At 42.2% G+C, this 57,671-nt stretch carries 47 protein-coding genes, 2 tRNA genes, 3 rRNA genes, 1 pseudogene and 2 riboswitches (1 of these 55 running past the window's edge); of the genes and pseudogenes, 46 read left to right on the forward strand and 7 right to left on the reverse strand.

From position 1 onward, the window contains the following. Window positions 1-201 precede the first annotated feature (201 nt). The 7 genes from rrf (at window position 202) to tsaD (ending at window position 3,375) form a co-directional block, all read left to right on the forward strand. Window positions 202-318: ribosomal RNA gene (gene rrf, locus ACXAD1_RS00005) — 5S ribosomal RNA — on the forward strand. A gap of 42 nt (window positions 319-360) precedes the next feature. Beyond that, window positions 361-434, forward strand: a tRNA-Met gene (locus ACXAD1_RS00010). 3 nt (window positions 435-437) lie between these two features. Next, window positions 438-514 (forward strand) — tRNA-Asp (locus ACXAD1_RS00015). 208 nt (window positions 515-722) lie between these two features. Continuing rightward, window positions 723-1,178 carry a tRNA (adenosine(37)-N6)-threonylcarbamoyltransferase complex ATPase subunit type 1 TsaE gene (tsaE, locus tag ACXAD1_RS00020; protein ID WP_206845909.1) on the forward strand — a complete coding sequence of 152 codons (456 nt, stop codon included), beginning with the start codon at window positions 723-725 and terminating at the stop codon, window positions 1,176-1,178. Continuing rightward, a complete protein-coding gene (gene tsaB, locus ACXAD1_RS00025; RefSeq protein ID WP_206845912.1) occupies window positions 1,175-1,879 on the forward strand; it encodes a tRNA (adenosine(37)-N6)-threonylcarbamoyltransferase complex dimerization subunit type 1 TsaB in 705 nt (234 codons plus the stop codon). Before tsaE ends, tsaB begins: the two co-directional genes overlap by 4 nt. A gap of 18 nt (window positions 1,880-1,897) precedes the next feature. Beyond that, window positions 1,898-2,347, forward strand: coding sequence for a ribosomal protein S18-alanine N-acetyltransferase (rimI, locus tag ACXAD1_RS00030; protein WP_474909138.1), 450 nt, complete (start codon window positions 1,898-1,900; stop codon window positions 2,345-2,347). After that, window positions 2,347-3,375, forward strand: a complete 1,029-nt coding sequence (gene tsaD, locus ACXAD1_RS00035; RefSeq protein WP_474909139.1) for a tRNA (adenosine(37)-N6)-threonylcarbamoyltransferase complex transferase subunit TsaD — start codon at window positions 2,347-2,349, stop codon at window positions 3,373-3,375. Before rimI ends, tsaD begins: the two co-directional genes overlap by 1 nt. Before the next feature lie 228 nt (window positions 3,376-3,603). Here tsaD and ACXAD1_RS00040 read toward each other — a convergent pair whose 3' ends face one another. Further along, window positions 3,604-5,526 carry an ABC-F family ATP-binding cassette domain-containing protein gene (locus ACXAD1_RS00040; RefSeq protein WP_474909140.1) on the reverse strand — a complete coding sequence of 641 codons (1,923 nt, stop codon included), beginning with the start codon at window positions 5,524-5,526 and terminating at the stop codon, window positions 3,604-3,606. Window positions 5,527-5,716: 190 nt separating this feature from the next. Between ACXAD1_RS00040 and moaC the strand changes: the two genes are divergently transcribed. Both moaC and ACXAD1_RS00050 read left to right on the forward strand, forming a co-directional pair. Then, entirely contained in the window at window positions 5,717-6,199 is a 483-nt protein-coding gene (gene moaC, locus ACXAD1_RS00045; RefSeq protein ID WP_370224314.1) for a cyclic pyranopterin monophosphate synthase MoaC, read from the forward strand. 27 nt (window positions 6,200-6,226) lie between these two features. Then, on the forward strand, window positions 6,227-6,871 hold the full coding sequence (locus ACXAD1_RS00050) for a redox-sensing transcriptional repressor Rex (RefSeq protein ID WP_206845925.1): 645 nt from the start codon (window positions 6,227-6,229) through the stop codon (window positions 6,869-6,871). A gap of 21 nt (window positions 6,872-6,892) precedes the next feature. Here ACXAD1_RS00050 and ACXAD1_RS00055 read toward each other — a convergent pair whose 3' ends face one another. Then, complete coding sequence (locus ACXAD1_RS00055) at window positions 6,893-7,096, reverse strand: YdiK family protein (RefSeq protein ID WP_206845928.1); 204 nt, start codon at window positions 7,094-7,096, stop codon at window positions 6,893-6,895. Between the two features lie 46 nt (window positions 7,097-7,142). Then, complete coding sequence (locus ACXAD1_RS00060) at window positions 7,143-7,868, reverse strand: CPBP family intramembrane glutamic endopeptidase (protein ID WP_370224312.1); 726 nt, start codon at window positions 7,866-7,868, stop codon at window positions 7,143-7,145. 317 nt (window positions 7,869-8,185) lie between these two features. On the opposite strand from ACXAD1_RS00060, the gene groES reads away from it, so the two are divergent. After that, window positions 8,186-8,470 (forward strand): co-chaperone GroES, encoded by a 285-nt coding sequence (gene groES / locus ACXAD1_RS00065; protein WP_206845932.1) that lies wholly within the window; start codon window positions 8,186-8,188, stop codon window positions 8,468-8,470. A 60-nt stretch (window positions 8,471-8,530) separates the two neighbouring features. Further along, window positions 8,531-10,162 carry a chaperonin GroEL gene (groL, locus tag ACXAD1_RS00070; RefSeq protein ID WP_206845934.1) on the forward strand — a complete coding sequence of 544 codons (1,632 nt, stop codon included), beginning with the start codon at window positions 8,531-8,533 and terminating at the stop codon, window positions 10,160-10,162. A 134-nt stretch (window positions 10,163-10,296) separates the two neighbouring features. On the opposite strand, the gene ACXAD1_RS00075 is transcribed toward groL, so the two are convergent. The 3 genes from ACXAD1_RS00075 to ACXAD1_RS00085 all read right to left on the reverse strand — a co-directional run bounded on the left by ACXAD1_RS00075 (window position 10,297) and on the right by ACXAD1_RS00085 (window position 12,412). Then, the gene (locus ACXAD1_RS00075) at window positions 10,297-11,481 is read right to left on the reverse strand and encodes a DUF4317 domain-containing protein (RefSeq protein WP_370223324.1); all 1,185 of its coding nucleotides are present in this window, start codon (window positions 11,479-11,481) and stop codon (window positions 10,297-10,299) included. 261 nt (window positions 11,482-11,742) lie between these two features. Further along, window positions 11,743-12,039 (reverse strand): YwqI/YxiC family protein, encoded by a 297-nt coding sequence (locus ACXAD1_RS00080; protein ID WP_206845939.1) that lies wholly within the window; start codon window positions 12,037-12,039, stop codon window positions 11,743-11,745. Between the two features lie 16 nt (window positions 12,040-12,055). After that, a complete protein-coding gene (locus ACXAD1_RS00085; protein ID WP_206845941.1) occupies window positions 12,056-12,412 on the reverse strand; it encodes a YwqH-like family protein in 357 nt (118 codons plus the stop codon). A 212-nt stretch (window positions 12,413-12,624) separates the two neighbouring features. On the opposite strand from ACXAD1_RS00085, the gene ACXAD1_RS00090 reads away from it, so the two are divergent. The 8 genes and pseudogenes from ACXAD1_RS00090 (at window position 12,625) to ACXAD1_RS00125 (ending at window position 21,609) form a co-directional block, all read left to right on the forward strand. Next, complete coding sequence (locus ACXAD1_RS00090) at window positions 12,625-14,439, forward strand: T7SS effector LXG polymorphic toxin (RefSeq protein WP_474909141.1); 1,815 nt, start codon at window positions 12,625-12,627, stop codon at window positions 14,437-14,439. Window positions 14,440-14,449: 10 nt separating this feature from the next. Beyond that, window positions 14,450-14,917: a DUF600 domain-containing protein gene (locus ACXAD1_RS00095; RefSeq protein WP_206845943.1), complete on the forward strand. Its 468-nt coding sequence runs from the start codon at window positions 14,450-14,452 to the stop codon at window positions 14,915-14,917. Between the two features lie 58 nt (window positions 14,918-14,975). Next, window positions 14,976-16,363, forward strand: a pseudogene (locus ACXAD1_RS00100) (T7SS effector LXG polymorphic toxin); the annotation flags it as partial. Then, window positions 16,363-16,803, forward strand: a complete 441-nt coding sequence (locus ACXAD1_RS00105) for an SMI1/KNR4 family protein (RefSeq protein WP_370224326.1) — start codon at window positions 16,363-16,365, stop codon at window positions 16,801-16,803. The pseudogene ACXAD1_RS00100 and the gene ACXAD1_RS00105, both read left to right, overlap by 1 nt. A 171-nt stretch (window positions 16,804-16,974) precedes the next feature. Then, window positions 16,975-17,178: a hypothetical protein gene (locus ACXAD1_RS00110; RefSeq protein ID WP_370224327.1), complete on the forward strand. Its 204-nt coding sequence runs from the start codon at window positions 16,975-16,977 to the stop codon at window positions 17,176-17,178. 334 nt (window positions 17,179-17,512) lie between these two features. Next, complete coding sequence (locus ACXAD1_RS00115; RefSeq protein WP_474909142.1) at window positions 17,513-18,634, forward strand: ABC transporter ATP-binding protein; 1,122 nt, start codon at window positions 17,513-17,515, stop codon at window positions 18,632-18,634. A gap of 18 nt (window positions 18,635-18,652) precedes the next feature. Beyond that, the gene (locus ACXAD1_RS00120; protein ID WP_370224330.1) at window positions 18,653-20,233 is read left to right on the forward strand and encodes a glycine betaine ABC transporter substrate-binding protein; all 1,581 of its coding nucleotides are present in this window, start codon (window positions 18,653-18,655) and stop codon (window positions 20,231-20,233) included. A gap of 185 nt (window positions 20,234-20,418) precedes the next feature. Beyond that, complete coding sequence (locus ACXAD1_RS00125) at window positions 20,419-21,609, forward strand: M14 family zinc carboxypeptidase (protein ID WP_474909143.1); 1,191 nt, start codon at window positions 20,419-20,421, stop codon at window positions 21,607-21,609. Between the two features lie 44 nt (window positions 21,610-21,653). Here ACXAD1_RS00125 and ACXAD1_RS00130 read toward each other — a convergent pair whose 3' ends face one another. After that, window positions 21,654-22,277: a DUF421 domain-containing protein gene (locus ACXAD1_RS00130; protein WP_370224332.1), complete on the reverse strand. Its 624-nt coding sequence runs from the start codon at window positions 22,275-22,277 to the stop codon at window positions 21,654-21,656. A gap of 176 nt (window positions 22,278-22,453) precedes the next feature. On the opposite strand from ACXAD1_RS00130, the gene ACXAD1_RS00135 reads away from it, so the two are divergent. From ACXAD1_RS00135 to ACXAD1_RS00265, 27 genes are all read left to right on the forward strand, one after another. Next, entirely contained in the window at window positions 22,454-23,452 is a 999-nt protein-coding gene (locus tag ACXAD1_RS00135; protein WP_474909144.1) for an ABC transporter substrate-binding protein, read from the forward strand. A gap of 491 nt (window positions 23,453-23,943) precedes the next feature. After that, window positions 23,944-24,237 (forward strand): WXG100 family type VII secretion target, encoded by a 294-nt coding sequence (locus tag ACXAD1_RS00140; protein WP_009336200.1) that lies wholly within the window; start codon window positions 23,944-23,946, stop codon window positions 24,235-24,237. Window positions 24,238-24,316: 79 nt separating this feature from the next. Next, a complete protein-coding gene (gene yukD / locus ACXAD1_RS00145) occupies window positions 24,317-24,556 on the forward strand; it encodes an ESX secretion system protein YukD (protein WP_474909145.1) in 240 nt (79 codons plus the stop codon). Window positions 24,557-24,570: 14 nt separating this feature from the next. After that, window positions 24,571-25,914 carry a type VII secretion protein EssB gene (gene essB / locus ACXAD1_RS00150; RefSeq protein WP_474909146.1) on the forward strand — a complete coding sequence of 448 codons (1,344 nt, stop codon included), beginning with the start codon at window positions 24,571-24,573 and terminating at the stop codon, window positions 25,912-25,914. A gap of 20 nt (window positions 25,915-25,934) precedes the next feature. Continuing rightward, complete coding sequence (gene essC, locus ACXAD1_RS00155) at window positions 25,935-30,407, forward strand: type VII secretion protein EssC (protein ID WP_474909147.1); 4,473 nt, start codon at window positions 25,935-25,937, stop codon at window positions 30,405-30,407. After that, window positions 30,404-33,250, forward strand: a complete 2,847-nt coding sequence (esaA, locus tag ACXAD1_RS00160) for a type VII secretion protein EsaA (protein ID WP_474909148.1) — start codon at window positions 30,404-30,406, stop codon at window positions 33,248-33,250. The genes essC and esaA overlap by 4 nt, the downstream gene beginning before the upstream one ends. Beyond that, a complete protein-coding gene (gene essA / locus ACXAD1_RS00165; RefSeq protein ID WP_370224341.1) occupies window positions 33,240-33,719 on the forward strand; it encodes a type VII secretion protein EssA in 480 nt (159 codons plus the stop codon). The genes esaA and essA overlap by 11 nt, the downstream gene beginning before the upstream one ends. A gap of 205 nt (window positions 33,720-33,924) precedes the next feature. Then, window positions 33,925-34,227, forward strand: a complete 303-nt coding sequence (locus tag ACXAD1_RS00170; RefSeq protein ID WP_009336194.1) for a WXG100 family type VII secretion target — start codon at window positions 33,925-33,927, stop codon at window positions 34,225-34,227. 40 nt (window positions 34,228-34,267) lie between these two features. Further along, on the forward strand, window positions 34,268-34,411 hold the full coding sequence (locus ACXAD1_RS00175; protein WP_019382387.1) for a hypothetical protein: 144 nt from the start codon (window positions 34,268-34,270) through the stop codon (window positions 34,409-34,411). 139 nt (window positions 34,412-34,550) lie between these two features. Continuing rightward, on the forward strand, window positions 34,551-35,699 hold the full coding sequence (locus ACXAD1_RS00180) for a glycine zipper domain-containing protein (protein ID WP_370224343.1): 1,149 nt from the start codon (window positions 34,551-34,553) through the stop codon (window positions 35,697-35,699). A gap of 9 nt (window positions 35,700-35,708) precedes the next feature. Then, window positions 35,709-36,521 carry a hypothetical protein gene (locus tag ACXAD1_RS00185; RefSeq protein WP_474909149.1) on the forward strand — a complete coding sequence of 271 codons (813 nt, stop codon included), beginning with the start codon at window positions 35,709-35,711 and terminating at the stop codon, window positions 36,519-36,521. Continuing rightward, window positions 36,514-37,065, forward strand: a complete 552-nt coding sequence (locus ACXAD1_RS00190; RefSeq protein WP_370224348.1) for a DUF5381 family protein — start codon at window positions 36,514-36,516, stop codon at window positions 37,063-37,065. The genes ACXAD1_RS00185 and ACXAD1_RS00190 overlap by 8 nt, the downstream gene beginning before the upstream one ends. Window positions 37,066-37,179: 114 nt before the next feature. Next, window positions 37,180-37,710 (forward strand): DUF5381 family protein, encoded by a 531-nt coding sequence (locus tag ACXAD1_RS00195; RefSeq protein WP_206845986.1) that lies wholly within the window; start codon window positions 37,180-37,182, stop codon window positions 37,708-37,710. Between the two features lie 87 nt (window positions 37,711-37,797). Continuing rightward, window positions 37,798-38,346 carry a DUF5381 family protein gene (locus tag ACXAD1_RS00200; protein WP_474911264.1) on the forward strand — a complete coding sequence of 183 codons (549 nt, stop codon included), beginning with the start codon at window positions 37,798-37,800 and terminating at the stop codon, window positions 38,344-38,346. A 130-nt stretch (window positions 38,347-38,476) separates the two neighbouring features. Beyond that, window positions 38,477-38,848: a hypothetical protein gene (locus ACXAD1_RS00205; protein ID WP_474909150.1), complete on the forward strand. Its 372-nt coding sequence runs from the start codon at window positions 38,477-38,479 to the stop codon at window positions 38,846-38,848. Window positions 38,849-38,886: 38 nt separating this feature from the next. Beyond that, the gene (locus tag ACXAD1_RS00210; RefSeq protein WP_474909151.1) at window positions 38,887-39,123 is read left to right on the forward strand and encodes a hypothetical protein; all 237 of its coding nucleotides are present in this window, start codon (window positions 38,887-38,889) and stop codon (window positions 39,121-39,123) included. Window positions 39,124-39,176: 53 nt separating this feature from the next. Beyond that, entirely contained in the window at window positions 39,177-40,871 is a 1,695-nt protein-coding gene (locus tag ACXAD1_RS00215; protein WP_474909152.1) for a transglutaminase domain-containing protein, read from the forward strand. A 168-nt stretch (window positions 40,872-41,039) separates the two neighbouring features. Then, window positions 41,040-42,497: an esterase/lipase family protein gene (locus ACXAD1_RS00220; RefSeq protein ID WP_474909153.1), complete on the forward strand. Its 1,458-nt coding sequence runs from the start codon at window positions 41,040-41,042 to the stop codon at window positions 42,495-42,497. Between the two features lie 186 nt (window positions 42,498-42,683). Further along, entirely contained in the window at window positions 42,684-43,640 is a 957-nt protein-coding gene (locus ACXAD1_RS00225; RefSeq protein ID WP_206845992.1) for an AAA family ATPase, read from the forward strand. A 1-nt stretch (window position 43,641) separates the two neighbouring features. Then, window positions 43,642-44,856: a DUF58 domain-containing protein gene (locus ACXAD1_RS00230; RefSeq protein WP_474909154.1), complete on the forward strand. Its 1,215-nt coding sequence runs from the start codon at window positions 43,642-43,644 to the stop codon at window positions 44,854-44,856. Continuing rightward, window positions 44,856-47,060 carry a transglutaminase TgpA family protein gene (locus tag ACXAD1_RS00235; protein WP_474909155.1) on the forward strand — a complete coding sequence of 735 codons (2,205 nt, stop codon included), beginning with the start codon at window positions 44,856-44,858 and terminating at the stop codon, window positions 47,058-47,060. Before ACXAD1_RS00230 ends, ACXAD1_RS00235 begins: the two co-directional genes overlap by 1 nt. A gap of 71 nt (window positions 47,061-47,131) precedes the next feature. After that, a riboswitch (purine riboswitch) is annotated at window positions 47,132-47,233 on the forward strand. Window positions 47,234-47,451: 218 nt separating this feature from the next. Continuing rightward, window positions 47,452-48,972 carry a glutamine-hydrolyzing GMP synthase gene (guaA, locus tag ACXAD1_RS00240; RefSeq protein WP_206846007.1) on the forward strand — a complete coding sequence of 507 codons (1,521 nt, stop codon included), beginning with the start codon at window positions 47,452-47,454 and terminating at the stop codon, window positions 48,970-48,972. 85 nt (window positions 48,973-49,057) lie between these two features. Beyond that, a riboswitch (purine riboswitch) is annotated at window positions 49,058-49,159 on the forward strand. A gap of 128 nt (window positions 49,160-49,287) precedes the next feature. Next, entirely contained in the window at window positions 49,288-50,616 is a 1,329-nt protein-coding gene (locus ACXAD1_RS00245; RefSeq protein ID WP_206845996.1) for an NCS2 family permease, read from the forward strand. A 121-nt stretch (window positions 50,617-50,737) separates the two neighbouring features. Next, window positions 50,738-51,580 carry a glucose PTS transporter transcription antiterminator GlcT gene (gene glcT, locus ACXAD1_RS00250; RefSeq protein WP_206845999.1) on the forward strand — a complete coding sequence of 281 codons (843 nt, stop codon included), beginning with the start codon at window positions 50,738-50,740 and terminating at the stop codon, window positions 51,578-51,580. A gap of 221 nt (window positions 51,581-51,801) precedes the next feature. Further along, window positions 51,802-53,859, forward strand: coding sequence for a glucose-specific PTS transporter subunit IIBC (ptsG, locus tag ACXAD1_RS00255; protein ID WP_370225361.1), 2,058 nt, complete (start codon window positions 51,802-51,804; stop codon window positions 53,857-53,859). A 324-nt stretch (window positions 53,860-54,183) separates the two neighbouring features. Next, window positions 54,184-55,733 (forward strand): 16S ribosomal RNA (locus tag ACXAD1_RS00260). A 306-nt stretch (window positions 55,734-56,039) separates the two neighbouring features. Beyond that, window positions 56,040-57,671: ribosomal RNA gene (locus ACXAD1_RS00265) — 23S ribosomal RNA — on the forward strand; it runs 1,304 nt beyond the window's last position. The 16S and 23S rRNA genes sit together here, the layout of an rRNA operon.

Genomic DNA, 57,671 nt, shown 5'->3' on the forward strand with positions numbered 1-57,671 from the left:
ACGAAAAGCGGAGGCGACTGTTCAACTTCGAAAGACGTTGGAGAGCCGGCCATTCAAATCCTGGTTTTGGGATTTGGAGGGACGGATCGAAACGGCCGAGAAGTTAGGAGCCGAAGCTAGACAAGTCATTGGTGAATACTCGGCAATACTTCTTCATACATTATCTAGTTTTGAGGGAACGAAGTTTCTTCAATTACATAGTCCGGTGGCGATAGCGAGAAGGTCACACCCGTTCCCATACCGAACACGGAAGTTAAGCTTCTCAGCGCCGATGGTAGTTAGGGGCTGTCCCCTTGTGAGAGTAGGACGCTGCCGGGCGGAAAAACAAATTGTGATGAAAAATCACATAAATAATATTATCGCGGGGTGGAGCAGTTCGGTAGCTCGTCGGGCTCATAACCCGAAGGTCGCAGGTTCAAATCCTGCCCCCGCAATCTGGTCCGGTAGTTCAGTTGGTTAGAATGCCTGCCTGTCACGCAGGAGGTCGCGGGTTCGAGTCCCGTCCGGACCGCCATTTTCTAATATTAAAAACGTCAAACGAAACCTGGTTTCGTCTTTTTTTTATTCTTTTTTATCCTAAGCTTATATTTCATTAATAATGAAAATAGCTTACTTTGCCCATTGCTGCAAAATAAGGTAAACTACATATAGATTATTCTCCTTAGGATTTATCCTAAGGTTTTTTTTCTTTATAGATTAGACCATAAAAGGTGATGAAACATATGAGTCAGTTTGAGTTTATCTCAAAGAAGCCAGAGGATACGATGGCGTTTTCGGAAAGGCTGGGCAGCCTGCTCCAGCCGGGGGATGTCCTTGCTCTGGAAGGAGATTTGGGCGCAGGAAAAACGACATTCACCAAGGGGCTGGCAAAAGGACTTAATATTACCCGTAATGTAAATAGCCCCACTTTTACGATTATTAAAGAATACCAAGGAAGATTGCCCCTGTATCATATGGATGTATACAGAGTTGAAGATTCTTTTGAGGATTTGGGGTTTGATGAATATTTTGAAGGCAATGGGGTCACAGTTGTAGAATGGGCTCATCTAGTTAAAGAACAGCTTCCCGAAGAGTTATTGACGATTTATTTATATCTTGATGATAATGACTCAAGAAAGCTTGTCCTGGAACCCCAGGGAAAAAGATATGAGGAATTGTGTAAGGAGATTATGTTATGAAGGTTTTAGCCATTGATACATCCAATTACCCTTTGGGAGTAGCTCTTCTGGATGGTGATCAGGTTATAGGCGAGTATATTACCAATGTAAAAAAGAATCACTCTGTCCGTGTTATGCCGGCTATTGATATATTAATGAAAGATTGTGGTGTTACGCCAGCTGAGATAGATAAAATTGTTGTTGCGAAAGGACCTGGCTCCTATACAGGCGTCCGTATTGGGGTTACCATTGCAAAAACTCTGGCCTGGACTTTAAATAAGCCGCTGGTTGGGGTATCCAGCCTGGAAATTTATGCGGCTTCGGCCGGCAGATACTTTAATGGCGTCATATCTCCTCTGTTTGATGCACGAAGAGGGCAAATATATACTGGCCTGTATCAATATAAGGAAGGAAAATTAGAGTCTCTTATGAAAGACCAGCTCCTTCTTGCAAAAGATTGGGCATCAATGCTTTCTGAACAGAAAGAGAAGGTCCTTTTAATGGGGAATGATTTGCCTTTACATAAAGAGGTTTTCGCAGAATCCCTTAAAGACCGGGCTGTGTACGCTTCGCCTGCAGAACATAATCCAAGGCCAGCCGAACTTGCCTTATTAGGCAGAGACCGAGAGCCTGAGGAAGTTCACACTTTTGTTCCTAATTATATTAGGATTGCGGAAGCTGAAGCTAATTGGATAAAAGCAAACCAAGAAAAAAAGCTATAGTGATGAGGAAGCGAACGTATGAATAAATCCTTAACTTTCCGTTTTATGAATGAAGAGGATATTGATGATGTTTTGGAAATAGAGCATAAGTCCTTTGCCACACCCTGGAGCAGGGAAGCCTTTTTTAACGAATTAACACAAAATCAGTTTGCTTTGTATGTTGTTTTAGAAGAAGAAAATAAAGTAATAGGCTACTGTGGAGCATGGATCGTCGTGGACGAAGCTCATATCACAAATGTTGCGCTGCTCCCTGAATATCGCGGGAGAAAGCTTGGAGAAGCTCTGATGCGAAAGTTAATAGAGATTGCGTCTGAAATGGGGGCCATCACGATGACTCTGGAAGTAAGGGTATCTAACTTCACAGCTCAGTCCTTGTACCGAAAGCTTGGTTTTCAAAATGGAGCCATTAGGAAGAACTACTATACTGATAATCAAGAAGATGCTTTAGTAATGTGGGTGAATTTATAATGAAAAAAGATCAATGGATCATGGGAATTGAGACAAGCTGTGATGAATCTGCTGTTGCCATCATTAAGAATGGCCGTGAAATCTCAGCCAATATAGTTGCATCCCAAATAGAGAGCCATAAACGTTTTGGAGGAGTAGTTCCGGAAATAGCTTCCCGCCATCATGTTGAACAGATAACGATAGTGCTGGAAGAAGCATTATATAAGGCTGGCATCACATATTCTGATCTTTCAGCAATTGCTGTGACTGAAGGACCTGGCCTTGTAGGCGCGCTGCTGATCGGGGTTAATGCCGCTAAAGCGGTTGCTTTTGCTCATGGTATTCCTCTTGTAGGCGTGCATCATATTGCTGGACATATTTATGCCAATCGATTGGTTGAAGAAATGGAATTTCCATTACTATCCCTGGTAGTCTCTGGCGGACATACAGAACTGGTCTATATGAAGGAGCATGGCCATTTCGAAGTGATTGGAGAGACAAGGGATGATGCTGCAGGAGAGGCATATGATAAAGTTGCCCGGACATTAAATCTGCCATATCCAGGCGGTCCTCACATTGACAGACTCGCTCATGAAGGGAACCCAACGATTCAGCTGCCGAGAGCATGGCTGGAAGAAGGTTCATACGACTTTAGCTTCAGCGGCTTAAAATCTGCCGTTATCAACACTGTTCACAATGCTGAGCAGCGTGGTGAGGCCATTGTGCCGGAAGATCTTGCCGCAAGCTTCCAGGAAAGTGTTATTGATGTCTTAGTAACGAAAACAGAAAGAGCCGTTGAAGAATATCGGGTGAAGCAGCTGCTGCTCGCAGGCGGAGTTGCGGCGAATAAAGGACTTCGGTCCTCTTTGGAAAAGAAGTTTGGGGGCAAAGCGGATATAAAGCTTATTATTCCTCCATTATCTTTATGCACAGATAATGCAGCGATGATTGGTGCAGCAGGAAGTGTGCTGTTCGAAAAAGGACAATTCGCCGGCCTTGATTTAAATGCCAATCCCGGTTTAGACATCACTATCCACAATGATAAATAAATTAGTAAAAAGTCCCCGACCGAAGAGGGGACTTTTTCTGTGGATAAAATCATTTATTTCAGAATTTTATGTTGATTATGTGGATAAAATCAGTTCGTTTTGTGGATAATGTGGAAAAGTCTGTGGAGAGTATATATAACTGCGTTTTTCTTGTGTTTATCTCTGTGGATAATAAAAAAGACTGGCAGTGACTATTCTACCAGTCTAAAAGTTATGAATTTTCCTTTATTAATCATCAGCTAAAAGTGCCCATTCTTCCATCAACTCTTCCAGCTTTGCTTTTGCTTGATCAGTTTCATTTGTAATGCCCATCACTTTTTCATGGTCTTGATAAACATTCGGATCACAGAGAAGCTGATCATTCATATCAATTGCTTTCTCCAATGCTTCTATTTGCTCTTCAATTTCTCCCATTCTTCTTTTTCGCTGTCGTTCGAGCTTTTTGGCTTCTTTATCATGCTGATAATTATTTTTGTCCTGCTTAACAGGTTGTGATGGAGAGGATTCAACTTGCTCATTAAGTGCAAGCAATTCCTCCTGTTCCTGCTTTTTTTCCACATAATAATCATAATCGCCAAGATACTCTGTTGCACCACTACTGGAAAGTTCAACTACTTTTGTTGTGATTCTGTTGATAAAATATCGGTCATGAGATACAAAGAGAATCGTTCCGGGATAATCAATCAATGCATTTTCAAGAATTTCTTTGCTATCCAGGTCCAAATGGTTTGTTGGCTCGTCGAGGATTAAGAAATTGGCTTTCTGCATCATAAGCTTCGCAAGTGCAAGACGAGCCTTTTCACCGCCGCTCAGTGTTGAAACAGTTTTAAGAACATCATCACCAGAGAAAAGAAAGTTCCCAAGTATTGTCCGAATTTCCTTTTCCGGTTTAAGAGGGTATTCATCCCATAATTCGTTCAGGACTCTTTTGTTGCTGGTGAGTTCCGCCTGTTCCTGGTCATAGTAGCCAATTATCACATTGGAACCGTACTGAATCTCCCCAGAAAAAGAAGGGATTTTTTTGATGATGGTTTTAAGCAGAGTGGATTTGCCAATACCATTAGGCCCAACAAGTGCTATGCTGTCTCCTTTTGCCAGTCGCAGTGAAATATTTCCGCTCACTTTCTTTTCATAGCCTATAGCAAGAGAATGAATATTTAAAACCTCATTGCCAGATTGCCGTTCAATGTCAAAGCCAAAAGAAGCCGATTTCTCGTCTCCAAGCGGCCTGTCCATCACCTCCATTCTTGCCAGCTGCTTTCTGCGGCTTTGCGCCCTTTTGGTTGTGGAGGCCCGGGCAAGGTTTCGCTGGATAAAATCCTGCAGCTTAGCGATCTCTTCCTGCTGTTTCTCGAATTCCTTCATTTCTCTTTCAAAATTCGCGGCTTTTTGATCCAGATATGAACTGTAGTTGCCAGGATACTTTCTTATTTGGCGGCGGGAAATCTCGTAAACCTGGGAAACGACCTTATCAAGGAAATAGCGGTCATGGGAAACGATTAGAATGGCGCCATTGTATCCTTGCAGGTATTGTTCGAGCCATGATAATGTTTCAATATCCAGGTGGTTGGTAGGCTCGTCCAGTATTAAGATATCAGGCTTTGTCAGCAAAAGTTTACCAAGGGCCAATCTGGTACGCTGTCCGCCGCTCAATGATGAAATTTTAGTGTCATAGCCCATTGAGCTGAAGTTGAGTCCGTGGAGAATGGAACGGATATCTGCCTCATATTGATAGCCGCCATTTTCTTTGAAATCAACCTGAAGCTTGTCGTATTCTTTTAAGATGCGTTCATAGGCATCAGAGTTATTTAGGATATCAGGGTCTGCCATTTGTTCTTCAAGGCTGCGAAGCTGTTTTTCCTGCTTCTGCAGATGACTAAAAACAGTCAGCATTTCATCCCAAATGGATAAATCTGATTCCAGGCCGGTATTTTGTGCAAGATAGCCAATTGTAACTTCCTTTGGCTTTAAAATCTCACCGGAGTCATATGTCATTTGTCCGGCAATAATTTTCAAAAGGGTGGACTTTCCTGCACCATTGCGCCCTACTAGCGCAATCCGGTCCCTGGTTTGTACTTCAAGCTTTATATTGGTTAAAATGGGATCAGCGCCAAAATTTTTCGCCAGTTGATTGACTTGTAATAGTATCATGTTCTTTCACCTCGGGTATAGAGTAAGTGTAACTCATTCATATATGTTCGGCAATAAAGGAGACAGGACTATAAGCCCTTCTGCAGGGCATTCAATCAAGACAAAAGGCAAATAAATATGTGAGGAACCATACAATGCACATACAAAGTAACAGAAAAATAGTGTATGATTTTGAAGAGAGGTGTTTTGAATGGCGGATTTTACTCATTTTAATCAAGAGGGAAGGGCAAAAATGGTGGATGTCAGCGATAAGCCTGAGACGTCACGGACAGCCATCGCTCAATCAAGTATTGCTGTTAATCAGGAGATATACGAGAAGATAACATCCAACTCCATGAAAAAAGGGGATGTACTCGCTGTTGCACAAACTGCAGGCATTATGGCGAGCAAGAAAACATGGGACATTATTCCGATGTGCCATCCGCTGCCGCTAAAGGGTGTGGACATTTCATTTTCATGGAAAGCGGAATCGGAAGAGTATGTTCTTATCATTACTGCTTCTGTAAAAACGAAGGGAAATACGGGTGTGGAAATGGAAGCGTTAACAGCTGCTTCGGTCTGTGCTCTGACCGTATATGATATGTGCAAGGCTGTAGATAAAGGAATGGTGATTGGGCCAACCTTTTTAATAGAGAAAACAGGCGGAAAAAATGGAGACTTTAAAAGAAGTTAATTCATCATAAGAAATGGGGATGGACGAATGGCCAATGAACCAATTAAGATACCGCAGGCAACAGCTAAACGGCTGCCTTTATATTACCGCTTTCTAAAAAATCTTCACTCATCAGGCAAACAAAGAGTCTCTTCAGCAGAATTGAGTGAGGCGGTAAAAGTGGATTCTGCTACAATCCGCCGCGACTTTTCGTATTTTGGTGCGTTAGGGAAAAAAGGATATGGGTATAATGTGAATTACCTGCTGAGCTTCTTTCGGAAGACTCTTGACCAGGATGAGCTGACTAAAGTAGCTTTGGTCGGGGTAGGCAATTTAGGAACAGCCTTTCTTAACTATAATTTTCTTAAAAATAATAATACTAAAATAGAAGTAGCTTTTGATGTTGATGAGAGTAAGGTTGGCACGAAAATCGGCGATGTGCCGGTCCATCATATGGATGACCTTGAAGAAGTTATTGTAAATAATAATATTCAGGTGGCAATTTTAACAGTGCCGGCACCGCCTGCCCAGTCTATTACCGATCGGATGGTGAATGCGAAAATAAAAGGAATCCTAAATTTTACACCTGCGAGGCTCACTGTGCCAGCCTCGATTCGTATCCATCATATCGATCTGGCAGTGGAATTGCAGTCACTGGTTTATTTTCTGAAAAATTATCCTGAAGAAGTGTAAAAAAATGAGCCTTTTGCGGGCTCATTTTTTCATTTTATTTTTCAATTTAAAATGCAGGCCAACCATCCGCAGACCGGTGCCAAAATCGAATGTGGCAATTATGATCAGAAAATAAGTAAAGAAACCCCAGGTTTCTTCACGCTGGATATTCTGTATTGCTATAAAGGTGAAAAGGCATCCGAGAAGGATGTAAATAAAGCCTGAAAACAAAGGTGTGCTTCTCATCAAAATCCCCCAGTAAATTTAAAACTCTGCACAGCATTCCACTAAGCTAGAAAAAGCTGATAAAGCTCTGCATTTTTTCCATTTCTTCTAACCATTTTTGCATATTATCCTGATTCAGCTGGATAACTGCAACAAAGGTGTTCATCGCCACATGGGCAAAAATCGGCACAATAATCCGCTTCGTCTTGACGTATAAAAAGGCAAAGGTGAACCCCATTGCCGAGTACAGCAGTACATGTTCAGGCTCAAAATGGGCAAGTGCAAAAATGACTGAGCTGATCAGGGCCGAAAGGAAGAAGTTGAAGCGCTTATGGAGAGAACCGAAAATAATTTTTCTAAAGACGATTTCCTCAAGGATTGGCCCGATGACCGAACTGATTAATATAACGATTGGCGATGCCTCAATGATCCGGATTATCTGCTGCGTATTTTCAGATCCCATTTCAATGCCAATCATATTTTCAATGCTTGCAGCGGTGGCTTGAGCGATCAGGGCCAAAAATATGCCGCCTATTGCCCAGCCCACTGAGCTTGCTGCGGGAGATGCATCCCTATCCAGGCCTCTTTTCATCTCTTTTCTTAATAATAGAAGCGTAATGATCAGTGTGACTGTAAAACTGATGACAAGCCAGTAGGCTACAGCCAGGATCTGCATGTCTTCGGGATTCTGTCCAAGGGCATCTGCAATAAATAACACAAGCGGAACGCCAAACAAACTGGACAGCTGCATAGCAATATAAGCTATTAATATAAACCAATATTCCTTCTTCAAAATGTTATACTCCTTAATCTGAATGTTGGAAAACAAGTCCTAAAGCCATTGTACTCTTAAAAAGGAGCGGGTTTCAAATATCAGCATCAAAGCAGCAAAATACCATGTTTAAAGTGAAGAGCTTCGAAGTATACTTAAGTGGTTGTCTGTGTCGAAAAATAGCGTGTATCGGCGGATGAAATTTTTTCTAAAAAATTTAAGCTTCACCCTTGCAAATAGATATAAGATTCATTAATATAATAATTGTGTTAGCACTCATACAGAGAGAGTGCTAATAAATAAAAATATTTACATATTATTTGAGGAGGTTGTTTCACTTGTTAAAGCCACTAGGTGATCGAATCATTATCGAGCTTGTTGAAACTGAAGAAAAAACTGCAAGCGGCATCGTACTGCCGGACACTGCTAAAGAGAAGCCTCAAGAAGGTAAAGTTGTAGCTGTGGGAACTGGCCGCGTTCTTGAAAATGGCGAGCGTGTTGACCTTGAGGTTGCTGACGGCGACCGTATCATCTTCTCAAAATATGCTGGTACTGAAGTGAAGTACGAAGGCAAAGAATATTTAATTTTACGCGAAAATGACATTCTTGCTGTAATTGGCTAATCGCCATCAAGCGAAGATTATTAAAAGATAAAGCTAAAATTTTTGAGGAGGTTTTTATCAATGGCTAAAGAGATTAAATTTAGTGAAGAAGCTCGCCGCGCGATGCTTCGCGGTGTGGATTCCCTTGCAAATGCGGTAAAAGTAACTCTTGGACCTAAAGGACGCAACGTGGTTCTTGAGAAGAAATTCGGTTCTCCATTAATCACTAATGATGGTGTGACAATCGCAAAAGAAATCGAACTTGAAGATGCTTTTGAAAACATGGGTGCAAAGCTTGTTGCTGAAGTAGCAAGCAAAACAAACGATGTTGCCGGTGACGGTACAACAACTGCAACTGTTCTTGCTCAGGCAATGATCCGTGAAGGACTTAAGAATGTAACTGCAGGCGCCAACCCTATGGGCATCCGCAAAGGAATCGAAAAAGCTGTTTCTACAGCTGTTGAAGAGTTAAAAGCTATTTCAAAGCCAATTGAAAATAAAGAATCCATCGCACAGGTTGCTGCAATCTCTGCCGCTGACAATGAAGTTGGCCAGCTGATTGCTGAAGCAATGGAGCGCGTTGGCAACGATGGCGTTATTACAATTGAAGAATCTAAAGGATTCACAACTGAGCTTGATGTAGTAGAAGGTATGCAATTCGACCGCGGATACGCTTCTCCATACATGGTTACAGATTCTGATAAGATGGAAGCGGTTCTTGAAAACCCTTATATCTTAATCACTGATAAGAAGATTACAAGCATCCAGGAAATCCTTCCTGTACTTGAGCAGGTTGTACAGCAAGGCAAGCCTTTATTGCTTGTAGCTGAGGATGTTGAAGGTGAAGCACTTGCTACACTGGTAGTGAATAAGCTTCGCGGAACTTTCAACGCGGTAGCAGTAAAAGCTCCTGGCTTCGGTGACCGCCGTAAAGCTATGCTTGAAGATATCGCGATTCTGACTGGCGGTGAAGTAATCACTGAAGAGTTAGGCCGTGACCTTAAATCTGCTACAATCGACTCTTTAGGACGCGCTTCTAAAGTGGTTGTTTCAAAAGAAAACACTACGATCGTTGAAGGTGCTGGAGACAGCGCGCAAATCGGCGGCCGTGTGAACCAGATCCGCACTCAAATGGAAGAAACTACTTCTGAATTTGACCGCGAGAAATTACAAGAGCGCCTGGCTAAGCTAGCTGGCGGTGTGGCCGTGGTTAAAGTTGGTGCTGCTACTGAAACTGAATTGAAAGAGCGCAAGCTTCGCATCGAAGACGCCCTTAACTCTACACGTGCTGCTGTAGAAGAAGGCATCGTTTCCGGTGGTGGAGTTGCCCTTCTAAACGTATACAACAAAGTGGCTGCTATCCAGGCTGATGGCGATGAAGCTACAGGAATCAACATCGTATTGCGTGCGATGGAAGAGCCTGTACGCACAATTGCACACAATGCAGGCCTTGAAGGTTCTGTAATTGTTGACCGCTTAAAGCGCGAAGCAGTTGGAACAGGCTTCAACGCTGCTACTGGCGAGTGGGTAAACATGATCGAAGCTGGTATCGTTGACCCAACTAAAGTAACTCGTTCAGCTCTTCAAAACGCTGGATCTGTTGCAGCTATGTTCTTAACTACTGAAGCAGTAGTTGCTGACAAGCCGGAAGAAAATGCTGGCCCTGCAATGCCTGATATGGGCGGTATGGGTGGAATGGGCGGCATGATGTAATTTAAAGCGTTGAATCCAACGTTTTAAAGTATCTTCCTCCAGAACATAGGGACAGGTTACATGTCCCGCTGATCCCTAAAATGCTTATAACTCAAACAAAAAAGGAATTCCTATTCGGGAATTCCTTTTTTTATTTATTCTTTATCCGAACCCCCGCCAAATGTTTCGGGAATCATGGTGAAGCCTTCAATCACGGTATCTTCTTCCACCTCGATCATCAGGTAACGCTTGCCATCAAAATGGACTTGTTTGACATATCTCAGGTCTTGCGGGCAGATGGATATGTTGGCTGCCTTCGTGCTGATTTTTATTGATTTTGAATTGTATTTGGGCAGGACGCTGCTTGCCTTTATTTCATATTTGTCATCATCGATGATTTTTTGATAAGCAGATTGGACCTTTTCTGAGTTAATATCTTCGAGACCGCTCACCTTTAAAACACGTTCTACGTCTTTGGAATCCAGCTTCGGCGGTTCATCCTCTTCGTTTTCCACGATCATCCGGTTAATCTCTTCATATACGCTGGAAAGTGTTGATGTGCTTAGCTGATCTCCTGTTACGTCTTTAATAATTTCCTCAAAAACGATTTTATCATCCTGCGCCGTCATCGTTTCTTCCCCGTTTAAAACGTCCTCTATGAACAGGTGGTCGGGCTCATGGACCTTGCCTGCTGAATACAAGACATGATTGACATCAGCAGCATGATCGGTGAAGCAAGGAAATAGGAACCCTGAAATTGGTGCTTTGAGGTTGATAATCGGATCAACAGTAAAATGATACTTAAATTCCTTTTCTACATAGTCAAAAAGCAGTTCTTTCTTCGGTTCCTGCGTGTTATTTATGCTGCAGAGAATAAAGGGATGAGAATATACGGCATCCCTTTCACTTTCCTCGGCTTCTGCATTGCGGCGTTTCATTGGCTTAAGATATTCCCCGCGAATGAACGTAACGACAATATCCTTTTCATATTGCCGGATTCCCAGCATTTTGCCGACTATCTGAAGCATTTGATCCATCCAGCCTTCAGCATCACTGCTTAGCAATCCTTGATGCAGGATGAGCTGACTGCTGTTTTCGGCATCCCGCTGAAACTTTAATTCAAAGAGCTTTTCATCCAATTGGCCGCCCAGCAGCTTTTTGAAGTTATCCATAAACAGCTCCTGCTGATCCTGGTCCAGCATTTCAAAGGGCTGGCTCTCATAATGATAAATCTCGCTTGATTCCTTCATAATATAGACATTAAAAATATCTGAGATCTTTAGTAAGTCATTATTTAACTTAAATTGTTTCCGAATCTGTGCGATGTCTTTCTTGTTCACGGTTAAAATCCACTCCTAAGCTGCCCAATATGCATATTTACTAGAATAACAAAATACATCAGCTCTATAAATTATTATTTATTTTCGTTTTTTGATAAGGGTTTTTTAATGGAGATTTGAAAGAGGGGAGGTGACTGTAGAATCCTGATATTTTGGCAGCATTGAGGGTATAAAAAGAGACTTCCCATAAGTTGAGCAAAACTTGTGTGAAGCCTCTTATTTTATGAAAAAGGGTTGTTGAACTATCACACGGCAGCTGTGCTAAGGCATTCTTTTTTGTGCACCGCTCTGTATACCCCTGGAAAGCAGCCGATCCGATTCATCTAAAAATTGCACGGATTGTCGCGTTGTTTCTTCGTTTTGCAGCAATACAGATTTATACGTCTCTGTCACCTGCTGAAGCTGCCTATTTAAAACATTCAATTTATTGATGAAATCAAGGACATTATTCTCCCCAATAGTGGATGGAAGGAATGGCTGGAGCCCGTTAGCGGAGGCTTGAAGTTTAGAGAGTGCCTGTTCTATTTCGCTTATCCTTAGCTTAATCTCAGTATCCATTCTCAGTACCTCCTCATTATTTCTTCGACCTCTCTGCTGCAAGCTGTGCTTCCAGGGAAGCGATCGTTTGTTTGATAGAATCGATTTCCTGCTGGATCTGCTGCTGCTTCCGGCTTATGGCTGAAAACACTTCATGAAACTGATTTGATTCAAGGTCAGTGTAACTCGTAAGCATTTGTTCAAACCGGATATCCTCAAATTCATCTGCCAGCTTTCCCTGCCAGGTAAAAGGGGAAAGATCAGGCTTTGTGACGGTATGCCGATAGTGGTTAAACTCCTGCTGTTTTCCTTGGAGCTCTCCCTCACAGGCCAGCAGTCTCTGCTGATCACTTTGTTTCTTCGCCAATAAACTGTAGTAATATCCTAAAGACATGAATATTCACCTCTATATACTGCCATTTTCATATTATTAAACCGGAAAAAAGAATCCATTTTACTATATCACAGGGAAATAATGTAATAATGATACATTTTCCTTATTTTAGTCATTCTGTCGATGGGTATATATTACTGTTTTATACAAAAGTGTAAAAATAATCCTATTCGTAATAAAATTACTCTAATTTTTAGTGTAAAGTATAGATTATGGAAAATTCTAGTGAGGAGCTCTCTGAAGCGCCTCTATTCCAGTTGTCGAATGGCAGGAGGCGATTTATACTGAAGGTATTAGATGCGAGTGAGTTGCATAGCCGATTGAAGGAGCTTCAACCCAGTCTGCACTCCTTAGAAGAGCAGATAAGAAACATTGCGCGTGATGTAGAAGGTATTACCTCGCTTGAGGACTCCTTTCGGGGAGAGGGAGCAGCCGCTATTCAGGCTTTCTTCCAGGAATGTCATTCTCCTTTTCTCTTATTTTTTGAAGGTTTTCTTGCAGACTATCAAAATACTTTAAAAAGAATAGCTTCTTCCCTTCAGATGCTCGAGCCGGCAAGCAATGGATTCATCCGTCAGAACTTTTTGGATGGAGAAGCGGCACAGGGCCTGGTAAAAACAGAATTTATCACTAATAGCCTAACGGAAGAGACCAATGCGGTATTACAGAAAGTTTCTGATATTGTCAGTCTCCCTCACCTGCAGGATGGGGAGTTTTCGGCACATGTAAGGAGAGCGGAACTTCACCGGAGAAATACGGTTGATGATCTTATGACCTTTGACAGCCAGCAAACACTGGCTCTTGATCCAATTGAGCAGGATCTTCATCTGATGAAGACATACATCGATGAAATTTCCAGCCTCTTTCAGAGTGGAAATCTTAGCATTTCCGGATATTCCGTCAAGCAGCTTCAATCCAGTCCAATCTATGGAGAGCTTTTAGAAGGGATCAGGCATAAAGCAGGAAATTCCAGGCGTTCTCCGGAATTCTTTAAAGAACTCGGCGTAACGGCCCTGGGTCAGATTCTGCCGCCTGGTGCTTATTCCATCTGGGCTATCTGGCAGAGTACCTACGAAAGAAAGACCATCCACTATCAGTTAAGAGCCTTGAAAGCTTTTGCAGAGCTAAACAGTAACGAAATCAGCCCGGAGGAATTCGCCACCCTGAGCGGCAGAGAGATCCTGACTGTTGATGTTATAGATGAGCATGGCATCGGCAGCCAGAATCAGGGCGGAAAGTTTCATCTCTATGAGGACGGCCGGATCGTCAGGGAATTCTATGGGGAAAAAGGAACAGTCTACGAATTCGTCGACTCCATTCCAGAAGACCGCGTGGGAGGAGTACGGGAATTGGACTCCATAGCTGACGGAACCCCGCTTGAAATACTCGAATACCTGTCGCTGGCGGCTGTTGTCCGAAAGCAAGGAACCAAGATCATACGGAAAAGCATCAATAGGGCCGACTTTGATGCGCTTGTAAGGATATTGAAAGAGGAAAAGGGCCATGTGGTCTTGCCGGGGAAGAAGGCTGGTAAGGGTAAAGATGTTAAGGTAACTAGTGAGGCTATAGATGATATTATTAGAGATGGTAGTCATATACTTAAAGGTGGAAAATTAAAACCTAATATTAAATATCAAGCAGGCGAATATGATTACCTATATAAAACAGATGAATCAGGAAGACTGACCGAGTTTAATGCGGGTGATTTAAAATTAACAGAACGTGATAATAGATTACCGCATAAGTCTAATACACCCGGAAAAGAACCCGGAGACCATGCAGGGCACTTAGCTGCAGATAGATTTGGAGGATCTCCAGATTTAGATAATCTTGTGTCTCAATCAAGTAGTGTTAATTTGAGTAAATATAAAAAATTAGAGAATCAATGGGCTAAAGCAATAGAAGAAGGAAAAGATGTTTCAGTTAATGTTAAAATTAATTACGAAGGAAATAGTTTAAGACCGGGCGGCTTTGATATAGAATATGAAATTGATGGTCGCATAAGGTTCATAAGTATAGATAACTAGAGGTGATTATGTGAAGTTATTTGAGGATTATTTTTCAGAAATACAAACAGACATGGTGGCTATTTGTTTAGAGTACGTCGAAAATAAAGCAGATGAAATCTTTATTTATTGTTCATATGAACCCGAAATGTATGTTTTTGATTTTTTCTATAGAATTAACGGAAAGATTGTCCATAAACATCAACTAAATGATGCTATAAAAGAGTTAGACAGTCAGCAATATCAAATTTACGATGTTTCGAGAGAAAGACAGAAGGCAGCATTAAAAATTGGTAATCAAAATTTAAAGCTAATCCATAAGAAATGTGAAGACTTCAATAAAGAAATGCCTACAGAGATGAAGTTATATTACAATGTAAAACAAAATAGTTTAAAAGGAAAATATAGGTATGATTTAGTTTATACGAATGATGATGAACTATTGCCTGATGATATCTTTGATTTATGGTTCGAAGAAATGAAAAAAACTGATTTATAAAATCTGACCTTGAATGGCTTAATGCCTTTCAAGGTTTTTTATGCTTTTAACATATTAAGAAGCGGCACAGGGCCTGGTAAAAACAGAATCTATCACCAATAGCCTAACAGATGAGACCAATGCGGTGATGCAGAAAGTTTCTGATATTGTCAGTCTCCCCCACCTGCAGGATGGGGAGTTTTCGGCACATGTAAGGAGAGCGGAACTTCACCGGAGAAATACGGTTGATGATCTTATGACCTTTGACAGCCAGCAAACACTGGCACTTGATCCAATTGAGCAGGATCTTCATCTGATGCAGACATACATCGCTAAAATTTCCAGTCTCTTTCAAAGTGGAAATCTCTGCATTTCCGGCTATTCCGCCAAGCAGCTTCACTCCAGCCCCATCTATGGAGAGCTTTTACAAGGCATCAGGCATAAAGCAGGAAATTCCATGCGCTCTCCGGAATTCTTTAAAGAACTGGGCGAAACTGGCCTGGGTCAGATTCTGCCGCCTGGTGCTTATTCCCTTTGGGCTATCTGGCAGAGCACATATGAAAGAAAGACCATCCACTATCAGTTAAGAGCCTTGAAAGCTTTAGCAGAGCTGAACAGTAATGAAATCAGCCCAGAGGAATTCACCTCTTTGAGCGGACGAGAGCTCCTGACTGTTGAAGTCATAGATGAGCATGGCATCGGCAGCCAGAATCAGGGCGGAAAGTTTCATCTCTATGAGGACGGCCGGATCGTCAGGGAATTCTATGGGGAAAAAGGAACAGCCTACGAATTCGTCGACTCCATTCCAGAAGACCGCGTGGGAGGAGTACGGGAATTGGACTCCATAGCTGACGGAACCCCGCTTGAAATACTCGAATACCTGTCGCTGGCGGCTGTTGTCCGAAAGCAAGGAACCAAGATCATACGGAAAAGCATCAATAGGGCCGACTTTGATGCGCTTGTAAGGATATTGAAAGAGGAAAAGGGCCATGTGGTCTTGCCGGGGAGGAAGGCTGGTAAGGGTACGGGTAATAAGATAGATTCTGATACAATAAAAAAATATATTAGAGATATAGAGGGACAAACAGGCAGAGAGTTACCTAAAAACCAAATAGAGAAGTTGAAGGAAGCCTTAAGAAATAAAGAATAAAAAAAATGTCACCAATAGAAACAGCTAAGCATAGGGCAGAATTTGATAAAGTAAAAAATAAAGTAATCAAAGAGCGGGAAGAAAATACAGGGCAAAAGTGGCCTGTGTATAATGAAAATGTTATTTCAGAAAAAACAGGTAAAATAATTAGGAAAAAAGGAGATAAGTATGATGCTCATCATATAATTGAGAATACAATTGGAGGAGAACATGAATGGTGGAATATGCATCCTGCAAAATTCCCAAATGAGCATCAAGCTGGTATTCATGGAACAGGTTCACCAGCAAATTCGCTATTTAAAGTAGGTAAAAAATAATGGGCTACGAATCTATGAAAGCAAATCAAGAAAATAGTTTTTATCGAGTAACTGAAAATGAAATAAAAGATGTTGAGAAGGAACTCGATTTAAAATTTCCTAAGGAGTTAGTTAATTTTTACATAGAGGTTGGCTACGGGTTTATTAAAGGTTCAGAGTTTAATATAAATCGTATTATGGATCCTTATTCCGTAAGAGATTTTCGATTAAGAGTTAACGATTTTGAGTTTTATCCTGACATAGAAATCTATGATGAATTTGAAAATAACAAACTAATATTTTTTGAAGGTAGTGAATCAGCTTTAATGTCAATTGAATTCAATGAAAAGAAAAGCAGTCCGGTTTACTATTATGATATTCAAATTGCGACTTCTCTTGAAGAATTTTTAAGAAAAATTGAAGAAAATGATAAATATTACTTGGAGTTACTAGTTGATTAAAAAACATAATAAAACGGACACCTTGATTGGCTAAATGCCTTTGAAGGTTTTTCTTTTAATATGCCCCTAACTTTCCCCCGCCAAATGTAGTGAATTTGCCCAAGCCAAACCCGTTTCCACGCATATACAATAATATAGGCATATATATATAGGAAATGGAGGTATGAACGGATGTACCCTTACAGAGGTCCTTACCAGCCGCAGGATCAGCGTTTTTTTGGATTCTTTGGTCTGCCCTTTTTAGGCGGGTTAGCAGGAGGTCTATTGGGCACCGCCTTATTCTACCCGCGTCCATATTATTGGTATCCTCCACCGCCGCCGCCTTATTATTACCCGCGGCCTTGCTGTGGACCGGGATTTGGATATCCTTATTAATAGCTATCAGGGGGAGCTCTTTAAGAAATGCTTCCCTTTTTTCATGCCTGAAAGCACCAGAGTCATATTGCAGAGAAAAAGGCTTAAGGCAGCATAAATCTCCACATTAATTAAAGATAGTAATTAATAAAGAGTTTTTCTTTAAAGGTGAAGAACCTTTTTGGTTTGAAGAAAGAAGATTAAGGTTAAATATGAATATTATGGAATTATAGTGGGATAACTAATTTATCGATTTTTGCATGCTTAAGCAGCCTATGTTATCCTGAAAAACGTGTCTGCGGACAGGGTGTTCCATAATTTATATATTATATGCTGTATAGGAGGTGCTGAAAAGTTGATTGAGTTTAAAGAAGTTAACAAAATCTTCCAGGATGGGTTTCATGCTCTTAAGGATATTACCTTTAAAGTGGAAGAAGGAGAACTGCTGGTTCTGATTGGACCCAGCGGATCTGGAAAAACCACAACAATGAGGATGATCAACCGTCTTATTGAGCCGACAAAAGGCACAATCACTATTGAAGGAAAAGATATTTCAAAAGAAGATCCAGTCAAGCTCCGCCGGACGATCGGTTATGTGATCCAGCAAATAGGGCTGCTGCCGCATATGACGATAAAAGAAAATGTTTCTCTTGTTCCAAGGCTGATGAAATGGAAGAAGGAAGAATACATAGATAAAGTGGATGAGCTGATGCATATGGTAGGGCTGGATCCGGAGGTCTTTGGTAACCGCTATCCTTCAGAGCTGAGCGGCGGGCAGCAGCAGAGGATCGGTGTTATCAGGGCACTGGCAGCAGAGCCGAAGATCATTTTAATGGATGAACCGTTCAGTGCGCTGGATCCAATCAGCCGGGAGCAGCTTCAGGATGAATTAGTCCGTCTTCAGCTGGACATCCAAAAAACGATTGTATTTGTAACCCATGACATGGATGAGGCGCTTAAAATCGCTGACCGCATCTGTATCATGAAGGACGGAGAAGTCGTGCAGCTGGATACGCCTGAAAACATCATCCGCAGGCCGGCCAACGAATTCGTCCGGAGTTTTATTGGAGAAGACCGGCTGCAGGAAAATGATAATATCTCATTACCTAAGCTAACCAAATTAATGGTTCCGGCTGTAACAGCCGGCGGGAACCGCAGGCTGGCTGAATCCCTGAAGATGATGCGAAGCAAACGGGTTAACAGTCTTGTGGTTGTGGATAATCAATATGTTTTTCAGGGAATCGCAACTGTCTGGGATGTCCAGAAAAATTACAAGGACGAAGAATTGATGCTTAAAGACATTATGGATTCAAACGTTGTGACACTTCAGCAAAATGATCCTGCGGAAAAAGCCTTTCAGCTGGTGAACGAATCTGTATATGGCTTTGTTCCGGTCATGGATGAACACAAAAAGCTTTTGGGTATTGTGACCCGATCAAGTCTAGTAGAATATATGGCTGACGAAATCATCGAGTAATCAGGATAGGGGGTGTTGATGATTCTTAACTTAATCAGCAGCACGGCTGACGTTTTTGTAAACCGATGGCCAACAATATGGAACTTAATCTTAGAGCATATGTATCTTTCGCTTATTTCGATTGCCATTGCCATTTTAATATCTGTTCCTTTGGGCATTTATTTAACGAGGCATCGAAAAATTGCGGATTCAATTATTGGGATTGCAGGAGTTTTTCAGACGATTCCAAGTCTCGCACTACTTGTATTTCTCGTGCCATTCATCGGAACAGGACAAGTTCCTGCCATTATTGCTTTAACCGTTTATGGCTTATTGCCCATTCTTCGAAATACATATTTAGGTATTACTGGTGTTGAAAAGTCTGCCATCAATGCAGGGGTTGGAATGGGAATGACGAATCGCCAGGTCCTTTGGATGGTGGAGCTCCCACTGTCCCTCAGTGTCATCATGGGCGGAATTCGTACGGCGACTGTATTAATTATCGGTGTTGCTACGATTGCGGGCCTCATTGGGGCTGGCGGTCTGGGAGATCTAATCTTCCGCGGGCTGCAGACCTATAATACGGGCCTGATCCTCGCAGGGGCGATCCCATCTGCGCTGCTGGCGATTATTTTTGATTATTTATTGAAGCTGCTGGAGACTGACGTGACTCCGCAAGGGCTTAAACAAGGGCAGAAAACAAATCAAACTGTGAGCCGCTGGAGAAAGTGGGTGGTGACCGCATTAATTCTAATTCTCCCTCTTTCTGCTTTTGCTGCCCAGCTGGGTGAGAAGTCTGGCGGCAAAGATACGATTACTATTACCGGCAAAAACTTCACAGAGCAGGAAATCATGGTTTACATCATGGGCCATCTGATTGAGGAGCATACTGATCTTAATGTGAAATATGAGTCCTTCCTAGGCGGTACTGCACCTGCATTTGAAGGAGTTAATAACGGAAATTATGATTTGTATATGGAATATACGGGAACGGCCTTGCTGAGCATTCTAAAAGAAGAAATGATCAGCGATCCTGACAAGGTGTATGACATTGTAAAAGAGCGCTTTAAGGATGATTATGATTTGGTCTGGCTTGAACCATTTGGGTTTAATAACACGTATACTCTGACCATTCGTAAAGAAGATGCTGAAAACTGGGGTGTTAAAACAATCTCAGATTTAGGCAAGAAATCATCTGAGCTGTCTCTTGGTTCAGAGCCGGAATTTCTTGAGCGCCCCGATGGATATCCGGGTCTTGTCAATACTTACGGGTTTGAATTTGGCGAAACACAGGCCATGGACTCTGGCATTATGTACAGTGCCATCAAAAATGGAGAAGTGGATGTCATTGATGCTTTTTCCACTGATGGCCGCATACCGGCATTCAACCTGCAGGTACTCGAGGATGATAAAGGATTCTTCCCGCCTTATTATGCAACCCCAGTTATCAGGGCTGATACGCTGAAAGAACATCCTGAAATTGAAGAAGCATTGAAGATGCTTGCGGGAAAAATTGATAATGAAAAAATGCAGGAACTCAATGCAAGAGTAGATATTGATAAAGAGCAATATGAAGATGTGGCGGTTGATTTCCTGAAAGAAGAAGGATTAATTGACTGATTCGAAAAGGACTGTGATTATTTTGCAGTCCTTTTTAGTATGATGAAAGTCTTATCAAATAAGGAAAATGTAGGATATTTATTATTCGGAATATTAATTCTTTTAGCAGATTTACATCCTCCTGCTGAAAAGGCATGATAGAAATAATTCGGATATCGAATTAATAGATCAGGGGAGGCTTAAACATGAAGAAAAAGTCATTATGGAAAGTACTTAGTTCAGCAGCACTGGCAGCTTCGATTCTTGTACCTCAAGTAAGCTTTGCTGAAGGCGCAAAGCCTGTAACAGAAGAAAATGTATCAATTAATGGTTTTGTAGATTATGAAGAATTAAAGAAAAAGTTAAGCCAAATTGAAAAATCATCGAACGGCCTGGTTCAGGTTGAATCTGCGGGAAAAACGAATGAGGGGAGAGATATCTTTACAGCACGAGTGGGCCATGGAGATAAGGTGGTACTAGTACAGAGCGAAATTCATGGCAATGAAAAGACCGGTACTGTCGCATTGCTGAATATTCTTCAATATTTAGGATCAAGTCAATCAGCAGATGCGAAAAGGATTAGAGAAGAATTAACGATTGTCGCAATCCCGATGATGAATGCCGATGGTTCCGAATTGGACAGGCGCGGCAATGTAATGACCTGGGAAGAGGTTCAGGAACAATTTCCTCAATTACATAATGCACAGCCCACCTGGAATTATTACACACGCAGCCTTCAGGGGGATGACTATTCTGCAGCACCAGGATTCGATGTAAACCGTGACTTTAACCCTGACTTGAACTATATTCCGAAGGCGGAGGACTTCCCTGGAAATTCAAGCACTCCAGGCTGGTATATTACGCCTGAATCACAAACAGTCCGGGATGTTTATAAGAGTCTTCAAGAGGAATTTGGTAATGTTGAAGTCTTTTTAGATCTTCATCACCAAAATTTCTATAAGATTGAAGGAACAGATGAAGATGTAACAATGTCCATTTCAGCAGACTTTGTTCCGGATCCAAATTCCGCGGAGGGTGCAAAATATAGCCAATATGCGGAGAATTATCGCTTTGATTTCTCACGCCAGTTAAACGTTGCTCTTTATGATGCACTTCAGGAAAAAGGAAATTCAGTGTTTACCAATATTTCTTTATATGACCAGGACTTAGACTTGCCGGGTACTGCCCTGGGCTCCTTTGCCTTGAATGGAAGCGGGGTTGTCCTATTTGAGGTAAAAGGGCAGACGCATAACTATGGACAAAAGATGAAAGGTCAGCTGGTTAAGACAGTAGAAACAGGTGTCATGGGGATTATCAATGGGGTGGCAGATGGCAGTGTGTATGATTTGAATCCGGATGAATATAATGAAATTCCTAACAGAGTGCCAATTCGTTAATAGAGTCAATAGAAGCTGATTCCCAATGGGAATCAGCTTCATTCTTACTGCAGATGATCTGGTACACTATCAGTCGTTTCTTCTGCCACTTCTGTAAAAATATCTTCTTCGTTTTCGGGAACCATATGGACAGAGAAGCCCTTGGCAAAAGCAGGTTCGAGTAAATGAATCAGCTGCTGGACATCAGCCTGCAGCTGAAGGAATTCCTTTTTCGTTACAGGCTGGGCTTCTTCTTTTAATTCATAGCCCACTTGTCCGTTTGGCTCCAGGGTTGCCCACCTTACATCGCTGATAACTGCAACATTATGCTGACGCAGCTTCATTTCAAGCTGGTCGACTGTAAACCGGAGTTTTCTCAGATTCTGTTCATTTAATTTTCCATCTTCTATAATAATTTTGGATTGCCCAGTGATAAACCTCTCGAATTTGTCTGATTTCATTTGTGCATATTCCATGATAATTAAGGTAAGGACAAGGATGAGTCCTACAGCAAGAGTAGTCCAAATGCTTTCCCCTGAAACCGGTTCAATTAATAATGAACCAATGCCAATCATGATTACTACCTGAGCTAACGTCATCTGTGAAATAGACTTTCGGCCTGCGATTCTTAATAACAGCGTGCCCCCGATAACGACAAGGATTGAGTTCCAGATCCAATCGAATTCCACTCCTATCCCTCCCTATTTTTTATTATAGTCTTTCGCAAATAGAGCCCTCTAAAACTGCTATTGTCAATTTATCTAACAAAAGTGGGATTAGCTATTGTTACGTACTTATTAAACGTGTTAATATCAAAATATTATAAAAATTTTAATAACTACATAATTGTCGGGGGGAATTTGTGATGAAGAAGATGTTAGCCGTCCTAGCAAGCAGCGCTTTATTAATGCTGGCTGCCTGTGGCTCAGGAAATGAGGAAACCAGCGGGGAAGGGTCAGAAAAGAAAACCGTAAAAATCGGTATCACGCAAATAGTTGAGCATCCATCATTGGATTCTGCGAGAGAGGGATTTATTGCCGCACTGAAAGATGCAGGCTATGAAGAAGGAAAAAATCTAAAAATCGACTTCCAGAACGCCCAGGGGGATATGAACAATAATATGTCCATCGCCCAGAACCTGGTTGCGGACAAGAATGATTTGATCCTCGCGATTGCTACTGCGAGTGCACAATCCGTTGTGCAATCCACGAAGGATATTCCGATCCTTTTTACAGCCATCACCGATCCTGTGGGAGCTGAGCTTGTGGAAAGCATGGAAAAGCCAGGCGGGAATGCATCGGGTACATCTGATACACATCCGGATGCCATCAAAAATACAATTGACTCCATTAAAACATTTGTTCCGGATGCCAAAAAGGTCGGAATCATCTACAATGACGGGGAACCAAACTCAGTTGTTAATGTAAAGCATGCGAAAGAAGCCATCGAGGCGGCAGGCCTTGAAGCGGTTGAAACCACTATTTCAACAAGCTCAGAGGTAAAGCAGGCTGCAGAATCCTTAGTGGGCCGTGCTGATGTGTTTTATATTCCTAAGGATAATACAGTTGTATCTGCCCTTGAATCTGTGCTGAACGTAGCGAATGAAAAAGACATTCCAGCATTTGTTGGAGAAAGCGATTCGGTTAAACGGGGCGGATTTGCTTCCTATGGTTTTGAGTATCATGATCTTGGATACTCTACTGGCCAAATGGCTGTTGATATCCTTGAAGGCAAAAATCCTGGAGAGATTCCTGTTGGCTACCCGGAAAGTCTTGAGCTGGTGATTAACAAAAAAGCAGCTGAGGAACAGGGAGTTACGTTGACAGAGGACATGCTGAAAGATGCTAAGGTGGTTGGGGAGTAAATAGCTAGTTAAGAGATACAGCGATTCAGCTGTATCTTTTTTTTGCTTAAAAGAAACCGGAAATTTTTTCTTGAAAATGATCCAAAAGAACTACGCAAGCCGGAAGGATGATTTTAGAAAAAAAAAGGGCTCAACAAAGTTTAATTTAAATATAAACAACAGGGTAATTTCGCCTATGAAATACAATTGGGGGTTTATAGATTAATAGGAATAAAACCACAGACATAATTCGACACGGCTGCAAAAGCGATTTGACGAGTCTTGACTGCCATGATAGTAATAAAAAGGTAGAAATTTTGAATTTAAAAATGAGTGAATAACAAAAAAATAGAAAAAATCTATGAAAAAAATACCAATTTTGGTTTGATTATCACAAAATTGGGTATTAGTGGGTATAAATAACTGTTTTGTTATTTTTTGCAAGTAAGTAATTGACCTTTTAATTGTGTATTTTTACAATAATAGTAACCTATTGAAAAGGAGAGATTTGAATGTCAGGAGTTATTCGCGTTACACCAGCAGAATTAGTAGGCATGTCTAACCGTTATAATGGAGAAAGCAGCCAGGTTGGGGATCAGATTGTCCGTTTGGATAATATGATTCGTGAACTGGAAGGTGCATGGGAAGGGGAAGCAAGCAGAGCGTTTGCTGAACAATACCAATCTTTAAGACCTTCATTTGTTCAAATGCAGCAATTATTAGAGGATATCTCTGTTCAGCTTAATAATACTGCAAGAGCTCTTGAAGATGCTGATAACCAGATTGCTGGACAAATCCGCGGTTAATTTCATCTGAATCAATAAGTGGAGAAGGAGCGCTACATTCATCAGATGAAAAGCGCTCTTTTTTTATGGGGTGTTGAAAATGTACATAGAATTAACAATCGATCTGAAAAATTATGAAGTTGAACCTTTTGATCTCCGTCTATCTAACTATCACTCTGTTAAAAAAGTAGTAGATATTGTTTGGCAAGCTAAGTCAATTCCTCAGCCGCCCCGGGAAGGCTATTGGGTCAGAATTTCTAACAAGCAAATAATTCTGTCAGGAAACGATAAGCTGGCAGAAAAGGGGATTACCACTGGGGACCGTTTCGAAATTTTATAAAGGAGCATTAAAAAATGTCAGAAAAGAGTCAAACCTACCTTGAAGAGCAGCTTGAAGCGGTTGTCGAAACAGATCATCAATCCCTTACCATTCTTTTTCAAAGAGAGAAAATAAAAGCTGATGCTGCTGCGGAATTGGAATTGCTCAAAGCAATGGATTCAGCTATAAAAAGGGATGTCCATTTAACAGAGGATGAACTGCGCCTCGTCCTGCAAATTCCCTCAAATTATTTAACCTTTTCCAAATTAAAAAAGAAAGACCAAAGAAGCAGATGGATCTTCTCTTCACAACTCCTCAAGCTTGTGAAAAGTCATCCGTATTCCAGGCTGCATCCTATTGTTTGTCCGGAAAATATAGTGGCTGATGAAAGCCTGTCGCCGCATTTGCTTCATTATGGTGTAAAAGAAAGCCTTCCGCCTTATGAAGCTAATCAGGAAAAACTCTGGATGGAATTGAAAGCAACCATTGCAGCTGCTGTAGATGGAAAGCATTCCTTCCGCGACTATCTTAGACTCCATGAAACCATTGAACTGTCGCCTGCAGCGGCGAGTGTGATCAAAGCCAAGGATGATAATGAATTGTCAGAAGTCATCCGGACAAATATTGAAATGCTTGAAAAGAAAGATAAGGAATACGTTAAGGTTCCGCAGAAAAAATGGAAAGCCACACGGTATTCTGCTTGGGGACTGCTGATTGCTTTATTGCCTTTCCTTGCTTTCAGTCTATATTCCCTGATCTTTACACAGCCTAAACAGGCAGCATTTATTAATAGCCAGGAACACTTCTTGAAAAGCCAATATAGTGAAGTTGTTTCTGAGTTATCCAATTATGATATTGATCAGATGCCGCGAGTGGTGCAATACGAACTTGCCCAGTCTTACATAATAAATGAAGCATTGACAGAAGACCAGAAAGAGAATGTTCAGAATACCATCACCCTGCAGACGGATCCTCTTTACTATCATTATTGGATTCATATTGGAAGGGGAGATGCCAAGGAAGCTCTCGATATCTCCCGGGATCTTGAAGATAGAGACTTAATCCTATTTGCATTGCTAAAATACCGTGAAGTTGTCAAAGCAGATGGTAGCCTTGAATCCGATGAAAAACAGCAGAAAATTGACGAAATCCAAGCTGAAATTGATGAATATATAGAGGATCAGAAAGCTCAGGAAGAAGAGGAACAAAGGCTGCAGGAAGAGCAGGAGAACAACAAGGCCAATGAACAGGCTGTAAAAGAGGAGTCTGAACAAAATGCTGCAGAAGAGCAAAAGCCTGCAGATTCAAAGGCAGCTGAAACTTCTGCTGAAAAGCCAGCCGAAAAGAAGGAAGAGGCAGCAAAGACAAAACCAAATTAAGATAGGCAGGAGGTGGAGAGATGGAACAGTTATGGTTGTTTTACAGCGATTACTGCCAGCAGCTGTCTATGCCATTTGAGAAAAGCGGCAAGATCACCATCGGCCCAAAGCTGGAACAGCTGGTGACAATAAGGGATTTCCCTTTCACAAAAGGGACTGTGTCAATAGAAAGGCACGACAGCATCTATGAAGTAAGGCAAAATGAGTCAGTTCTCGGAAAGCTAAATGACGGGGAACCCTTCCAGCTAAATGATGATGGGAAGACCCTGACGATAATCGTAACCTCTGAAAATATGAATAGCCAGACCTACTTTTCTGGCTTTCAAAAGGAAATAAAATTTTCCTCTGAGAATCCAGATGCAGCGATTTATAAAAAGAACGGCATTTTAATAGATGCCGGCCATTCCTTCGAACTCATTAAGACAGATAACGGCTGGCGGGCAGAACCACAGTCAGGACAGCTTTATGTAAACGGAAAAAGAGCCGAAGAGAGAATTTCCCTTGAAATCGGAGATGTGCTATTCTTCCCATTTATGTCTATTCGAATACTGGAAGAGGACCTCTTCCAGGTTGACAGCATTGAAAGCTATGAATCTAAGCTTCCGATTACCATCAGGCCGCAATCAGAGATGGCAAAGAAATATCCGCTCTATCGCAGAACGCCAAGAATGATTTATGAGATGCCGGATGAAAAGGTTTCTCTATCCTTTCCGTCACAGGAGCCTGATGATTCCAATCGGGGGTTATGGATGATCATTATGCCGCCGCTGATTATGCTGATTGTGATGGGCATAGTGGCGTTGATTCAGCCAAGAGGAATATTTATTATCATTTCAATGGTCATGTTCATGACCACGTTAGTCACATCTACCGTTCAATACTTTAAGGATAAGAGCAATCAAAAGAAGCGGAAAGAGCGCAGACATCGCGTGTATACTGCCTACCTGGAAGAGAAGCGGAAAGAGCTGCAGGCACTGTCTGACAAGCAGAAGCATGTTCTGGAATTCCACTTTCCTTCTTTTGAGAAAATGAAATATTTCACGGGCCATATATCCGACCGGATTTGGGAGAGGCCCCTTGAGAGTTTTGATTTTCTGCAGTTCAGGCTTGGAACAGGCAATGTGCCTGCGAGCTATGAAGTTAAGGTCAGCTCAGGGGATATGGCCAATCGTGAAATTGATGACCTGCTTGAACAGTCACAGCAGATGGAAAAAGTTTATAAAGAAGTTAGAAATGTGCCTGTGGTGGCTGACCTTGCAAAGGGGCCAATCGGGCTGATCGGAAAAGAGTCAGTTGTTAAGAATGAGATACACCAGATCATTGGACAGCTGGCGTTTTTCCACAGCTACCATGATGTGCGGTTTGTATTTATTTTTAATGAAAAGGAATATAAGAAATGGGAATGGCTGAAATGGCTTCCGCATTTCCAGATGCCGCATGCACATGCAAAAGGGCTGATATATAGCGAACAAACGAGGGATCAGCTGTTATCTTCCATTTATGAAATCCTGCGGGAAAGGGATTTGGATGAAAATAAGGAAAAGCAGGTGTATTCTCCGCATCTGGTGTTTATCATTGCCAATCAGCAGCTGATTGCAGATCATGTGATTCTGGAATATTTGGAGGGCGACCACTCCAATATGGGGATCTCCGTTATTTTTGCTGCCGATTCAAAGGAAAGCCTGCATGATAATATTCAAACACTTGTCAGGTATGTCAATCAGGAAGAAGGAGACATTCTGATTCAGGACAAAAGAGCCGTGAGCATCCCATTTAGGCTTGATGCTCATCAGAAGAAGGGAAATGAGGAATTTTCCCGTCTGTTAAGAACGCTTGATCATCAGGTTGGAATGACCAATTCCATTCCTAATAGCGTTTCGTTCCTGGAAATGATGAAAGTAAAGGAAGTGGGAAAACTTCCAATCAAGCAGAATTGGCTAACAAAAGAGTCTTCCAGATCATTGGCAGTACCAATTGGATTAAAGGGAAAGGAAGATCTTTCGCTTTTGAACCTTCATGAAAAGGCGCACGGCCCGCACGGACTGCTCGCTGGGACAACCGGATCGGGTAAGAGTGAATTCCTGCAGACCTATATTCTTTCACTTGCTGTTCACTTCCATCCCCATGAAGTCGCATTCCTGCTGATTGACTACAAAGGCGGAGGAATGGCCCAGCCGTTTAAGAACATGCCGCATCTTCTTGGAACGATTACGAATATCGAAGGGAGCAAAAACTTCAGTTCAAGAGCGCTTGCCTCAATCAAAAGTGAATTGAAAAGACGGCAGAGGCTTTTTGATCAATACCAGGTGAATCACATCAATGATTACACAGACCTTTATAAAAACAAGATGGCAAAGGAACCGCTTCCGCATTTGTTTTTAATCTCCGATGAGTTTGCAGAGCTGAAAAGCGAAGAGCCGGAATTCATCAGGGAGCTTGTCAGTGCTGCACGAATTGGGCGAAGCCTGGGGGTGCATTTAATTCTGGCAACCCAAAAGCCAGGCGGTGTCATAGATGAACAGATCTGGAGCAATGCCCGTTTCCGGGTAGCTTTAAAGGTTCAGGACACAGATGACAGCCGGGAGATCATCAAAAACGGAGATGCAGCAGCTATTACCGTAACCGGACGCGGCTACCTGCAAGTCGGCAATAATGAAGTCTATGAACTCTTCCAATCTGCATGGAGCGGGGCGCCTTATTTGGACGACACCTCCGAGACAGAGGATGAAATTGCAATCGTAACCGACCTGGGGCTTGTGCCATTATCGGATGTTAATTCCCGCCAAGGAAAGAAAAAAGGCGGAAAAACAGAAATTGAAGCAGTGGTGGAGGAAATTGAAGCAACACAGTCTTCGATGGGCATTAAAAAGCTTAGAAGTCCGTGGCTTCCGCCTCTTGAAGGGCGTTTAAGCAGGAAGCTCCACCGCGCTGAAGAGAATCATGAGATTCATATAGGGATGGTGGATGAGCCTGAGAAGCAGAGCCAGTATCCATTGAGCTATCAGATCATAGAGGATGGTAATGTGGGGGTATTTGGATCCTCCGGTTATGGAAAATCCCATACGATTATGACAATGCTTCTTAGCATTGCCGAAAAGCGGACTCCTGAAGAAGCTCATTATTATATTTTTGATTTTGGCAATGGCTCACTTCTTCCGCTAAGACAGCTGCCGCATACGGCCGACTTCTTCCTGATGGATGAAGAACGCAAGATTGAAAAGTTCATGAATCTGATCAAGGATGAAATTGCCCGCAGGAAGCTATTGTTTCAGCAGCAGGAAGTCAGCGGAATTAAGATGTACAATTCGATGAGCAGCGAAAAACTGCCGCTTGTATATATCACATTTGATAACTTTGATTTAGTAAAAGAAGAGATGCAGGAGCTTGAAACGCAAATCAATCAGATTGCCAGAGATGGACAGTCACTAGGCATTTATATGATTTTTGCTGCGACACGCATCAATTCGATCAGACAGTCGCTTATGAACAATCTCAAAACGAAGGTAGTCCATTATTTGATGGACAGCAGCGAGGCATACTCCGTACTGGGAAGAGTTCCGTTCGCACCTGAACCTATTCCGGGAAGAGCCATAATTAAAATGGAAGAGGCGTATTTCTCACAGGTATTCCTGCCGGCAGATGGCAAGGATGATTTTGAGATTATAGAAGCTATCCGGGAAGACATCCTGGAGCTGAAAGAGAAATACAAGGACTGCAGGCAGCCTGAAGAGGTGCCGATGCTTCCGGCAGAGCTTAATACGATTAACTTTACCCGCTACACTACAGGAGTGACTCAGCCGGGACTTGTGCCTGTTGGCCTTGATGAGGAATCTGTAAAACCTGTTTATGCGAACTTCAATAAAACGAAACATTGCATCATCCTGGGGCAGGCCCAAAAAGGAAAGACAAATGTTCTTAAGCTCATGATCAATCACATGCTTGTTCAGGGTGCAGAGTCCGTCGGTATTTTCGATTCCTTTGACAGAGGATTGTCATCCTATGCCAGTGAGGAAAAGTCGGTTTATATCGAGACAAAGGAACAGATCAGCGATTGGGCAGCACAGGTGGAAGAACAATTATCCGTCAGGGAAAAAGATTATCTTAACGCAATCCAGCATGGCAAGACTGATATAGAGTTTTCGCCAATCGTACTGGCTGTGGATGGATACTCCCGTTTTGCGCAGACATTGGATAACAGCCTGCAGGAAAGAATGGCAAGGCTGATGAAAAACGGCAGCCATCTCGGCTTCAGTGTCATCGTTACAGGCAGCAATAATGAATTGACAAAAGGATACGATTCCTTAACAGCAGAAATTAAACAGATCCGCCAGGCGATCGTTCTGATGAAAAAATCAGAGCAGACGCTGTTTACCCTTCCATACGACCGGAAAGAGGCAGAGATCCAGCCGGGATATGGTTATTACGTTATAAATGGAAAGGAATTAAAAATTCAAATTCCTTTATGTGCCACGGAAAGGAAGGTCTTAGCATGACAGCCAAAACAAAATACATCGTGAAAATGGTTTTGGTGATGCTTCTGATTATCGCCGCGCCAGCCATCTTTTTTGGCTCCATTGGCGATAATCCTCTGCTAGTCAGGGAGAATGCCACAAGAACCATAGCTGTTGTTAATGAAGATACAGGCGCTGACAAGGAAGAGAAGTCACTTGATTTTGGAGAGGAAATTACATCGATTCTCCAGGACGGCTCACAGTATGAGTGGACCGTCATCGGCAGAAGTGCTGCAGAGAATGGCTTGAGAAATACCAAGTATGACGCAGTTGTTTATATTCCTTCAAACTTTTCAAAGAACATCATGTCCTATGAAAGCCAGCAGCCTGAAAAAGCAAACTTTGAATATACGGTACAGAACCAGCTGAACTCACTGAACCGGGAAAAGGTTCTGCGTGAGATCCAGACTGCCACCAACCGTGTTAATGGAAAGATTTCAACCTTGTATTGGACCTATGTATCCCAGGACCTTGAAAATGTGAAATCCCAGTTCGATACCATTTTACAAAAAGAAATAGACTTCCAGAATGCCATGCTCGCTTTCTATAAGCCCAGTTCCAAGAACCTGGCAGCGGAAATCGAACAGCAGCGCAATATGCTGGAGAGCATTCAGTCGACAGTGAAGACTACTGCGGAAACTACTTCAGAGGGTGAAAGCAATCTTACCCAATTTGAAGAAAATCTTGCTGGTTTTGTTCAATATGTAGAGCAGTACCGGGAATATCAGGATGTTCAGCAGGAGACACTCCAAAAACTGCAGGATGAAAATGTACTAAATATCCAAGCACTGACTGGAAAACATGATCCACAGTACGCTGAATCGCTAACCGCGCTGAATGAGGGCGGCGAGCAGCTCTCGAATACTATTGATTCAGTGGAAGCTCAGCTTAAGGAAAACAGTGAGACGTTCAGCAGCCTCTCGAATATCCGTACTGCACAAGTGGATCGGCAGAGAGAAGAATTAATCAATTATCTTATGAACCAAGAGAGAGAGACCCTTAGCCAGGTTGAGTCAAACATAGCTTCCTTGAAGCAGGAGTTGTCAAAAGGCACTTCTGCCGGTAATCCAGGAACAGCATCAGCAGCTTCAAACAAAAGCTATACAGAAAAACAGGCTGCTAATACAAATACGGATACAGCTATTCCTTCAGTTCCCGGCCTTGAAGCTGAGCGGGCAGAATTACAGTCCATTGCCAGTGAAATGAACGCAATAAAGTCTTCACTAGAAACCATTGAAGGAACTCCGGAGCAAGCAGCCGCTGCTGCTGCAAGCCTGCCGAAGCTGTCTCAGCGTTTGCTTAATGTGGAACAAAAGCTTTCTGCGAATGACTCAGCAGAAAATCCTCTGCAGAAAGTGGTGGATGAGCTAAGGGCTGCCAATGAAACCTTAACTGCTCAGAATGGGAAATTGGTTGAAGACTATAATAAGCTTGTTGCAGAAAACAAAAATTTGATTGAGCAGCTGAGTAATTCAAGTAACTTTGCATCTTTAATCGGCTTAATCGATCAGAAAGAAAATAAAATTCTCGAATTGAATCTGGATAGTTCCAGCAAAGCGAAGTTAACAGAAGTGTTTAACCAGCCAATTATCTATGCAATCCCATCAAAAATGATGGAATATTATTCTGCTCTCGGAAGATTTGAAGGCACGATAGAGTCTTCCATTAACTATAATCCTGAGAAACTTCAAACATTTATTGAAAAATTGAACCCAATTGTAAAAGTGGGCGAGGATGAACAAATGGTTTGGGATCAATTGAATACTTCCATCCCTAATTCAGAGGAACAGCTTACAGGTTTGGATAATCAGTTTACTGCATTCTTTGACGAGTATAGTCAGAAAATTGAAGAGCAGCAGACTGCTATTACATCAGACTTATCTGCACTGCAGGAAAGTGCAATGGCTGTCATGGATAATATTCAGTTGTTATCATCATCCAATACTTCAATGCCTGTCGATGGCATCGACGGTTCTTCCGTCATGGTTAAACAGGAAGGAATCAGTCAAAGAATGCTGATGATTAATGATCTTGTTGGTTCCATCGGAGAAAACCAGAGCAATATCGTGTCATATACAAACGAGCTTGAGCAAAAGGTGCAGAGTGTCCAGCAGGATGCAGATACACTGAATTCCAAGTGGGGCTCGAACGTAGAGACGACTCAGATGTTCCGGGATGATATTTACAATCTTCTTGGTAATACCTATGTGAATGGCCAAAAGAATGGCCCGGTATACGAGCAATTATCCAATCCGCTTCAAATCAGCGGAGAAACAGCTGCAAAGAAAGAGGAAAGCAAGCTGCCGCCTGTTGTTGTATTGGCCATTGTCCTGCTCAGCAGCTTAATGATCGGATACTTCAGCCATTATTTCAAAAATGCGCCGATGCTTGTCCATGCTTCCATGTTTGTGCTGCTGAATCTTATTGTTGGTCTGATAATCAGCATATTCGGCCTTAATATTTACTCAATGGAACAGGATCGGGCTATTGAGTGGACGATATTTACCATATTGCTGCTGACTGCAGCTTCAGCCATTGTGCTGGCAGGGTTCAAGATTGGCAATCTGGCAGGATGGATTTTGAGTGTTGGTCTCATTGCCTTCTTCATTAGTCCGTTCCTGGCTCTTACAGCACCAAATATTAACTATGAAGATCCAATGTCCAAGGTATATATGTCCATCCAGTATGATTCGCAATCACTGTTTGTTCCGGCTATTCTCATACTGCTTGGCATCATAGCCTTCCTTGCCATCATTCCATTTGCAGTCCGGTCGATAAAAGACCTGCGTACAAAGAGGGATGAGGATCAGGCTTATGAAGCTTAATAAATACCTTCAAGTCCTGGCGTTGATCCCGGCGTTTTGGCTGATAGCTGGCCAATCCGCCGGGGCGACCCCTGACTTTAATAACTTAACTCCGAATACCTATGAAAAAAAGGAATTCAAAGAGAACACCGATTACTTGCATGAAAAATCGCTCTATGAAAATAAGAAAGAGATCCCCGAAGAACAAAAGGATCTTACTTTTACAAAAAAGAACCTGGATCCTTTAAAGGAAGTGAAGGAGCAGCTTTTTGATGGCGGTGAAACCGCTAATAATACCATCACCGCAAAAGCAGACCAGCTTCAGCTTTTTTCCGATTCTAAACAGGAAAGCTTTTTGAAGGCGGAGGATCAAACTCCCGCTGAACAAGATAACAAATTAATCTTTCTTTATATTATTCTGCTCGTCATTGCCATAGGTGTGATTATGGGATTCCTCATACCGAGGATGGCGAGGCAGGCTGACAATTAAATAATTCCCGTACATGTCTCCGGTTTGGAGACATGTACATAAATACTGCAACCAAATTCTTCAGCAAACTCCCCTCAAAAAAACTGGCTTCTAAAAATAGAATAAAGAATTAGGGATGAAAGAAATGAAAATGTCTGCGCCGAATAGCCAGATGACGAGACTTAGAAATTATTGGATAGAATAACTTTAAAAATGGGGTGTCAAAATGAACTCATCACATGTAAGAGCCCTGGCAAGGGTATTTCAGACAGCTTCAGATGATATCAAGACAGAGGAATTCAAACTAAAGCAAAGTGTCCAAAACCATGCAGATGAATGGAAAGGCAAAGCCCGGGACAAATTTGATTCTGCATTGGAAGAAGCAGGTGTCCTCTTCCAAAGGCACTCTGATAACCTTTATAACATCAGCCGAGAACTGGAAAGCGCTGCGAATGAAGTTGACAGAGTCAGAGAAGAAATTGAAAGACAAAGAGAATTAGAGAGATTGGCCAGGCTTAAGGAAAAATAATTAATTTGAATTGAAGAATATAAAGATTGGATGGGTTTTTATGTCTAATAATGAAGAGAAGAAAAAAGGTTCTTATGATAAGAATAAAAGATATGATGGCGAAGCGGTGCCGGGATGTGCAGACCTTTTTATATTGCCAATTCAAGTATTAATAGTTGGGTATCAAATAATTAATTTAATTTAATTAGAAGAACTAATCCGAAAAGAAAAGAGGTATTGAAATGGGAAATGAAATATCTGTAAATCCTGATCGCCTGGAAGACCTGGCAAATGACTTGGTTACTCGTTTGTCCAGAATTGAAGACGAATACAGAAATCTCCATATGGAGCTTGCAGATTTAATTAACAGCGCTCCGCCGGAATACAGGCATTGCTTCTATCATGTAGGGGATCCTTGGGGTACTGGTAATCAGCTGGTTGGGCAGCTCAGTGAAATGGAGATTGACCTGAGAATGGTCGCGAATAAATTTGCTGACGCAGATAATCTGGTCGGTAAGTTGTATAAGCTATATGAGCAATATGGTGCCGTAACAGCTCTCGGAGCATTGATGACAAAACAGCTTGCTTTTTACGGGTTGGGCTTTACTCAATTTATTAAGGATGCTGATGGTGTATTCACCTATAAACATATGGCGGCCCTTCAGAAGGTAACAGATAAAATTGACGAATCTAAAAAGTTGGGAACGATGGCAAGAGCGTTCCTGGGTCCATTATATTTGAGAAGTAAGTATAGAGAGGTACCACTTGCGGATTTAATTCATAGAAAAATTGCGAAATACCTTCCGGATGATGTTGCGAAGTTTGCGGGTAGCTCCAGAGCCTTTTTTGATGAAATTAAATATAAAACTTTTAATCCAACTACGTTCAAATCTTTTGTTAGTACTGGTGCCAAATTCGCTAAAACAAATGCATTAAGTACAGTTGTTTTAACCGGTGCAATGGAAGTCGGAGGAATGGGGCTTAAAATTTCAGAGAACTATGCTAAGTACGGAAATAACCCGGATGTTTTGAAGCGTGAAAATGCTAAAGCGATTGGTAATGCTGTTAATAATACAGTAGCTATCTCAGGAGGAGCAATTACAGGTGCAGTAATAGGTGGAGCTTTAGGTAGTTTAGTTGGACCGGTTGGAACAGTTGTGGGTGCAGCTGCTGGTTCATTCGTTGGTGGAATTATTGGAGAGAAGGCTGCTAAATTAACTGCTGGAATTGCTGAAAAAGGTGCTATCCTTATTAAGGAACCTTTACACCATGGAGTCGAGTTTTTTAAAGGTGGATTTGAGAAAGCTGGAAAAGCTGTTGAAGCAGCAAATAAAGGTATTGATATTGTAAATAAACAAATTAAAGAAACAATTTCTGATCCGGTAGGAAAAATTAAAGATATTGGAAAAGGGCTGTCAAAGGCTAAGGAGACAGCTGGATCTTTTTTAGATGGAGCAAAAGGGTTTTTAGATAAAAAATTATCGTTTTTTTAAGGAGGCAATATGAGTACCATTCAATTAAGTATTGAGGAACTAATTTTTGCATTTTATAGTGAAGGATTATATGAAGAAGGAATATCTATGAAAGAGACGTATTTTCCTTCACTTCAAGATTCCGAATTGAAGTTAATGCTGGAATTTGCGGCTCGCTCTTTGCTGGCAAAAGATATGGCCGTAGAGGTTAATAATCAATATAGATTAAAAGAGAACTATAAGGCTTATATTAATATTCTGAGTAATGCGGAGAAGACGGTTAAAGCTTCTAGATTTGATTTAAAGTTCGAAGGGGAAGAAAACATATCTTTTCATTTTGGAAATGGGGAAGTTTATCTTCATAAGTTATTGCATGACCATCAAGTACATTATATTACCAAATCCACACCAGAAAATATAATAACAAGTATTAAAGGTTTCTTCAATATTAGCAAGCTGCCTTTACAGGATGAAGTGCTTTTTAGTTTGAAGAATGAAGAATTTGAAGAATTCCTAGGTGATATGAGTGAATCGGATTCGTTGTCTGAATCTACTGCTCAAAAGTGGGAAAATAGGGTTAATGGTTCATTCTCATTTGAGTTTTTAAAAGATATTTCCAATAGAAAAGGAAGAATGGATAGCTTACTTAGTCTTAAATATGACTCTGCAAAAAATCCCGATTTAATTGACCTAATTTTTATTGTTCCCGGAAAATTGGACTTCTGGATGATTACAAGAGACGATAACTTAGATTTAAATATTCAAAGGGCAGACGAGACATCTATTAGAAACCTATTATTTAACAATTCTGTCCAAGGAGGAATTCCTCTTGTCCATGATTGAGAAAAAAGGAGAAGCTGTATTAATAAAAAGTTCTAAGTTCATGTATGTATGGATGTTTTTAGCTACAGTAGGATTTTTACTTGCATGTATCTTCTTAATTACACATGGACTGAAATTTAATTCTAAATATTCTTTCCTCTATCTTGGCGGAGGAATCGTATTAACTCCCTTCTATCTTTATTTGACTATTTGGAGTCTGCCTGGATTAATGCCAGGAAAGGTTTTGTTTAAAATACTCCCGGGAGAAAAAGGAACAGTTAATGCTAAAAAAGATACGGTACCTATAAGTAGTATTCGAGATATTAATTTAGTAAGAAACCCTTTAAATTTAATCAATGACATTGTTATTGAAACATTCAATGATAAAAAGATAAAAATTAGAACATATAATCTTCTTGGGGACTTAGATTATGAAATGATTGTAGATCAATACATTTATCCATATATGACTGAAAATGCAAAAAAGGTTTGGGATCGAAAGGTAGATCTTGAACGTCTTCGTAATGTGGCAAGATACGAGAGAAAAGAACCTAAAATTGAATAAGATAAATTGAATCTGTTTAACAAGTCCTCTCATAAGAGAGGGCTTTCTCAAGGGGCGGAAAAGAAGTGATTCCTTTTATTTTTCTCAAATCTAAAGGGGGATTATTATATATCGATGGTTCAAGACAAAGATCATATAACAATAAAGAGTTCAAACATCATGTATATTTTGGTGTCTCTTGCTACTGTAGGTTTTTTAATAGCATGTATCTTTCTAATTGTTCACGGATTGAAGTTTGACTCTAAATATTCTTTATTCTATCTTGGCGGAGGAATAATTTTCACTCCTTTTTATCTCTACATCACACTTTGGAATTTACCAGGCCTAATCCCGGGTAAAATCTTGCTATCCATTATACCCGGAGAAAATGGTGTGATTAAATCAAAAAAAGGCATTGTTCCAATTAAGGATATACGAAGCATTGATCTTGTAAGGAATCCAATAAATTTAATTAATGATATTGTTATTGAAACCTTCAATGATAAAAAAATGAAAATTCGCACGTATAACCTGATTGGTGATTTTCGCTATCAGATAATAGTTGACCAATATATATATCCTTATATGACTGAAAATGCAAAAAAAGTTTGGGATCGAAAAATAAACTTGGATACTCTTCGGCATCAAGCTAATTATGAGAGGTAAGAACCAAAGGCAGAATAATGATTTTTGTGTGAATCTCTCTTCTTTAGTTTCTCTGCCTGGTCCCAAAGGGGTGAGTATTGTTTGTCAATGGTTCAGAAAAAAGGGGATGCAGTTATTATAAAAGGCTCCAAATTTTATTATGTATTAATGTTTCTAGCCACGGCAGGATTTTTAATTGCATGCATTTTTCTAATTATACATGGATTAAAATTTAACTCTAAATACTCCTTATTCTATCTTGGCGGAGGGATAATATTTACCCCTTTTTATTTCTATATCACACTCTGGAGTCTGCCAGGTTTTATTCCAGGAAAGGTTTTGCTAAAAGTTGTTCCCAGAGAGAACGGAACAGTTATTGCCCCAAAATGCCTTGTTTTATTAAAGAACATCCGAAATATTGATTTGATAAGAAATCCATTAAACCTTATAAACGATATTGTTATTGAAACCTTCGATGATAAAAAAATAAAGATTCGCACCTATAATCTCTTGGATGATGATGATTTTCAGGTGATTGTTGATCAATACATTTTTCCTTATATGACTGACAATGCCAGGAAAGTATGGGATCGGAAAATCGATCTGGATAAGTTAAGAGAAGAAGATAACTATGTTAGGCAGGAACATAGGATTTAGTAAAGCTTGTCTAAGTTTTTGATAATTACTTTGAATTTAGGAACTGTAATGCAGCTCTTTAAGGGTTAACCCCTATAAAGAGCTTTTGTTTTGAGATTAGCCCTCTCTCCCCTATCGGAAGGAGAATAATATGAAAAATTTAATCGCCTTTGCAGCAGTATTCCTGATTTGGACATTACTCTCTTTAATGCTGACCGGGATAGATATACCAATTCCAAGTTCTTATATTGCTCTAATGATTACAGCAAATGCTATTTTTGCCTTTTTCTCTATTTTCGCTCAGAAACTAGTTATTATCCTTTATGAAGTAAATGTATATGAACAACCCAGGACTTTCCTTGACTATTGTTTTAAATATATTGCTATTTTTACCTCAGGTGTAAATTACCATATTCAACATATGTTAAACAGGCTTCCTATTATCCTTAATAAATTGGCAGCTGTATTTTTCTTTCTCTTTCTAATCTTTACAGGATTCGGTCTGATGGCTGTTTTTAATTAATACAAGTCGTTAATAAACCGGAGAGAGGGGGAGAGATTTTGACTGCAAAAGGGGAGCAAAAGAGTTTCTTATTTAACAGGGGTTTTATATTTTTTTGGAAAAGTAATTTGGTGGTGTGTTTAGCTATCTTATTTCTCTATATAAACAAATCGAGCTGGAGCGAAGAAGGAGGCTCAATTCTCCTGGTTTTTGCTCTAATGTGGGAAGCGCTTATTTTATTATTATCCATAATTGATGGCATAAAGTCCAAGAGTGCTGAGTCTCTGAAACTTTAAGGGATAACGTACGTATGTAAATTTAGAATTAATGAAACAAAAAGGAGGACCCCATGCCAAAGAAAAGCCCCATCACCCTATTGATGATAGTATTAACCAGCTTCCTCTTCCTCTCAGCCTGCAGCAGCTCAGAAAGCAGTTCAGAGGCAAAAGCAGAGGAAAAGGAAGAAGACAAATATGAAAAACTGGTTAAAGAGAAAAACAAGGAACTCGAGCTTGAACCTCTGGAGCTGACTTCTTACAGTGAGGAAGTCGGAGCGGCTATGAAGAATCCGGAATATAAGGAGTTTGCTGCAAATGGCCAGGTGGCTGTGCAGGGAGAGGTTGAGAAGTACTCAGAGCTAAAATCAGACTATGCCTGGATTAAGGTTCGTTCCACAGAGGATGGACCGGCAGGGAACGATCTTGAATACTACACACCCATCAAAGAAGGGAAGTTCAAGCAGAGTATCCGCTTTTTTAATGGAGAAGGCGAGTATAAGGTAACCGTACAGCTTCCAAGCACGGATAGTAAGAATTACTATTACGATCTTGCCTCGTTCACTATCCACAATGTGAATCCAAATGCAGAACGGGATATGACATATACTCCGTTTGGCCAGGAGGCAGAACTGGTACTGGATATTGAATCAAGCTATATAAAAGGCAATGAAGTATTCAATTTAAAAGGGGAAGCAGGAAGCCTGTCAGACAGCGATACGATCATGCTTAAGCTGAATAAGGAATCGGATATGTGGAAGCATGTTATTCCGCTTAAGGACGGCAAGTTCTCTTATGAGGTGCCTTTATTCTATGGAAAAGGACTTCACGAGCTTGAGGTGCTTGTTCCTGACAAGGAAAGGGAAAATTATTATCAGACGGCAGCAACTATCTTAATAGACAATGAGTCAGATAGGACAATGAGCCCTATCGAATATTCTAAAACGTATGAGGAGCGGGGAGTGGCGCTTGAGTATCCTCAATATGGCGGTGAGGAATCGGATGGTGTTTTTACTGTCAAAGGAAAAATTGATCCGCAGGCAGAATTCGGGCCTGAAACCGATCATATTTACATTACCACTAAAAAGGGTGAGGATGAAGCACTGGATGTTATCCCAGTAGAAGACTTCACATTTGATGATTCGTTTTACTTAAGATTCGGCCCGGGCACATATGAAGTCACACTAAGTGTGCCGGAAATCAAAGAAGAGAACAGTGATTATTTCCGTTACTATGGATTTGCCAAGTTTGAGGTGGAGTCAACAGGCGGGGATAAGCGGGACCTTCTGCCTTCAAGAGGCGTCCAGTCAGATGCACCGCAAATTACTGAATTGGCGAAAGAACTGACAGAAGGCATAAGCAGTGAAAGGGAAAAAGCGAAGGCCGTCTATGATTATGTCGCGAAAACCATTTCATATGATGTGAATAAGCTTGAAACAGATGATTTCAGCTGGGATGATAGTGCACTCAAAACACTGGATTCCAAAACGGGCGTATGCCAGGATTATTCGTATCTTGCCATTGCCCTGCTGCGGGCCAGCAATATGGAAGCCCGTTTTGTCGAAGGGACTGCTTTCGGCGGATTTTGGCCGCAGAAGCATGCATGGGTGGAAGTGAAAGTGGATGGAAGCTGGCTTACTATGGATCCTACATGGGGGGCGGGATATATTAAAGATGATAAATTCGTGGCAGCTTTCAATGAAAAATACTTTGATCCGAATAAAGAAGAGTTTGAAAAAACACATAACCGCACAGGTGTATCCTATTAATTGTTATAAAGTCACGGGGCTTGTTCCTGTGGCTTTTTTTCAATATTTGGCCGATTTTTTCCAAATGGGTGGAAATTATATCGAAAGACCCTTCAATAAATATTCTGAAAATTATAAAATCAAACTGACTGGACTTCCGTCCGGATCTCCTTTAAGGAGGGGAAAAGCTTGATAAAACAAATGGCAGGAGTGATCTTTTGTATGATGCTGATTTTCCCTGGTATGGTGAAGGCTGGCGGTTTTGGCGGTGATGACAGTGGAACTCCGGGTTATTGGTATGCTGGAGAAGCGCCTTCAAGCATTGATCCTTCCAAATCACCTCTTGTGTTTGTACACGGCTATAACAATTCATCAGCTGTCTGGCATGAAGGGAATGATATGTATGAAGTGGCTTTGGCAAATGGGTATGAAACAGCATTCATTGACCTTCATCATGACCGTGATATGTGGACGAATGGTGCAATTCTGGCTGAAAAGCTTCTAGAAATCTACCATCATTTCGGCGAAAAGAAGCTTGCAGTTATCGGCTATAGCAAAGGCGGGGTGGATATTCAGACAGCGCTTGTTCATTACAGTGCCCACCCATATGTATCAAATGTTATCTCCCTATCCTCCCCCCATCATGGCACCCAGCTCGCAGATCTGGCTCACAGCAGCGCGGCCTGGTGGCTTGCTGCCCTCCTTGGCAACAATAATGAAGCAACCGAATCCCTGCAGACAGGTAATATGCAACATTTTCGAAGCCTTACAGATTCCCATCAGAATGCTGAAAAAAATCGATATTATACACTTGGCGGCACTAAATGGGGTTCATTTGGCAGTGCATCATATTGGGGAGGCTTATATCTGAGCCAGTATGGAAAAAGCGATGGCGTCGTTACGGCGGTTAATTCCCGCTTGCCAGGAGCATCCGTTGTTCAGGAAGGCAGCTGGAATCATACAACCATCCGGGAAGGATCCCATACATTTCCGGTGTTCAGGCCCTATACCTCTATCACTCAGCCTGCTGCGGGTTTCTCATCAGCACGCTCTGAATCCGCTGCCAGACAGCCTGGCACTCATTCCATTGTAAAAGGCGGAAAAGCTGTCAATGCAATAAGTGAACAGTTTACCGTGGAGGAAAATGTAGAATCCATGACTGTTTCTTTTTTAAGTGAAAAGAATTTGCCCGATTTAATATTGATCAGTCCGGATGGCAAGGAATATAAAACGAAAAAAGTGTATCAGGAAGAATCCGAGTTTTTCAAAGGAGCATGGGTTCATCCGTTTGAAATAGATTATCCTAAAGCTGGAAACTGGGTGTTAAAGGCTCCGGCAAATGCTTCATACCTATACACTATTGCACTGGACAGCCCGTTAAATGATAAAATTCTGGGAAAGTCTGCGAAAAGCCATATAGCCTTTAATACAAAATGGATCCTATTCGGGTTTGATCCTTCAGGGAAAAAACTGAAGCAAAAAGCCAAAGGAGAAAAGGCTGGCCTCATGATCGAAAGCGATTTTACACAGGAAGGTGTATACAATGTGACAACAGAAGTAAAAGGACAGACTGAAAATGGCAAGCCGTTTGAAAGAACCATCATTGAATCTTTCTATGTAGATCAAAGTGGAAAACGATATAAGTAATGTAATGTATTTTGACTGCTGAGAAGCAGTCTTTTTTTTATTGAAAACCCAGGGATAAGGGAGAATCATCCTAAGAAAAACACAGGAGTTTCTAACGCGACAGCGAATATATAATAGGTTAGAATTAAATTCAGGGTAATGTAAATTAATGGAATGCGAGACATAGATAAAGGGGAGAGATTTCACATGGATAGAAATCAAATGCACCCTGCAATTGAGAGGGTATTAGGAAATATTGAAAAAGTCATGATCGGCAAACGGGATGTCGCAGAATTAAGCTTAGTGGCACTTTTAGCGGAAGGCCATGTTTTGCTCGAGGATGTGCCGGGTGTCGGGAAAACGATGATGGTGCGTGCACTGGCTAAATCAGTCGGAGCCGCATTTAAGCGCATCCAGTTCACGCCTGATTTGCTGCCTTCAGATGTGACAGGTGTATCCATCTATAATCCGAAGGAAATGGAATTTCAGTTCAGGCCGGGCCCCATTATGGGCAATATTATTTTAGCAGACGAAATCAACAGAACCTCTCCCAAGACGCAATCTGCTCTTCTTGAAGGGATGGAAGAAAGCAGCGTAACCATCGACGGAGTGACACATCGCCTTGAGAAACCCTTTTTCGTTATGGCGACGCAAAATCCGATCGAGTATGAAGGAACTTATCCGCTTCCGGAAGCTCAGCTGGACCGATTCCTGTTAAAAATGAAAATGGGCTATCCTGATATCGCTGATGAGATGGAGGTCCTGAATCGGGCACAGCGGATTCCGCCGATAGAAGATCTGGAATCTGTAATAGATTTAACTGAATTGCGCTCACTCCAGCAAGAAATTAAAGAAGTGCATGTCGATCAGACGATTAAACGCTATATTGTGGAAATTGCCAATCAGACCAGAAACCACAGCAGTGTGTATTTAGGGGCAAGCCCCCGCGGTTCGATTGCTTTAATGAAAGCAGCCCAGGCTTACGCATTCATGTATGGCCGCGATTATGTTCTTCCGGATGATATTCAGTATTTGGCGCCTGCTGTTTTTGTCCACCGGATTATTTTAAGGTCTGAGGCGAAATTCGAGGGTATTACCGCTGAAGAAGTAGTAGAACGGGTCATTGCCAGGGTTTCTGTTCCAGTACAAAGGTTAGTGAAGTAAAATGAAACAGCTGTTAAATACACTGAAAGGTGTCTGGAAGCTGATTGTGTTATTTTTGCTTATTCTGTTCGCCTTTTCATATGCGATGTTTCAGGGCGGGTTTGTAAGCTGGTTTTTGTTTTACAGCTTTCTTCCTTTTGCTCTTTACGCACTTGGCTTGTCGTTTTATTCTTTAAACGACTTTGAGGTGGAGCGTATCCTGCCAAAAGCAGAATTCAATGCAGGTGAACAGGCAGTTATTACCTTGAAGATTACCAGAAGAACAGCTTTTCCTCTGTTGTATCTGGTCATAGAGGATGAGATGAGTGAACAGCTGCAGCATGCCAGGAAATCAAACGAGGCAAAGCGTTTTTTATTTCCTGGGTTTCAGAAGGAAATGTCCCTTCAATACAGGATTAACAGCCTGCCGAGGGGTGAGCATTTTTTTGCCTCCATCCGTATGAAAACAGGTGATTTGCTCGGTTTAATAGAAAAAGAAAGGCAAGCCCCTGCTGAGAGCCGGATGATTGTCTACCCGGCATATGAGGAAATCATTTATAAGCCTATGGCGCATCATTATGATCAGGGAATGACTGCTTCAAAAGAGCGGGTGCAAAGGGATACTTCCATGGCCATCGGCATTAGGGAGTATCAGCCGGGAGACAGATTCTCCTGGATTAACTGGAAAGCTACTGCTAAGCGCAATGATATTATGACCAAAGAATTTGAACAAAGGCAATCGCATGACGTATATATCCTCATGGATTGTGCACCGGATAGCCGATTTGAGGCCATCGTTTCGTTTACAGCCTCCATGGTAAGGGCGATTCTTCGCAAAGGAGCACAGACTGGGTTTTTGACCTCTGCAGCAACGCGGACAGCTTTTCCAATCAGAGGCGGTGAAGCACACCAGCTTCAGCTGTTCTATCATTTGGCAAAAATAAAGGATGATTCTGCAGCTGCAGTGGACCGGGTTCTTGAAGCAGAGCATTTTCTTTTGCAGCAGAACAGTCAGCTGATGGTTGTTACAGGGCAATTAACAAAAACGCTTATAGAGAAAGCCGGGTTTTTCACGTCCAAAAAAGGGATTGTATCTATATTTTTAATAAAAAATGAGGATGAATCTCCTTCCGGGGATAAGCTGCTGCTCAAAACCTCCGCCAATGCCAGGGGAATCCGGGTAGTTCTGGTTCATAACGGACAGTTTGCAGATGTGTTTTCGGGGGTGAACAAGTGATGAGTTCTCCAAAGGTACCGAAAGATTTTGCCTCGTTTCTTCTTTATGTTCTGGGCTTTTTCCTATTATGGGAATGGCTGCGTCCGGTTGAAGAGCTTACGGACACATCTAATGTCATTGTTTTCCTCGTGTTCCTTATACTATCGCTTTTGCTGGCTTTTTTCAGTGTTGGCCTTGTTTTAAGCGGTTTTATAAAGTTGCTTTATATTCTCTATGAACTGCATTATTTGTACTTTGAGGGATCCTTTTTCCAATTTTCATGGATATCCGTATTTGCATCGGACATGGTGCACAACTTTGGTTTAATAGCTGATAGAGAATGGCCTGGCATGACAAATCTATTCAGAAGCCTTCTCTTTTTCATTCTGCTATGGCTGATGACTTATTTGATTCAGTACTGGCTGATCAATCGCAGGCGGATTTTCATTTTCTTTTTCATGACACTCATTTATATAAGTGTATTGGATACCTTTACGCCTTACACGGCAGACGCGGCGATTGTCAGGACAGTTATTGCGGGCTTTGCGGTTATGGGCATCTTAACGTTCAACCGTCTCCTGGATCAGGAGGGGTTGAAGAAAGAAGCTTCCCTGTCGCGCAAATGGATGATTCCGCTGACCGCTCTGATCGCTCTGAGTACCGGCTTAGGGTTTGCAGCACCTAAGGCAGAACCGATTTGGCCCGATCCTGTTCCGTTTATTAAGTCCTATGGACAAAATAGCGGCGGTGATGGCCCGGGTATTCAGAAAATCGGCTATGGTGAAGATGATTCCCGTCTTGGTGGCCCTTTTATTGGAGATAACGCTGTGGTCTTCAGGGCGGAAGTGGAGTCCCGCCATTACTGGAAGGTGGAAACAAAAGATGCATATACAGGCAAAGGATGGGTTACATCCCAGGCTGAAGGAGAATATCTTCCGTTTGGAATGGGAGAAGAAATTCCGGTTACATCCTTTATCGATAACGATGCAATTGAAACCACTGAAGAAGTAAGCTCCGTTTATACTTTTATGAATTACCCTCATGTTGTGTATCCATTAGGGGTAAATAGTATTAAAGCTTCGCAGTTCATTACCTATGAGCTGGAAACGGCCACTGAAAAAATACGGACATTGGATGGCGGACGGCCATCTGCATTGGAAGAATATAAGTTAGGCTTCGAGGTGCCTGAATACAGTGTGACTGCAATGAAGGAAGCCGGGGCAAACGCGGAATCACTGCCTGAAGAATTTATGGCGCGATATACACAGCTGCCTGAAGAATTGCCTGAAAGAGTCAGGGAACTTGCTCTGGAAATTACTCAAGAGAAACCGGACTGGTTTGAAAAAGCAAGGGAGCTTGAGAGGTATTTCCGAAGGGCAGAATTTACCTACAGCCAGACAGACGTAGCTGTTCCAGATGAAAATGAGGACTATGTGGACCAGTTTTTATTTGATACCAAGCAGGGATATTGCGACAATTTCTCCTCCTCCATGGTGGTAATGGCCAGATCCATTGGATTGCCGGCAAGGTGGGTTAAGGGCTATACAGAGGGAGAATTCAAGCAATCATTAGGGTCTGGTCTTCGCTTGTTTGAGGTAACAAATAACAATGCCCATTCATGGGTGGAAATCTATTTCCCTGAAATGGGCTGGGTTCCATTTGAACCAACTCAGGGGTTCAATAATAATGTACAATTTAACTTTGACAACGCAGGCCAAAATACGAGCCAGCCGGAAGCGGAAAAGCCAAACGAGACTGAGGCTCCTGTTAAGCCGGACATGCCTGATGAAGCATCGGCAGAAAAATCGCCGTTTTCGGTAAAAGAGCTTTGGGACAATCTGGGAGCTTTCTTAAAAGATAATTGGAAAGTAGTCGCAGCAGCGATATTGGCAGCAGGTGTGCTTGTTTTCGTGCTTTTCCAGAAGAGGGGAAAATGGATGCCGCATTATTTTATCTGGAGATTTAAAAAGACAAATAATGATGAGCATTTTCCTAAAGCTTATCTTATTCTTTTAAAAGAATTGGACCGGTACGGGCTAAAGCGGAAAAAGGGCCAAACCTTAAGGGAGTATGCCAAATATATAGACAGCTTTTTCTCAACAAAGGAAATGAGCAGGCTGACAGCCCACTACGAAGAACTTGTTTACAGGGGAGTTCTAAAAGAAGGAAGCTGGAATGACACGAAAGAATTGTGGGAAAATTTAATTAAAAAGACAATAGCTTGACCGGGATTTGGGGCTGTTGTTACAATAGGCAAATAAGACAGCGGCATATTGTTCGGATTTTGCCGAGTATTACAATTAAATCATGCAACCTTCATATATCCTCGATAATATGGTTCGAAAGTCTCTACCGGATCGCCGTAAATGATCTGACTATGAAGGCAGAAGAAGCTTTTTGCTATACGTGAAAACCGAAATTCTGCCTTCACTTTTTTTGTGGAGAAAGAGTTCCGGTTTTTTTTATTGGCCAGCTTCTGGCTGGCAGTTATATGAGTTGCAAAGAAATTATATTTTTACTAGATATTTTACCTGCAGGAGAGAAGACTAAAAGTAAAATAACAAATTTAATGAGGTGAACAGTGTGACGGGGAAAACAGAACTTCAAAATCAAGAAATGATCGTAGTGCTGGACTTTGGGAGCCAGTACAATCAGTTAATCACACGCAGAATCCGTGAGTTTGGCGTATACAGTGAGCTGCATCCGCATACGATTACAGCTGCGGAAATCAAAGAAATGAATCCAAAAGGGATTATTTTCTCTGGCGGTCCCAACAGTGTTTACGGCGAAAATGCTTTCCGCTGTGATGAAGAAATTTTTGAACTGGGCTTGCCGATTTTCGGAATCTGCTATGGCATGCAGCTGATGACTATGCATTTTGATGGTAAAGTAGAACCTGCGAAACACCGTGAATACGGAAAGGCGATCATGAAAATTGAAAATGAATCCAAGTTGTTTACAGATCTGCCTAGAGAACAGACGGTCTGGATGAGCCATGGCGATCTTGTCGTAGAGGCTCCCGCTGGTTTTACAGTGGATGGTACAAATCCATCATGCCCGATTGCAGCTATGAGCAATGAAGAGCGCGGTTTATACGCTGTTCAATTCCACCCTGAGGTTCGCCATTCAGTTCACGGAAATGATATGCTGAAAAACTTTGTGTTCGGCGTTTGCGGCTGTACAGGCGATTGGTCAATGGAAAACTTCATTGAGATTGAAATGGAGAAGATCCGCCAGGAAGTTGGAGATAAAAAGGTTCTTTGTGCATTGAGCGGCGGTGTTGATTCATCTGTTGTTGCCGTCCTTATTCATAAAGCAATTGGCGATCAGCTAACCTGTATTTTCGTGGATCACGGCCTGCTGAGAAAAGATGAAGCAGAAGGCGTCATGAAGACATTTGCTGATGGATTCAATATGAATGTAATTAAAGTGGATGCCCAGGAACGCTTTATGAATAAGCTTAAAGGGGTTAGCGATCCTGAACAAAAGCGTAAAATCATCGGCAATGAATTTATCTATGTATTCGATGATGAAGCAGCCAAGCTTGAAGGCATTGATTTCCTTGCACAGGGAACACTTTATACGGATATTATTGAAAGTGGAACAGCAACTGCTCAAACGATTAAATCTCATCACAATGTAGGCGGGCTTCCTGAAGATATGCAATTCAAGCTGATCGAACCGCTTAACACTCTGTTTAAAGATGAGGTGCGTGCGCTGGGAACGGAGCTTGGCATTCCGGATGAAATCGTTTGGAGACAGCCATTCCCTGGTCCGGGACTAGGTATCCGCGTACTTGGGGAAATCTCAGAAGATAAGCTTGAAATTGTGCGCGAGTCTGATGCCATACTGCGCGAGGAAATTCAAAAGGCAGGGCTTGATCGCGACATTTGGCAATACTTCACGGTTCTTCCTGATATCCGCAGTGTCGGTGTAATGGGAGATGCCCGAACTTATGATTATACTATTGGAATCCGTGCGGTTACTTCCATTGACGGTATGACTTCTGACTGGGCACGTATCCCATGGGATGTACTGGAGATTATTTCAACTAGGATCGTTAATGAAGTATCGCATGTCAACAGAGTGGTTTACGATATTACGAGCAAGCCGCCTGCAACAATCGAGTGGGAATAAAATACGAACATTAAGAAAATGCGGACATGAAAATGTTCGCTTTTTCTATTGACTAGGACTTTTTGAGGTGCTATGATAAAGAAGAATTAAATATGTCGTTTTACGTCGTATAATATTGGGGATATGGCCCAAAAGTTTCTACCGAGCTACCGTAAATAGCTTGACTACGAGGTAAGTGCAGATAGGGATGTTTTTTGCCATTATTCTTCTTTGTTTTCCCCTATTGCAAGCACGAGCCCAGTTGTCAATGCTCCGGTAGTCAACCCGGAGTTTTTTTATTGAAAAAAATAAAGACAGCCAATAGGGGGAAGAGAAATGAAGAAGTACTTCCAGTTTGAAGAACTTGGTACTAACTACCGTCGTGAATTTATCGGCGGACTTACAACTTTTTTAGCAATGGCTTATATCTTGGTCGTTAATCCGATTACTTTATCGTTAATGGATATACCAGATTTGCCGGATGCCATGAGAATGGACTATGGTGCAGTATTCGTGGCGACAGCAGTAGCTGCGGCAATTGGATCACTATTGATGGGGGTACTGGCCAGGTATCCGATTGCGCTTGCTCCCGGTATGGGATTAAATGCATTTTTTGCTTATACTGTTGTATTAACGATGGGAATTCCTTGGCAGCATGCACTAGGCGGGGTTCTTATCTCAGGGATTATCTTTATCCTTTTATCACTTTCAGGCTTGCGTGAAAAAATCATTAACTCGATTCCTGCAGAATTGAAGTATGCGGTCAGTGCCGGAATCGGTTTGTTTATTACATTTGTCGGCGCTCAGAGTGCAGGGCTGATTGTCAATAATGATGCAGTTCTCGTTGGATTAGGCGATTTTACTGATGGGAATGTGCTTCTGGCTATTTTCGGGATTATCATAACAGTTATTCTCATGACAAAAGGAATGAATGGCGGAATTTTTATAGGAATGGTAATCACGACTGTTGTTGGAATGATTGCCGGCCTGATTGATGTTCCAGGAAAGGTTGTTGATTCCGTGCCAAGTGTAGCTCCAACGTTTGGAGCGGCATTCGGGGCATATAGCGACCCTTCATTCTTCTCAACAAGCATGCTGGTCGTTGTTCTGACATTCCTATTCGTTGACTTCTTTGATACAGCGGGTACTTTAGTGGGTGTTGCCAACCAGGCAGGCCTAATGAAGGAGAATAAGTTGCCGCGTGCAGGTAAAGCACTTCTGGCTGACTCAACAGCAACAGTAGTAGGCGCGATATTCGGAACATCAACGACAACTTCATTCATTGAGTCTTCATCAGGGGTTGCGGCAGGTGCGAGAACAGGATTTGCATCGATTGTAACAGCGGGATTCTTCCTGTTATCATTATTCTTCTTTCCTCTATTAGAGGTTATAACTTCTGCAGTGACTGCTCCGGCGCTCATCATTGTCGGTGTACTGATGGTTGCTTCATTAGGCAACATTGATTGGACAAAGTTTGAAATTGCAGTTCCAGCCTTCCTTACTATTATTGCAATGCCATTAACTTACAGTATCGCAACAGGAATCGCAATCGGATTCATTTTTTATCCAATTACCATGATTGTAAAAGGGAGAATAAAAGAGATTCACCCAATCATGTATGTGCTGTTCGTCATATTTGTTTTGTATTTCATTTTCCTGAAGTAATATTATGGATTGGGCCCGCTTGGATGCGGGTCTCTTTATTTTATTCAAATCAATCCGTTGACTTCCCGGACAGGCTTTAATACCATGAGAGTACATTTGTTTAATGGGCGGGGAGAAGAGAATGGGTGAGTATAAGGTTAAAAAAGTGCTTAATAATAATGTCCTCATTGGCAGCCACGAGTCATTTGGAGAAGTCGTTCTTATCGGCAAGGGGATTGGCTTCAGCCGGAAGTCTGGCCAGCCAATCGACTCTGCTTTGGTTGAAAAGCTCTTTGTGCTTAAAAATGAAAAAGAGCAGGAGAATTATATTAAACTGATGCCTTTTGTGGATAATGAATTGCTTGAAACGATTATCTCCTCGATTCAATTGATTAAACAGAGGGCGAACTCCATGCTTAATGAACATATTCATGTTGCGCTAACCGATCACTTGATGTTTGCGATAACTCGTCTGAAAAAAGGGATGGAAATGAAAAATCCTTTTCTTGTTGAGACTAAGACACTCTACCCATTTGAATACGAAATTGCCAGCGAAGTTGTAAACCTTATAGGACAGCGAACCGGCATCTATTTGCCTCAAGGGGAGATCGGGTTCATTGCCCTTCATGTTCACAGTGCTGTGATGAACCGCGATTTATCCGAAGTCAATCAGCATTCTCAGCTGGTAACCCATCTAGTGAATATGATTGAAGAACAGCTGGACATTAAAATTGATAAAGACAGTATCGATTATATGAGGCTTGTCCGCCATATCCGATTCACCATTGAACGGGTTAACAAAGGCGAGGTGGTTGAAGAACCGGAAAAAATAACTTCCCTCTTGAAAGAAGAATATCCGGTGTGCTACAATCTCTCTTGGAAGCTCATTAAAGTAATGCAGCAATCATTAAAAAAACCAGTCTTTAATGCAGAAGCTGTTTATCTGACAATGCATCTGCAGAGGCTTCAAAAGAAAATAAATTAATTTCGATACTATCTTGTCAAGAAACAGGCAAGTCTTTACGTGTTACTGATTCGATCAGGCATGAGTGAAGAAAGGTAATTGAATTTAGGTAAATAGGGTATGATACCCTTGTATACACCTGAATTCTATCCTTTTTTTCCTCATGCCTTTTTTATTTTTTTAATGCTTGCCGCTATTAAATGAAAACGCTTAATGAGTAAAAAACTTTAGGGGGTTAACATATGTTTAAGAAAATATTTGGCGTCCTGCAAAAAGTCGGAAAAGCCTTAATGCTTCCAGTAGCATTACTGCCGGCAGCGGGTATACTGCTCGCTATCGGGGCGGCTTTGCAAAATCCGGCACTGCTTGAGCTGGCTCCATTCCTGGATAACAGCGGAGTTGAAATCGTTGCTCAGGTTATGCAAAAAGCAGGAGATATCGTCTTTGCCAACCTGCCTGTTCTATTTGCAGTTGGTGTAGCTGTTGGTTTGGCAGGCGGTGAAGGTGTAGCCGCACTTGCTGCCATCATCGGCTATCTAATTATGAATGTGACAATGGGAACGGCTGCAGGAATAACTGCAGAGGATGTAAATGGGCTTAATTATGCGAACATCTTAGGAATCCCAACTCTGCAGACAGGTGTATTCGGCGGTATCATTGTTGGTATTATCGCTGCTGCATTATATAACAAGTTTTTTGAAATCGAACTTCCATCCTATTTGGGATTCTTTGCCGGAAAGCGTTTTGTTCCAATTATTACGGCTGCAACATCTGTAGTACTTGGTTTGCTGATGCTGGTTATCTGGCCGCCAATCCAGGAAGGGTTAAATGCTTTCTCTCAAAACATGGTTCATGCGAACTTGACTCTATCCGCGTTTATTTTTGGATTAATTGAACGCTCATTGATTCCTTTTGGTCTTCATCACATTTTCTACTCTCCATTCTGGTATGAATTTGGACAGTATGTAACGAATGCAGGGGAAACAGTTCGCGGTGATCAGCGTATTTTCATGGCTCAAATCAGTGACAATGTACAAAACCTTACTGCAGGTACATTTATGACTGGTAAATTCCCGTTCATGATGTTTGGTCTTCCTGCAGCTGCATTAGCAATTTATCATGAAGCACGCCCCGAAAAGAAAGTGGTAGTCGGAGGCCTTATGGCATCTGCTGCGTTAACTTCTTTCTTAACAGGTATTACAGAGCCGCTGGAGTTCTCATTCTTATTCGTGGCTCCTATCCTGTTTGCGGTTCACGCAGTGTTTGCAGGTCTGTCATTCATGACCATGCATCTCCTGGATGTGAAAATAGGCATGACTTTCTCAGGCGGTTTGATTGACTATATTTTATTCGGTTTAATCAACCCTCAGACAAATGCCTGGATTGTCATTCCGGTTGGATTAGTATTTGCTGTAATCTATTACTTTGGCTTCCGATTTGCCATCCGCAAATTTAATTTAATGACCCCAGGCCGTGAAGAAGTAGAAGATGAAGAAACAGCTTCTTCAGGTAAAGGCGGAGATCTTCCATATGAAGTTCTTGATGCTATGGGCGGACAAGAAAACATCGCTCATCTTGATGCATGTATTACTCGTCTTCGTGTATCGGTAAACGATATAAAAAATGTAGATAAAGAACGATTGAAGAAACTTGGTGCATCTGGAGTATTGGAAGTAGGAAACAACATCCAGGCTATCTTTGGCCCGAGATCTGAAACAATCAAAGGTCAAATGAAAGATATCATGAGCGGCAAAAGACCGCGCACGGTTGAAAAAGCGCCAGAAGGCGGGGTTGAACAGCAAATTGAAGAAGTAAATCCTGAAGCTCTTCAGACAGAGCACAAGGAAGATCTTTTCATTTCACCGATCAAAGGAGAAATCAAACCAATCACAGAAGTACCTGATGCTGTATTCTCGGGTAAAATGATGGGCGATGGTTTTGCGATTGTACCTGCAGAAGGAACTGTTGTATCACCGGTGGATGGGAAAATCGTTAACATGTTCCCGACAAAGCATGCAATCGGCATCCTTTCAGATTCAGGCCGAGAAATCCTTATCCATGTAGGTATTGATACAGTAAACCTGAAAGGACAGGGATTTGAAGCATTAGTTGCTGAGAATGACCGTGTAGAAGCAGGGCAGCCATTGTTGAAAGTGGATCTTGATTATATCGAGAAAAATGCAACTTCTATCATCACGCCAATCGTATTCACAAACCTTCAACAGGGTGAAGGGATCAAGATTAATAAGCCAGGCGCTGTTGACCTTAAAGAAAAAGATATCATTGTCATCTCCAAATAGTAATATATAATATAGAAGAAACCAGCTGTATTTTAAGCAGCTGGTTTCTTTTGATTTAAATGCATAATAAAATCTTTTTTTGTTTTTTTGAATAACTTGTTGACCTTCTGGGCAATAGGTGATATTATAGAAAAACAGTCGCTTGAGACGTTAACAAGATTTGAAAGTTTTAAAAAAAGTTGTTGACGAAGTGATTGAGAAATGATATATTAATAAAGTCGCTTCTGAGCGGCGGATTGATCTTTGAAAACTGAACGAACAAAAACGTCAACGTTAATTCTTTAGTCTTTTTTGAAAAGACAACTTATGAGCTTAATCAACTCTTATATGGAGAGTTTGATCCTGGCTCAGGACGAACGCTGGCGGCGTGCCTAATACATGCAAGTCGAGCGGACAGATGGGAGCTTGCTCCCTGAAGTCAGCGGCGGACGGGTGAGTAACACGTGGGCAACCTGCCTGTAAGACTGGGATAACTCCGGGAAACCGGGGCTAATACCGGATGATTCTTTCCCTCACATGAGGGAAAGCTGAAAGATGGTTTCGGCTATCACTTACAGATGGGCCCGCGGCGCATTAGCTAGTTGGTGAGGTAACGGCTCACCAAGGCGACGATGCGTAGCCGACCTGAGAGGGTGATCGGCCACACTGGGACTGAGACACGGCCCAGACTCCTACGGGAGGCAGCAGTAGGGAATCTTCCGCAATGGACGAAAGTCTGACGGAGCAACGCCGCGTGAGTGATGAAGGTTTTCGGATCGTAAAACTCTGTTGTTAGGGAAGAACAAGTACCGGAGTAACTGCCGGTACCTTGACGGTACCTAACCAGAAAGCCACGGCTAACTACGTGCCAGCAGCCGCGGTAATACGTAGGTGGCAAGCGTTGTCCGGAATTATTGGGCGTAAAGCGCGCGCAGGCGGTTCCTTAAGTCTGATGTGAAAGCCCCCGGCTCAACCGGGGAGGGTCATTGGAAACTGGGGAACTTGAGTGCAGAAGAGAAGAGTGGAATTCCACGTGTAGCGGTGAAATGCGTAGAGATGTGGAGGAACACCAGTGGCGAAGGCGACTCTTTGGTCTGTAACTGACGCTGAGGCGCGAAAGCGTGGGGAGCAAACAGGATTAGATACCCTGGTAGTCCACGCCGTAAACGATGAGTGCTAAGTGTTAGAGGGTTTCCGCCCTTTAGTGCTGCAGCAAACGCATTAAGCACTCCGCCTGGGGAGTACGGCCGCAAGGCTGAAACTCAAAGGAATTGACGGGGGCCCGCACAAGCGGTGGAGCATGTGGTTTAATTCGAAGCAACGCGAAGAACCTTACCAGGTCTTGACATCTCCTGACAACCCTAGAGATAGGGCGTTCCCCTTCGGGGGACAGGATGACAGGTGGTGCATGGTTGTCGTCAGCTCGTGTCGTGAGATGTTGGGTTAAGTCCCGCAACGAGCGCAACCCTTGATCTTAGTTGCCAGCATTCAGTTGGGCACTCTAAGGTGACTGCCGGTGACAAACCGGAGGAAGGTGGGGATGACGTCAAATCATCATGCCCCTTATGACCTGGGCTACACACGTGCTACAATGGATGGTACAAAGGGCTGCGAAACCGCGAGGTTAAGCGAATCCCATAAAACCATTCTCAGTTCGGATTGCAGGCTGCAACTCGCCTGCATGAAGCCGGAATCGCTAGTAATCGCGGATCAGCATGCCGCGGTGAATACGTTCCCGGGCCTTGTACACACCGCCCGTCACACCACGAGAGTTTGTAACACCCGAAGTCGGTGGGGTAACCTTTTGGAGCCAGCCGCCTAAGGTGGGACAGATGATTGGGGTGAAGTCGTAACAAGGTAGCCGTATCGGAAGGTGCGGCTGGATCACCTCCTTTCTAAGGATATTTACATGAAACGTGACGTGTTTTGTTCGTTCAGTTTTGAGAGTTCAATCTCTCAATGAAAGAGTCGTTCTTTGAAAACTAGATAATGTTAATGAAGAAGCAATAACCGAGTAATCGCCATCTTAGTTTTTTCTCTTATTTTTGTTTTAAAACAAAGTAAGAGCACAAACCATGAGGGCAATGAGAAGCAAGAAGATCAAGGAAGCGACCGAACGAGCACCGGAGCGTACGAGAGTACGTGAGGAGCACAGTGACTGAGCTGACGCAGAGATTCGCCGCTTATCATTGGCCGAAGTAGGTTAAGTTAGAAAGGGCGCACGGTGAATGCCTTGGCACTAGGAGCCGATGAAGGACGGTACTAACACCGATATGCTTCGGGGAGCTGTAAGTAAGCTTTGATCCGGAGATTTCCGAATGGGGAAACCCCCTATCCGTAATGGGATAGGATCTTTACCTGAATACATAGGGTATAGAAGGCAGACCCGGGGAACTGAAACATCTAAGTACCCGGAGGAAGAGAAAGCAAACGCGATTCCCTGAGTAGCGGCGAGCGAAACGGGATTAGCCCAAACCAGGAGGCTTGCCTCCTGGGGTTGTAGGACACTCTACACGGAGTTACAAAGGAACGAGGTAAATGAACAGGTCTGGAAAGGCCGGCCAGAGAAGGTAAAAGCCCTGTAGTTGAAACTTCGTTCCCTCCAGAGTGGATCCTGAGTACGGCGGGACACGAGAAATCCCGTCGGAAGCAGGGAGGACCATCTCCCAAGGCTAAATACTCCCTAGTGACCGATAGTGAACCAGTACCGTGAGGGAAAGGTGAAAAGCACCCCGGAAGGGGAGTGAAAGAGATCCTGAAACCGTGTGCCTACAAGTAGTTAGAGCCCGTTAATGGGTGATAGCGTGCCTTTTGTAGAATGAACCGGCGAGTTACGATTACATGCGAGGTTAAGTTGAATAGACGGAGCCGCAGCGAAAGCGAGTCTGAATAGGGCGAATGAGTATGTGGTCGTAGACCCGAAACCAGGTGATCTACCCATGTCCAGGGTGAAGTCCAGGTAACACTGGATGGAGGCCCGAACCCACGCACGTTGAAAAGTGCGGGGATGAGGTGTGGGTAGCGGAGAAATTCCAATCGAACTTGGAGATAGCTGGTTCTCTCCGAAATAGCTTTAGGGCTAGCCTCATGTAGTAAGAGTCTTGGAGGTAGAGCACTGTTTGGACTAGGGGCCCCCATCGGGTTACCGAATTCAGACAAACTCCGAATGCCAAAGACTTATCCATGGGAGTCAGACTGCGAGTGATAAGATCCGTAGTCAAGAGGGAAACAGCCCAGACCACCAGCTAAGGTCCCAAAGTATACGTTAAGTGGAAAAGGATGTGGAGTTGCTTAGACAACCAGGATGTTGGCTTAGAAGCAGCCACCATTTAAAGAGTGCGTAATAGCTCACTGGTCGAGTGACTCCGCGCCGAAAATGTACCGGGGCTAAACGTATCACCGAAGCTGTGGATTGACATCTTTCGATGTCAGTGGTAGGAGAGCGTTCTAAGGGCGTTGAAGCCAGACCGCAAGGACTGGTGGAGCGCTTAGAAGTGAGAATGCCGGTATGAGTAGCGAAAGATGGGTGAGAATCCCATCCACCGAATGCCTAAGGTTTCCTGAGGAAGGCTCGTCCGCTCAGGGTTAGTCGGGACCTAAGCCGAGGCTGAAAAGCGTAGGCGATGGACAACAGGTTGATATTCCTGTACCACCTCTTTACCGTTTGAGCAATGGGGGGACGCAGGAGGATAGGGTAAGCGCGCTGCTGGATTAGCGCGTCCAAGCAGTTAGGCTGGTAACGAGGCAAATCCCGTTACCACACAGGCTGAGCTGTGACGGCGAGGGAAATTTAGTACCGAAGTTCCTGATTCCACACTGCCAAGAAAAGCCTC

The sequence above is a fragment of the Cytobacillus sp. ABV4_503 genome (genome assembly GCF_056158445.1).

Excerpts from the sequence above, each read along its gene's own strand:
- essB (WP_474909146.1), top strand. The coding sequence starts at position 24,571 with ATGTCAGAAAAGAGTCAAACCTACCTTGAAGAGCAGCTTGAAGCGGTT.
- ACXAD1_RS00125 (WP_474909143.1), top strand. The coding sequence starts at position 20,419 with ATGAAGAAAAAGTCATTATGGAAAGTACTTAGTTCAGCAGCACTGGCA.
- ACXAD1_RS00195 (WP_206845986.1), top strand. The coding sequence starts at position 37,180 with ATGGTTCAAGACAAAGATCATATAACAATAAAGAGTTCAAACATCATG.
- ACXAD1_RS00055 (WP_206845928.1), bottom strand. The coding sequence starts at position 7,096 with ATGAGAAGCACACCTTTGTTTTCAGGCTTTATTTACATCCTTCTCGGA.
- essA (WP_370224341.1), top strand. The coding sequence starts at position 33,240 with ATGAAGCTTAATAAATACCTTCAAGTCCTGGCGTTGATCCCGGCGTTT.
- ACXAD1_RS00135 (WP_474909144.1), top strand. The coding sequence starts at position 22,454 with ATGAAGAAGATGTTAGCCGTCCTAGCAAGCAGCGCTTTATTAATGCTG.
- glcT (WP_206845999.1), top strand. The coding sequence starts at position 50,738 with ATGGGTGAGTATAAGGTTAAAAAAGTGCTTAATAATAATGTCCTCATT.
- ACXAD1_RS00140 (WP_009336200.1), top strand. The coding sequence starts at position 23,944 with ATGTCAGGAGTTATTCGCGTTACACCAGCAGAATTAGTAGGCATGTCT.
- ACXAD1_RS00205 (WP_474909150.1), top strand. The coding sequence starts at position 38,477 with ATGAAAAATTTAATCGCCTTTGCAGCAGTATTCCTGATTTGGACATTA.
- ACXAD1_RS00235 (WP_474909155.1), top strand. The coding sequence starts at position 44,856 with ATGAGTTCTCCAAAGGTACCGAAAGATTTTGCCTCGTTTCTTCTTTAT.
- ACXAD1_RS00190 (WP_370224348.1), top strand. The coding sequence starts at position 36,514 with ATGATTGAGAAAAAAGGAGAAGCTGTATTAATAAAAAGTTCTAAGTTC.
- ACXAD1_RS00185 (WP_474909149.1), top strand. The coding sequence starts at position 35,709 with ATGAGTACCATTCAATTAAGTATTGAGGAACTAATTTTTGCATTTTAT.
- ACXAD1_RS00170 (WP_009336194.1), top strand. The coding sequence starts at position 33,925 with ATGAACTCATCACATGTAAGAGCCCTGGCAAGGGTATTTCAGACAGCT.
- esaA (WP_474909148.1), top strand. The coding sequence starts at position 30,404 with ATGACAGCCAAAACAAAATACATCGTGAAAATGGTTTTGGTGATGCTT.
- yukD (WP_474909145.1), top strand. The coding sequence starts at position 24,317 with ATGTACATAGAATTAACAATCGATCTGAAAAATTATGAAGTTGAACCT.
- ACXAD1_RS00175 (WP_019382387.1), top strand. The coding sequence starts at position 34,268 with ATGTCTAATAATGAAGAGAAGAAAAAAGGTTCTTATGATAAGAATAAA.
- guaA (WP_206846007.1), top strand. The coding sequence starts at position 47,452 with ATGATCGTAGTGCTGGACTTTGGGAGCCAGTACAATCAGTTAATCACA.
- ACXAD1_RS00050 (WP_206845925.1), top strand. The coding sequence starts at position 6,227 with ATGGCCAATGAACCAATTAAGATACCGCAGGCAACAGCTAAACGGCTG.
- ACXAD1_RS00110 (WP_370224327.1), top strand. The coding sequence starts at position 16,975 with ATGTACCCTTACAGAGGTCCTTACCAGCCGCAGGATCAGCGTTTTTTT.
- essC (WP_474909147.1), top strand. The coding sequence starts at position 25,935 with ATGGAACAGTTATGGTTGTTTTACAGCGATTACTGCCAGCAGCTGTCT.
- tsaD (WP_474909139.1), top strand. The coding sequence starts at position 2,347 with ATGAAAAAAGATCAATGGATCATGGGAATTGAGACAAGCTGTGATGAA.
- tsaB (WP_206845912.1), top strand. The coding sequence starts at position 1,175 with ATGAAGGTTTTAGCCATTGATACATCCAATTACCCTTTGGGAGTAGCT.
- ACXAD1_RS00225 (WP_206845992.1), top strand. The coding sequence starts at position 42,684 with ATGGATAGAAATCAAATGCACCCTGCAATTGAGAGGGTATTAGGAAAT.
- ACXAD1_RS00200 (WP_474911264.1), top strand. The coding sequence starts at position 37,798 with ATGGTTCAGAAAAAAGGGGATGCAGTTATTATAAAAGGCTCCAAATTT.
- ACXAD1_RS00090 (WP_474909141.1), top strand. The coding sequence starts at position 12,625 with ATGGAAAATTCTAGTGAGGAGCTCTCTGAAGCGCCTCTATTCCAGTTG.
- ACXAD1_RS00105 (WP_370224326.1), top strand. The coding sequence starts at position 16,363 with ATGGGCTACGAATCTATGAAAGCAAATCAAGAAAATAGTTTTTATCGA.
- moaC (WP_370224314.1), top strand. The coding sequence starts at position 5,717 with ATGGCGGATTTTACTCATTTTAATCAAGAGGGAAGGGCAAAAATGGTG.
- ACXAD1_RS00230 (WP_474909154.1), top strand. The coding sequence starts at position 43,642 with ATGAAACAGCTGTTAAATACACTGAAAGGTGTCTGGAAGCTGATTGTG.
- rimI (WP_474909138.1), top strand. The coding sequence starts at position 1,898 with ATGAATAAATCCTTAACTTTCCGTTTTATGAATGAAGAGGATATTGAT.
- ACXAD1_RS00085 (WP_206845941.1), bottom strand. The coding sequence starts at position 12,412 with ATGTCTTTAGGATATTACTACAGTTTATTGGCGAAGAAACAAAGTGAT.
- ACXAD1_RS00120 (WP_370224330.1), top strand. The coding sequence starts at position 18,653 with ATGATTCTTAACTTAATCAGCAGCACGGCTGACGTTTTTGTAAACCGA.
- ptsG (WP_370225361.1), top strand. The coding sequence starts at position 51,802 with ATGTTTAAGAAAATATTTGGCGTCCTGCAAAAAGTCGGAAAAGCCTTA.
- ACXAD1_RS00215 (WP_474909152.1), top strand. The coding sequence starts at position 39,177 with ATGCCAAAGAAAAGCCCCATCACCCTATTGATGATAGTATTAACCAGC.
- ACXAD1_RS00180 (WP_370224343.1), top strand. The coding sequence starts at position 34,551 with ATGGAGCTTGCAGATTTAATTAACAGCGCTCCGCCGGAATACAGGCAT.
- groL (WP_206845934.1), top strand. The coding sequence starts at position 8,531 with ATGGCTAAAGAGATTAAATTTAGTGAAGAAGCTCGCCGCGCGATGCTT.
- tsaE (WP_206845909.1), top strand. The coding sequence starts at position 723 with ATGAGTCAGTTTGAGTTTATCTCAAAGAAGCCAGAGGATACGATGGCG.
- ACXAD1_RS00245 (WP_206845996.1), top strand. The coding sequence starts at position 49,288 with ATGAAGAAGTACTTCCAGTTTGAAGAACTTGGTACTAACTACCGTCGT.
- ACXAD1_RS00040 (WP_474909140.1), bottom strand. The coding sequence starts at position 5,526 with ATGATACTATTACAAGTCAATCAACTGGCGAAAAATTTTGGCGCTGAT.
- ACXAD1_RS00080 (WP_206845939.1), bottom strand. The coding sequence starts at position 12,039 with ATGGATACTGAGATTAAGCTAAGGATAAGCGAAATAGAACAGGCACTC.